The 57,671-nt window shown below is 42.0% G+C and carries 46 protein-coding genes, 1 other RNA gene and 2 pseudogenes (2 of these 49 only partly in view); 13 read left to right on the plus strand and 36 right to left on the minus strand.

Annotated elements, in window-relative coordinates; translation table 11 throughout:
- The 6 genes from hscB to JMX93_RS09555 form a co-directional block, all read right to left on the minus strand.
- Positions 1 to 22 carry the beginning of a Fe-S protein assembly co-chaperone HscB gene (hscB, locus tag JMX93_RS09530; RefSeq protein ID WP_499204544.1) on the minus strand. Its footprint begins 560 nt before the window's first position, so only the first 22 of its 582 coding nucleotides appear in the window; the start codon lies at positions 20 to 22; its stop codon lies off the left edge, out of view.
- Between the two features lie 118 nt (positions 23 to 140).
- Complete coding sequence (gene iscA / locus JMX93_RS09535) at positions 141 to 461, minus strand: iron-sulfur cluster assembly protein IscA (RefSeq protein ID WP_499204545.1); 321 nt, start codon at positions 459 to 461, stop codon at positions 141 to 143.
- A 247-nt stretch (positions 462 to 708) separates the two neighbouring features.
- Positions 709 to 1,119 carry a Fe-S cluster assembly scaffold IscU gene (gene iscU / locus JMX93_RS09540; RefSeq protein ID WP_055124404.1) on the minus strand — a complete coding sequence of 137 codons (411 nt, stop codon included), beginning with the start codon at positions 1,117 to 1,119 and terminating at the stop codon, positions 709 to 711.
- Between the two features lie 198 nt (positions 1,120 to 1,317).
- Positions 1,318 to 2,544, minus strand: a complete 1,227-nt coding sequence (locus JMX93_RS09545; protein WP_201501579.1) for an IscS subfamily cysteine desulfurase — start codon at positions 2,542 to 2,544, stop codon at positions 1,318 to 1,320.
- On the minus strand, positions 2,541 to 3,050 hold the full coding sequence (locus tag JMX93_RS09550; RefSeq protein WP_045451863.1) for an Rrf2 family transcriptional regulator: 510 nt from the start codon (positions 3,048 to 3,050) through the stop codon (positions 2,541 to 2,543). The genes JMX93_RS09545 and JMX93_RS09550 overlap by 4 nt, the downstream gene beginning before the upstream one ends.
- Before the next feature lie 490 nt (positions 3,051 to 3,540).
- Positions 3,541 to 4,185, minus strand: a complete 645-nt coding sequence (locus JMX93_RS09555; protein WP_193012959.1) for a hypothetical protein — start codon at positions 4,183 to 4,185, stop codon at positions 3,541 to 3,543.
- A 519-nt stretch (positions 4,186 to 4,704) separates the two neighbouring features.
- On the opposite strand from JMX93_RS09555, the gene JMX93_RS09560 reads away from it, so the two are divergent.
- Together JMX93_RS09560 and JMX93_RS09565 are read left to right on the plus strand one after the other, a co-directional pair.
- Positions 4,705 to 4,977: an HU family DNA-binding protein gene (locus tag JMX93_RS09560; RefSeq protein ID WP_045445077.1), complete on the plus strand. Its 273-nt coding sequence runs from the start codon at positions 4,705 to 4,707 to the stop codon at positions 4,975 to 4,977.
- A 385-nt stretch (positions 4,978 to 5,362) separates the two neighbouring features.
- The gene (locus JMX93_RS09565; RefSeq protein ID WP_499204546.1) at positions 5,363 to 7,237 is read left to right on the plus strand and encodes a SurA N-terminal domain-containing protein; all 1,875 of its coding nucleotides are present in this window, start codon (positions 5,363 to 5,365) and stop codon (positions 7,235 to 7,237) included.
- A 203-nt stretch (positions 7,238 to 7,440) separates the two neighbouring features.
- On the opposite strand, the gene purH is transcribed toward JMX93_RS09565, so the two are convergent.
- The 6 genes from purH to mrcB form a co-directional block, all read right to left on the minus strand.
- Complete coding sequence (gene purH, locus JMX93_RS09570) at positions 7,441 to 9,021, minus strand: bifunctional phosphoribosylaminoimidazolecarboxamide formyltransferase/IMP cyclohydrolase (protein ID WP_499204547.1); 1,581 nt, start codon at positions 9,019 to 9,021, stop codon at positions 7,441 to 7,443.
- Between the two features lie 153 nt (positions 9,022 to 9,174).
- Positions 9,175 to 9,534, minus strand: coding sequence for a helix-turn-helix domain-containing protein (locus JMX93_RS09575; protein ID WP_499204548.1), 360 nt, complete (start codon positions 9,532 to 9,534; stop codon positions 9,175 to 9,177).
- 263 nt (positions 9,535 to 9,797) lie between these two features.
- Positions 9,798 to 11,090, minus strand: coding sequence for an MJ0042-type zinc finger domain-containing protein (locus JMX93_RS09580; RefSeq protein ID WP_499204549.1), 1,293 nt, complete (start codon positions 11,088 to 11,090; stop codon positions 9,798 to 9,800).
- 183 nt (positions 11,091 to 11,273) lie between these two features.
- A complete protein-coding gene (gene prmA, locus JMX93_RS09585; RefSeq protein ID WP_193012954.1) occupies positions 11,274 to 12,200 on the minus strand; it encodes a 50S ribosomal protein L11 methyltransferase in 927 nt (308 codons plus the stop codon).
- A gap of 123 nt (positions 12,201 to 12,323) precedes the next feature.
- On the minus strand, positions 12,324 to 13,142 hold the full coding sequence (locus tag JMX93_RS09590; protein ID WP_499204550.1) for a tetratricopeptide repeat protein: 819 nt from the start codon (positions 13,140 to 13,142) through the stop codon (positions 12,324 to 12,326).
- A gap of 35 nt (positions 13,143 to 13,177) precedes the next feature.
- Positions 13,178 to 15,685, minus strand: coding sequence for a penicillin-binding protein 1B (mrcB, locus tag JMX93_RS09595; RefSeq protein WP_499204551.1), 2,508 nt, complete (start codon positions 15,683 to 15,685; stop codon positions 13,178 to 13,180).
- Between the two features lie 450 nt (positions 15,686 to 16,135).
- Between mrcB and JMX93_RS09600 the strand changes: the two genes are divergently transcribed.
- The gene (locus JMX93_RS09600) at positions 16,136 to 18,946 is read left to right on the plus strand and encodes a heavy metal translocating P-type ATPase (RefSeq protein WP_499204552.1); all 2,811 of its coding nucleotides are present in this window, start codon (positions 16,136 to 16,138) and stop codon (positions 18,944 to 18,946) included.
- Positions 18,947 to 19,069: 123 nt separating this feature from the next.
- Here JMX93_RS09600 and JMX93_RS09605 read toward each other — a convergent pair whose 3' ends face one another.
- On the minus strand, positions 19,070 to 19,792 hold the full coding sequence (locus tag JMX93_RS09605; RefSeq protein ID WP_193012950.1) for a Bax inhibitor-1/YccA family protein: 723 nt from the start codon (positions 19,790 to 19,792) through the stop codon (positions 19,070 to 19,072).
- Between the two features lie 299 nt (positions 19,793 to 20,091).
- On the opposite strand from JMX93_RS09605, the gene JMX93_RS09610 reads away from it, so the two are divergent.
- Both JMX93_RS09610 and JMX93_RS09615 read left to right on the plus strand, forming a co-directional pair.
- Positions 20,092 to 21,096: an NAD(+) kinase gene (locus JMX93_RS09610; protein ID WP_226914611.1), complete on the plus strand. Its 1,005-nt coding sequence runs from the start codon at positions 20,092 to 20,094 to the stop codon at positions 21,094 to 21,096.
- 55 nt (positions 21,097 to 21,151) lie between these two features.
- Positions 21,152 to 21,463, plus strand: coding sequence for a YeaC family protein (locus JMX93_RS09615; RefSeq protein WP_045451872.1), 312 nt, complete (start codon positions 21,152 to 21,154; stop codon positions 21,461 to 21,463).
- Positions 21,464 to 21,525: 62 nt separating this feature from the next.
- Here JMX93_RS09615 and JMX93_RS09620 read toward each other — a convergent pair whose 3' ends face one another.
- The 5 genes and pseudogenes from JMX93_RS09620 to JMX93_RS09640 form a co-directional block, all read right to left on the minus strand.
- Positions 21,526 to 21,900: a HopJ type III effector protein gene (locus tag JMX93_RS09620; RefSeq protein ID WP_193012948.1), complete on the minus strand. Its 375-nt coding sequence runs from the start codon at positions 21,898 to 21,900 to the stop codon at positions 21,526 to 21,528.
- 123 nt (positions 21,901 to 22,023) lie between these two features.
- Positions 22,024 to 22,191 (minus strand): annotated as a pseudogene (gene csrA / locus JMX93_RS09625) (carbon storage regulator CsrA); the annotation flags it as partial.
- 362 nt (positions 22,192 to 22,553) lie between these two features.
- Entirely contained in the window at positions 22,554 to 23,840 is a 1,287-nt protein-coding gene (locus tag JMX93_RS09630) for an aspartate kinase (RefSeq protein WP_198332842.1), read from the minus strand.
- A 326-nt stretch (positions 23,841 to 24,166) separates the two neighbouring features.
- Positions 24,167 to 26,839: an alanine--tRNA ligase gene (gene alaS / locus JMX93_RS09635; protein WP_499204553.1), complete on the minus strand. Its 2,673-nt coding sequence runs from the start codon at positions 26,837 to 26,839 to the stop codon at positions 24,167 to 24,169.
- 171 nt (positions 26,840 to 27,010) lie between these two features.
- Entirely contained in the window at positions 27,011 to 28,816 is a 1,806-nt protein-coding gene (locus JMX93_RS09640) for a DUF389 domain-containing protein (protein ID WP_499204554.1), read from the minus strand.
- A gap of 289 nt (positions 28,817 to 29,105) precedes the next feature.
- On the opposite strand from JMX93_RS09640, the gene JMX93_RS09645 reads away from it, so the two are divergent.
- Positions 29,106 to 29,318: a hypothetical protein gene (locus JMX93_RS09645; RefSeq protein ID WP_193012944.1), complete on the plus strand. Its 213-nt coding sequence runs from the start codon at positions 29,106 to 29,108 to the stop codon at positions 29,316 to 29,318.
- Positions 29,319 to 29,418: 100 nt separating this feature from the next.
- Here JMX93_RS09645 and JMX93_RS09650 read toward each other — a convergent pair whose 3' ends face one another.
- Positions 29,419 to 30,783, minus strand: a complete 1,365-nt coding sequence (locus JMX93_RS09650) for a L,D-transpeptidase family protein (protein ID WP_443215063.1) — start codon at positions 30,781 to 30,783, stop codon at positions 29,419 to 29,421.
- A 365-nt stretch (positions 30,784 to 31,148) separates the two neighbouring features.
- On the opposite strand from JMX93_RS09650, the gene prmB reads away from it, so the two are divergent.
- Both prmB and aroC read left to right on the plus strand, forming a co-directional pair.
- Positions 31,149 to 32,315: a 50S ribosomal protein L3 N(5)-glutamine methyltransferase gene (prmB, locus tag JMX93_RS09655; RefSeq protein WP_193012943.1), complete on the plus strand. Its 1,167-nt coding sequence runs from the start codon at positions 31,149 to 31,151 to the stop codon at positions 32,313 to 32,315.
- Positions 32,316 to 32,370: 55 nt separating this feature from the next.
- Positions 32,371 to 33,474 (plus strand): chorismate synthase, encoded by a 1,104-nt coding sequence (aroC, locus tag JMX93_RS09660; protein WP_193012942.1) that lies wholly within the window; start codon positions 32,371 to 32,373, stop codon positions 33,472 to 33,474.
- 146 nt (positions 33,475 to 33,620) lie between these two features.
- On the opposite strand, the gene JMX93_RS09665 is transcribed toward aroC, so the two are convergent.
- From JMX93_RS09665 to JMX93_RS09680, 4 genes are all read right to left on the minus strand, one after another.
- Positions 33,621 to 33,821, minus strand: coding sequence for a hypothetical protein (locus tag JMX93_RS09665; RefSeq protein ID WP_193012941.1), 201 nt, complete (start codon positions 33,819 to 33,821; stop codon positions 33,621 to 33,623).
- Between the two features lie 116 nt (positions 33,822 to 33,937).
- A complete protein-coding gene (gene creC / locus JMX93_RS09670; protein WP_499204555.1) occupies positions 33,938 to 35,740 on the minus strand; it encodes a two-component system sensor histidine kinase CreC in 1,803 nt (600 codons plus the stop codon).
- Positions 35,741 to 35,809: 69 nt separating this feature from the next.
- Positions 35,810 to 36,592, minus strand: a complete 783-nt coding sequence (locus JMX93_RS09675) for a response regulator (RefSeq protein ID WP_499204556.1) — start codon at positions 36,590 to 36,592, stop codon at positions 35,810 to 35,812.
- A 337-nt stretch (positions 36,593 to 36,929) separates the two neighbouring features.
- Complete coding sequence (locus JMX93_RS09680; protein ID WP_499204557.1) at positions 36,930 to 38,273, minus strand: glycerophosphodiester phosphodiesterase family protein; 1,344 nt, start codon at positions 38,271 to 38,273, stop codon at positions 36,930 to 36,932.
- Positions 38,274 to 38,662: 389 nt separating this feature from the next.
- On the opposite strand from JMX93_RS09680, the gene JMX93_RS09685 reads away from it, so the two are divergent.
- Both JMX93_RS09685 and ssrA read left to right on the plus strand, forming a co-directional pair.
- Positions 38,663 to 39,334, plus strand: a complete 672-nt coding sequence (locus JMX93_RS09685) for an alpha/beta hydrolase (protein WP_198332851.1) — start codon at positions 38,663 to 38,665, stop codon at positions 39,332 to 39,334.
- Positions 39,335 to 39,419: 85 nt separating this feature from the next.
- Positions 39,420 to 39,778: a transfer-messenger RNA gene (gene ssrA / locus JMX93_RS09690) on the plus strand.
- Positions 39,779 to 39,884: 106 nt separating this feature from the next.
- Here ssrA and JMX93_RS09695 read toward each other — a convergent pair.
- From JMX93_RS09695 to JMX93_RS09740, 10 genes and pseudogenes are all read right to left on the minus strand, one after another.
- Positions 39,885 to 39,998, minus strand: a pseudogene (locus tag JMX93_RS09695) (IS3-like element ISPar2 family transposase); the annotation flags it as partial.
- A 52-nt stretch (positions 39,999 to 40,050) separates the two neighbouring features.
- On the minus strand, positions 40,051 to 41,487 hold the full coding sequence (locus JMX93_RS09700) for a toxin-antitoxin system YwqK family antitoxin (protein ID WP_499204558.1): 1,437 nt from the start codon (positions 41,485 to 41,487) through the stop codon (positions 40,051 to 40,053).
- Between the two features lie 34 nt (positions 41,488 to 41,521).
- Positions 41,522 to 42,760 carry an SH3 domain-containing protein gene (locus JMX93_RS09705; protein ID WP_499204559.1) on the minus strand — a complete coding sequence of 413 codons (1,239 nt, stop codon included), beginning with the start codon at positions 42,758 to 42,760 and terminating at the stop codon, positions 41,522 to 41,524.
- Entirely contained in the window at positions 42,761 to 45,025 is a 2,265-nt protein-coding gene (locus JMX93_RS09710; protein ID WP_499204560.1) for a DUF5675 family protein, read from the minus strand.
- A 92-nt stretch (positions 45,026 to 45,117) separates the two neighbouring features.
- Positions 45,118 to 45,795: a hypothetical protein gene (locus JMX93_RS09715; RefSeq protein WP_499204561.1), complete on the minus strand. Its 678-nt coding sequence runs from the start codon at positions 45,793 to 45,795 to the stop codon at positions 45,118 to 45,120.
- Positions 45,796 to 45,864: 69 nt separating this feature from the next.
- Positions 45,865 to 46,983, minus strand: coding sequence for a DUF2345 domain-containing protein (locus JMX93_RS09720; protein WP_499204562.1), 1,119 nt, complete (start codon positions 46,981 to 46,983; stop codon positions 45,865 to 45,867).
- Positions 46,892 to 47,110, minus strand: a complete 219-nt coding sequence (locus JMX93_RS09725; RefSeq protein WP_499204563.1) for a hypothetical protein — start codon at positions 47,108 to 47,110, stop codon at positions 46,892 to 46,894. Before JMX93_RS09725 ends, JMX93_RS09720 begins: the two co-directional genes overlap by 92 nt.
- The gene (locus JMX93_RS09730; RefSeq protein WP_499204564.1) at positions 47,089 to 47,616 is read right to left on the minus strand and encodes a type VI secretion system Vgr family protein; all 528 of its coding nucleotides are present in this window, start codon (positions 47,614 to 47,616) and stop codon (positions 47,089 to 47,091) included. Before JMX93_RS09730 ends, JMX93_RS09725 begins: the two co-directional genes overlap by 22 nt.
- A gap of 38 nt (positions 47,617 to 47,654) precedes the next feature.
- A complete protein-coding gene (locus JMX93_RS09735; RefSeq protein WP_499204565.1) occupies positions 47,655 to 48,851 on the minus strand; it encodes a DUF2931 family protein in 1,197 nt (398 codons plus the stop codon).
- 43 nt (positions 48,852 to 48,894) lie between these two features.
- Complete coding sequence (locus JMX93_RS09740) at positions 48,895 to 49,296, minus strand: hypothetical protein (RefSeq protein ID WP_499204566.1); 402 nt, start codon at positions 49,294 to 49,296, stop codon at positions 48,895 to 48,897.
- Between the two features lie 155 nt (positions 49,297 to 49,451).
- Here JMX93_RS09740 and JMX93_RS09745 point away from each other — a divergent pair.
- The 3 genes from JMX93_RS09745 to JMX93_RS09755 all read left to right on the plus strand — a co-directional run bounded on the left by JMX93_RS09745 (position 49,452) and on the right by JMX93_RS09755 (position 51,102).
- A protein-coding gene (locus JMX93_RS09745) for an IS3 family transposase (RefSeq protein ID WP_499204567.1) occupies positions 49,452 to 50,515 on the plus strand; the annotation gives its coding sequence in 2 pieces (ribosomal slippage) (positions 49,452 to 49,608 and positions 49,608 to 50,515; 1,065 coding nt in all).
- Positions 50,516 to 50,590: 75 nt separating this feature from the next.
- Positions 50,591 to 50,797, plus strand: a complete 207-nt coding sequence (locus tag JMX93_RS09750; protein WP_499204595.1) for a transposase — start codon at positions 50,591 to 50,593, stop codon at positions 50,795 to 50,797.
- A 38-nt stretch (positions 50,798 to 50,835) separates the two neighbouring features.
- Positions 50,836 to 51,102 carry a transposase gene (locus JMX93_RS09755; RefSeq protein ID WP_499204568.1) on the plus strand — a complete coding sequence of 89 codons (267 nt, stop codon included), beginning with the start codon at positions 50,836 to 50,838 and terminating at the stop codon, positions 51,100 to 51,102.
- Between the two features lie 180 nt (positions 51,103 to 51,282).
- Here JMX93_RS09755 and JMX93_RS09760 read toward each other — a convergent pair whose 3' ends face one another.
- The 3 genes in view from JMX93_RS09760 to JMX93_RS09770 are tightly spaced (each overlapping or abutting the next) and all read right to left on the minus strand, a layout consistent with a single transcriptional unit that may run on beyond the window.
- A complete protein-coding gene (locus tag JMX93_RS09760; RefSeq protein WP_499204569.1) occupies positions 51,283 to 52,497 on the minus strand; it encodes an SH3 domain-containing protein in 1,215 nt (404 codons plus the stop codon).
- Positions 52,494 to 55,016, minus strand: a complete 2,523-nt coding sequence (locus JMX93_RS09765; protein ID WP_499204570.1) for a LysM peptidoglycan-binding domain-containing protein — start codon at positions 55,014 to 55,016, stop codon at positions 52,494 to 52,496. The genes JMX93_RS09760 and JMX93_RS09765 overlap by 4 nt, the downstream gene beginning before the upstream one ends.
- A protein-coding gene (locus JMX93_RS09770; protein WP_499204571.1) for a contractile injection system protein, VgrG/Pvc8 family crosses the window boundary here: on the minus strand, positions 55,013 to 57,671 show its 3' portion. 350 nt of this gene lie beyond the right edge of the window; 2,659 of the gene's 3,009 nt are visible here — the last part of the coding sequence; its start codon lies beyond the right edge, outside the window; its stop codon occupies positions 55,013 to 55,015. Before JMX93_RS09770 ends, JMX93_RS09765 begins: the two co-directional genes overlap by 4 nt.

Consider the following 57,671-nt stretch of genomic DNA (forward strand, 5'->3'; position numbering starts at 1 on the left):
CTTCTGCAGTAATGTCTCTCATATCATACGCCTTGCTTTTTATTTATTTTGAAAGTTTTCTTTGGTTGAGAACATATTTACGATGGCTTAAATATAGAGTCAGTAAACTCTAAACTAAAGGGTGTTCAACCTTTGGCTCATTAGACGGTAAAAGATTCACCGCAACCACATTCGCCTTTTTGATTAGGATTGGTGAACTTAAAGCCTTCGTTAAGACCTTCTTTTTCGTAGTCCATCAACAAACCATCTAAATACACCAAACTTTTAGGATCAATAAAGATGTTAATGCCGCGGCTTTCGTAACGCGTGTCATTTTCATCAGGGGTATCTACAAACTCTAAAACGTAAGCTAAGCCTGAGCAACCCGCGGTACGGATACCCACTCGAATACCTTCACCTTTGCCGCGATTGTCCAAAAAGTCTCGAACATGCTGAGCGGCGCGTTCTGTCATTTCAATCATGCCAACTCCCATTGACTATCAATAATAAATATCAATCAAAAAATCTGTATAAACTGGCAATGAAAATAGCGCACTTGCCAAAATAATCTTAATAACGACCAGTTAAGAATCGCTAGAAAATAAAAGGTGACAATTACATTAGCGTTATTGTCACCTCTTTAGCGTTAGTAGCTGTTCAATACATCGACTACTAAAGTACTGCCATTAAGACCGTGTACTTAGAACTACAATACTTCCGCTAACAGGTTTAGCTAGCCGCTTCTTCTGTCTCTACTGCTGCGCTATGCTTACCTTTATAGTCGCTAATAGCGGCTTTAATGGCGTCTTCAGCAAGTACAGAGCAATGCACTTTTACTGGTGGTAAGGCCAGTTCTTTCGCGATATCGTTGTTTTTGATTTCGCCCGCTTGATCCAAGCTTTTGCCTTTTAGCCACTCAGTAACGAGCGAGCTTGAAGCGATTGCTGAACCACAGCCATAAGTTTTAAAGCGTGCATCTTCAATGATGCCATTATCATCAACTTGAATTTGTAGGCGCATTACATCGCCACAAGCTGGGGCACCAACCATACCAGTACCAACGTTTTTGGCATTTTTATCAAGATTGCCGACGTTGCGTGGATTTTCGTAATGATCAATAACTTGGTCACTATAGGCCATGGGGTTTTCTCCTAGTTAGATGATGAGTAGTCAATTACTGACTTTAAATGTCTAACTACTCATCGATAATTGGGGTCAAACATTTAGTTAATAGAAACGGTATTTATAAAAACGGTATTTATAAAAACTGGATTTATAAGTGTCTGATCAATCGTTTAATGGTTCTGTTTGATAATTATGTCGTTGCTTTCGGTAATTTTAGTGCTCAGCCCATTCGACTGAATCTAAATCAACACCTTCTTGGTACATATCCCAAAGTGGTGATAGGGCACGTAATTTATCGACCGCTTCATGCATTTGCTTGATGACAGTATCGATGTCTTCTTCAGTGGTATAACGACCAAAGCTGAAACGAATTGAGCTGTGTGCTAATTCATCTGGGCGACCAATAGCACGTAATACATATGATGGCTCAAGCGTCGCTGATGTACAGGCTGAACCTGATGATACGGCTAAGTCTTTTAGTGACATCATCAGTGATTCACCTTCAACGAAGTTAAAGCTGATGTTTACGATGTTAGGTACACTGTGCTCAAGATCACCGTTTAGGTAAATCTCTTCGATATCTTGTAGACCGTCCCACAGTTTTTGGCGTAGTTTCGCTGCATGTGCATGGTCTTCTTCATAACGCTCATTGGCTAAAGCAAATGCTGCCCCAAGACCAACGATTTGATGCGTCGGCAATGTACCTGAACGCATACCGCGCTCATGACCACCGCCATGCTGCTCTGCTTTCAAACGGATACGTGGCTTACGGCGAACAAATAATGCACCAATACCTTTAGGACCGTAGGCTTTGTGACCTGAAAAGCTCATCAAGTCGATCTTCGTGGTTTCAAGGTCAATCAATACTTTACCAACAGATTGTGCGCCATCGACGTGGAAGACCACACCCGCTTCACGAGTGATTTCACCAATGGCAGCGACATCAGTAATCGTGCCAAGCTCATTATTTACCATCATGAGTGATACTAAGATAGTATCGTCACGTAGGGCTTCTTTCACTTGCTCTGGCAAAATAAGACCCGTGCTTGGTTGTGGCTCAAGATAAGTAATCTCAAAACCTTCTTGCTCAAGCTCACGGCACGTATCTAATACCGCTTTATGTTCGATCTTACTGGTAATAATATGCTTACCACGAGATTGATAAAAATGCGCTGCACCTTTAATGGCTAAGTTATCTGATTCTGTTGCACCAGAGGTAAAGACGATTTCGCGTGGATCAGCGTTGATGACTTCAGCCACTTGTTGACGCGCCGTTTCTACCGCTTCTTCTGCTTGCCAGCCATAGCCATGCGAGCGCGAGGCTGGGTTACCAAAGATGCCATCTACTGTCAGATACTCGCTCATCTTAGCAGCTACTGATTTTGCAACTGGTGTGGTGGCGGCATAATCTAAGTATATAAGGTTGTTATGTTGGCTCATGCTGGGTTTGCCTCGCTGTTCGATAGGGTAATAGTGTTGATATCTTTTATGGAAATCTCTTTGGTAGAGCTGTGCTGACGCTCTGACACTGACTGCACATTTTCCATGTCTAATAATTGCGCTAATGTTATATTTTTCAAGTACTGTTCGATATGATTGGACAGTGCACACCATAAATCATGGGTTAAGCACATTGTACCACCTTGACAGTCGCCACGTCCTTCACACTGCATCGCATTAACCGACTCATCGACGGCAGATATGATGCTCATCACGTCTATCTCATGCAATGGTTTGGCTAGATGATAGCCGCCTGCCGCACCTCGGATGCTAGTGACAAGACCACGTTTACGAAGTTTGGAAAACAGTTGTTCAAGGTAAGAGATAGAAATCGATTGCCGCTTGGCGATATCAGATAAGGAGACTGCAGTGTCTTGTTGGCTGGTTTGTAATGCCAAATCTAGTAACGCAGTAACGGCATATCTGCCTCGAGTAGTCAAACGCATGTGTTATCTCCAAACTTTTAAGTCATTTTTATTTAACAACGACCTTAGCAAAATGATAGGTGTGGCAGCTTGTAAGTAATATGGAAGCTACTGATGGAATCATATAATAGCTAAGTTGTGTCTTATCGTTATTAAACAGCAGATAATTAACCCGATGTGTGCAACGATTAAGCCAATTATACTTAATCCTGAGTAATTTAGTCAAGATTAAAGTGTGGTTGAATGGTTAATCGAGCTTATTACTATGATTGATAAAAACAATGGTATTAAAAGGAGGGGAGATAAGATTGAAAACATTGATTCCTAGTATTTTTAAAATACTAAAATACAGTCTTGAGGTTTGAGTTCTAAGTTTTTTCTTTAACGTCTATGAATTATATTAGGGCGTGTTGAATGTTCAACACGCCCTAATCATATAAGCGTTTAATATCGCGTAATCGGCGTCAAACGCATCCGGTAAGGTAAGGTAAGCAACCTTTCATTGGTGAAATTAATTCATCAATAGCGCGATAATGGCTGCGATCATAATGACAAGCGCTACAACAGTCACAATCATCAAGGTCTTCTGTTTGCTTTGTAACTCTTTAACAGTGGTTTCAAGCTCACGGTTTTTAATGGTTAATGTATTTATCTGGGTTTGTTGCTCTTTGATACGCAGCTTATAGTGATCCTTTTTTTCGGCCATTTCAGCATCAGACGGCTTAGTTTTACCTTTGCCACCTTTTATTTTTTTAATCAGACCTTGAATTAAGCTACCAAGACCGAGTTGCATAATGAACTGCTTGACCAACTGTACTTGGACAGACTCGCCGCGCATTTGTAGTTTTTCGGTGGTTTCGCTGTCATGAGTAGTGATCGCATTGATAACTTGGATGCTATAAGCATTGATGATGACGTCAGGTTCACTGCGGTCAATAGGTAATTGTGCGTCTAATAATACGCCTTTGGTACTAAAAGTGGCAAACACCTCAACATGTGGTAAATATAAGCGTAGCGCCACGACAGTACCTTGCTTGGCAAGTGGATAAGCGGCTTTACGTAGTTCGGGATCTAAACGTAGCAATAGTGTCAGCGCCGACTCGATGAACACCAGAATGATATTAAGAAAAGAGTGGGACAACGTAGAACGCTTCATGTAAATAATCCGTTTTATATTTGGCAAATTAGAGGCAAAAGACAAACAAGAGTCAAAATTGACCCAAAAGGTGCAATGATATTTTGCTTATAGTAACGCCTTTATAGTAAAAAGTAACGCTAGTTTCTGTCAGTTGGAAAATTATTACTTTACAATTTGATAGTCAACAAGGACACTAATATTTATGACTGGTAATGCCTCAGTAAGAGATGACATGTCTTTGAACGATCAGGCAGTATAGAGGTTAACTAGCTAAGTCAACGTTAGAAAAAGCCAAGGTTGCTAGCCGTTATAACCGTTGCAGAGGCTTTGCGTAACATTGAGTGTCAAATACGTAGTACAGTAGGCAAAAATATGTAAAATCGCTTGCGCTCCTTATGCTGCCTTGATATAAAGACGATAACAAAGCGAAACCTGTTAATACGCCAGTCAGGCAGTTTTTATTGCTTAAATGCTATGAGAGCGTTACAATGCTTGGCGTGAGCGTTTATTATCCCCCTTAAACTTGAAGGAAATTTTATGAATAAGTCAGAATTAATTGATAGCATCGCAGACAAAAGTGGCCTAAACAAAACCCAAGCTGGCGATGCATTGAATGCTGTTATGGAAAGTGTTGGTGAAGCGCTAGAAGCTGGCGATAGCATCTCATTGGTTGGTTTTGGTACTTTCAGCGTAAAAGACCGTAAAGCACGTACTGGCCGTAACCCTAAGACGGGTGAAGAGCTTAGCATTCCAGCAAGCAAAGTACCAAGCTTTAAAGCAGGTAAAAACTTAAAAGAGCGCTTAAACTAAGCCGTTCTTTTAAAAGTAGATGCTGTATAACGACGTAATATGCGAATCAATACGGCATTTACTAATAGTAAAGCATCATATGGTTTATAGCATGGCTAATAAGTCATGGTATGAATCATAAAAAAGCACCTAGATATTAGGTGCTTTTTTTATCGCTATAGTTTGTATCATACCACGTGAATATTTTGAGTCTGCATCAAAAATCACGTATCATAGGGCGCGCGATAGATGCGTTGTTCAAATAAGGCTGTTTTACTCAGTCTTGTTGTTCTATATCAAATTCACACGTTCTTATTCTTACCATTGCCTGCTTAGATAGCGTTGATATTAATAGTAATATTACAATGGTTTTTCATCAATATAGGTTTATAAAGCAGAGATAACTATGGATAAATTGCGCGATTTCTTAAAAAGCTGGCCAGGTCGCATTTTATTGATTTTATGCCTATCGCCGCTCGCTCTATTGGGTGTCGAAAGCTATTTTGGAGGCGGGGTCGATCCCAACCAAATCGCTCAGGTGGGTGAAGCAAGCGTAGGGTTGTCCGAGTATCAGACTGCCGTAAATAACCGTCGTACTGAAATACTAGAACAAGTTGATGATGCCAGTCTATTGAACGAAGATGTGTTGCACGAGCAAGTGCTCAAAGGTCTCATTGATCGTACGCTATTGGAGCAGCAAGCAGGCAAGCTTGGTATGACAGTCTCTGATGACACGATTAATCGTTTATTGCGTCAAGAAGAAATTTTTAAGGACGCAGAAGGTAATTTTTCTAACGAGCAATTCTCAAACTTTTTGCGCCAGCGTGGTATGACGAAAGATCAGCTATTTTCTGAGTTCCGTAATCAGTTAAGCCTTGATCAGCTCAATGCCAGTATCGTTGGCACGGCAGTATATCCAATGCAAGCGGTCAGTCAATTGATTGACTTACAACTTGAGTCGCGCAATATCTGGCTGCATCGATTTAATTGGCAAGACTATGCAGATCAGGTCAAGTTAAGCAAAAGCGATATACAAGCCTATTATGACGCCAATAAAGACACACTAAAAAGTGCGGCGATGGTAGATTTGGCATATTTGCAATTAAGTCCTAAAACCATTCAGGTGAATGAGGTTACGGAAGAGGATTTGCAGCAGCAATATGAAGCCTACAAGCAAGGGCTAGCTGTCGTCGATGAACGTAAAATCAGTCAAATCCTATTGACGGGTAAAGACGCAAAGGCAAGAGCTGCTAAAATCAAAGCTCGTTTGGATAAAGGTGAGTCTTTTGCGGCATTGGCTAAAGCCGAGTCAGATGATCCATCAGGAGCAACAGGCGGCGATATTGGTACCTTTAACCCCTCTGTATTTGGTAGTGATGCTGCAGCGGTTGAGAAGGCTTTAGAAGGCTTGAGTGTTGGTGATGTAACAGCACCTATTAAGACCAGCTTTGGATATCAGATATTTACCGTAACCGAAGACAATGGTAGCAAAGTACCAAGTCTAGAAAGTATGCGTGCAGAGTTGACGGCAAAAGCCAAAGAATATAAGCGTCAAGAAATCTATGCAGATAAAGTGACGGCGATTAATGACTTGGCAGCAGATGGCTTTAGCATTGAAGATATTGCTCAGCAAGAGAACGTAACGTTAAAACGTATCAAAGATTACCGTAAAGAAAACAACAAGTCGGAGCTATCACAACCAGCAGTGATTAAGCAGGCTTTTGATGAGTTTACGATTCAAGATCAGGCAGTGACCGCAGGTATTGAAGTTGGTAACGGGACGGTATGGGTGCAGCCAAGTAACTATCGTCCTACTAAAACGCTTAGCTTATCTGCTGCTACGCCAATAATCACTCAGATATTACGCCAAGAAAAAGCCACGGCATTGGCGCTAAAAGAGGCGAAGAAATTAGCCGCTGGTATTAAGACGCCCGCTGATATCAATAAACAGCCAGTACGTTTCCAATCGTTAGGTGAAGTAAATCGCCAAACCACGCTACTGACAGATAAAGAACGCGGATTGGCCTTTAGTCAGCAAGCGGCTAATAATGGTGTCGTTGCTATTGCGAGTGAGACTGAGATGGGTGCGACCTTGTTGGTCGGTGATCGTATTAAAACAGAACAACAGTCACCATTGTCTGATATGCAAAGAGCACAAACGGCTGCCATCATTCGTGATAACTTGGGGCAAGATCAGCTACAAGATTACTTGGATTATCTACGCTTGGTATATAAAGTTGAAATTAATGACGCCAATATCGCGAACGCGCAAGGGCGTTAGGCATAAAGGTATTAAAGGAAGTATGAGGCACTTGTTTAGTCATCCTTTCTAAATAATTCTCTCAAATTTTAAGCATAAAAAAGCCACTGTTTACAGTGGCTTTTTTTAATGAGTATTATTTTTATCATCAAAATTTAGCATTAATAGCAATACGACATTTATTGCTGCTATTAATGCCAATATTTCAAGTAATACGGGACAATTTAATGGCGGAAATGACGCATACCAGTGAATACCATCGCGATACCATGCTCATTTGCCGCAGCGATGGTTTCATCATCACGCATAGAACCACCTGGCTGGATAATAGCAGCAATACCAACTTGGGCAGCGTTATCGATGCCATCACGGAACGGGAAGAAGGCGTCTGATGCCATAACAGCACCTTCAGTAGCCAATCCAGCATGCTCAGCCTTGATAGCGGCGATACGAGCTGAGTTGACACGGCTCATTTGACCAGCACCAACACCAATAGTACGCTGACCTTTGGCATAAACAATTGCATTAGATTTGACGTATTTTGCTACATTCCAGCTGAACAATAGATCCGCGATTTGTGCTTCTGTTGGTTGTACATCAGTGACAATCTTTAAGTCATTGGCCGTAATCAAACCAAGATCTTGCTCTTGTACTAAAAGGCCACCGTTGACGCGCTTGTAGTCAAGCTGGCTATCGCGTTGATCTGGCGCTGGCAGTTCGCCGCACACCAATACACGTACATTTTTCTTAGCAGCTGTCGCTTCAAGTACACCATCTTCGATGCTTGGTGCAATAATAACTTCTACAAACTGATTGTCGATAATGGCTTTAGCTGCCGCCAAGGTCAATGGGCGGTTAAAGGCAATGATGCCGCCAAAAGAAGATTCAGGGTCAGTACTAAAGGCGGTGTTATAAGCGGTTACTTGATCGTTATCGACAGCGACACCGCAAGGGTTGGCATGCTTAACGATAACGCAAGCAGGTGCACTGAAGGCTTTCACGCACTCAAGGGCAGCATCAGTATCGGCGATATTGTTATAAGACAGTGCTTTACCTTGTAGTTGCTTAGCAGTCGATATAGAGGCCTGTTGGCTTTTTAGCGGATGGTTTTCGGTATAAAAAGCGGCGTTTTGATGTGGGTTTTCGCCGTAGCGTAGATCCTGTGCTTTTTCGAGTTGCACATTAAAGGTACGTGAGAAATTCTCAGGCTGCTGGCTTTCATTTACACGGCTACCTAAGAAGTTGGCAATCATCCCGTCGTACTGTGCCGTATGCTCAAAAGCCTTAACTGCTAAGTCATAGCGCAAAGCGGGTGTCAGCTCGGTGCCATCACCTAAAGCGGCAAGTATGCGCTCATAATCTGTTGGATCGGTCACGATACCCACATGGGCATGGTTTTTCGCTGCAGAACGCACCATCGTAGGACCACCGATGTCAATGTTTTCGATAGCATCGTGCATGGTGACATCCGCACGAGCAATGGTTTCAGCGAACGGATATAAATTCACGACAACCAAATCAATACGGTCAATTGCATGCTCACTCATTACGGCATCGTCTGTACCACGGCGTCCTAAGATGCCACCATGAATTTTAGGATGTAGCGTTTTGACACGGCCATCCATCATCTCAGGGAAACCCGTATAATCTGATACTTCGGTCACAGCGATATTGTTTTCTGTGAGTAAACGATAAGTACCGCCAGTAGACAGTAAGCCAAAGCCTGATTTAATAAGGCCTTGGGCAAACTCAACGATATTAGATTTATCAGAGACTGACAATAGAGCAAGTGGGGTTGTACTCATAAGAAAATTTCCATAAAAAAAGCCTGACGTAAACGTCTGGCAAGGTGACAATGACAATTGTTGCAGACAATATCATGGTGGATAGCGTCAATAACATTAAATTGCCATACGTAATGATTGGTAATAAAGACAGAGAATTGCATATAGCAGATGCTACATTAAGTCATAAGTTTTGAGTTTTTTGCGTAAAGTGCCGCGATTCAGACCCAAGATTTGCGCACACTTGGTTTGATTGCCTCGAGTTTTTTCAAGGACAACCGATAATAGCGGCTCTTCGACTTGTTTTAAAATAAGCTCATATAAGTCGGTTGGCATCTCATCGCCTAGCATCGCAAAATACTGTCGGACCACACGCTCCACATGTACGTGAAGTGGTTCATGCCGGTGGCTCGCATAGCTGTCTAATGAGGATTCAACATGGCGAGTCGGCTGATGGTCGGCTGTACTATAATCGGCAGGATGCTCAGAGCTTGTAGCAAAATGATTGGCATTATGCTGTGCATGAGTAGCCATAAGATAATGTCCTTGGGATTGGGGATAATCAAACCATAAGATATCAGCGTATTATATCAAATTAATATCGTTTAGCGCTGACAGATTAACGCTATATTAGCGGCAGTATGACTAGGGCGTGTTTTCAATCCAGTCGATGAATATCTAAATGGGCTAAAAACGCCTAAATCTACTGAATTTGTTACGTCCTCGCGTTTTTCTTGCGACTGAATTTTTGGAGATGAAGTTATTTATAGATAGCAGTTTCGTTGATAATTGTCCATTCAATACAGAGGACTTATAGTCACTTCTCGAATTTGTCTATTGGCAACAGGTACTGTAAACAGTATGTTTCGACTACTATCAGCCGCTAATTGGCTTTGTTTGCTTAATAGGTAGTCAGCTGGCGTGGCAATGAATTCTCCAATCAAATCATTTGCGCCGTATACGCTGACTTTAACATTCGGATACAGCTGCGCTTTGGCACTTTGATTGCTTAATGTGGCACTCACGTCGCTAGACTTCCCATCCATCTTAATCTTACTGGGTTTATGATTGAGGTTGGTAATCGTGAATGCTGTCAGATCGGCACTAGGTAAACTACAGGCAGCGACCGTACATACTGCTTGTAGGCGCTCTGCATGAACTGGGTTTTTCACCAAAGTTTCTAAGTTAAAAATGACGTATTGAGCAAAAAGTAGCAGTGCTAATACTAAGCATCCGAGTGTCCATAATAAGGATGCGATAGAACGTCTCTGCGGCGTAGGTGTAAACTTTGCTTGTGCTTTTCTGACACGTTCTTCAGAGGTTGACGCTTCATCTTTAAGTGGTACACCCATATCGAGCAACAGTTGTGACAAATCGGTCTCATCTTGTTGTGGTTCTTCGCTTTTATTTTGTTCTTTGAGAAGTTTTTCGAGCCAAGAATTGTCCGCAGTATCATCCACATTAGCATGAATATCATTAGCTGCTGCTGAACTGAGCGCCATCTGTGCTGATGAGGAGTTTTCTATTGTAGCAGCAGATGACTTCATTGCTGATGAAGGGTTATTTTTATCTATTTTCTTAGAGAGGTTATTTGATGATTGATTGTCTGCTGTAGAATTATAACTGCTGTTATTTATATTGCTGGCTTGAGTCAGCCAAGCATCCATGTTATCTAAAGAATCGTACTCTAAAATGCTTTCCTCTGGCTCATCGGTATCCATATCATCATAGATTAATCCGTCATGAATCAAATCATCATCAATTAAAGTATCAGATGAAACGTTTTTTGAATGTGGATGGGTGAGGGATGACTTAGAAGCGCCTGCTGCACCTTGATTTTTATTACGATTGTCAGCGGTCTGCGCAGAATGCGCACTTGGAACGGCTGTCGCATTGGTATCAGTCGTTGTATTTTTTCGAATAGCAGAAGTATTGATAGCATCGGCAGTCACGATAAGATGCTTATTAACCAAAAAACTCTGTTGGCATTGATCACAGCTAACGGTGGCATTTACTTTATTCAACTGTGTTTGTTGTACTTTAAAGCAAGCTTGGCAATGAGGGCACTGAGTTTTTATTGGCGTGGTCATAGGGTCGAATCCAAAAAAGTATGGTTATCAATACCGCTTAGCCACTCGCTAATAGTTGCCTATAGTGTTAATACTGCCGTTTATGGCAGCTTTAAATGTCCATGAATCATGAGCAAGGACAGAGTGGCGTCAAACACATAACATTTGACTGCCCTCTATCGTAACAGATGTAATTAAATGTTGCTAGCCTGTAAATGTACCAGATAAACGCTGCCAATGTTGGTCTTCTTGCGCTGTAAAAGCATGCTTTGCATCAAGTGCAAAATAAGGTTGATAAGCCGCCGTTACTTGTTCGGTTTGTGACTCTATTAGACCGGCCAATACAATGCGACCTTTTGGTGCGATTAAGGTAGCGAAATAAGGCGCTAAGCCAATGAGCGGCTTGGCTAAAATGTTTGCAACGATTACGTCTACAGGTAACACATCGTTTTGTGAGCAGTAGTCAGTAAATTCTTCTGGTAAGAAGGCTTGCAGACGATCTCCAACGTGATTGCGTGCTGCATTTTGATTGGTTGCCAGCACCGCTTGCGGATCGATATCGACGGCATAAACGTGGCGTGCACCCAATAACAAAGCGGCAATGCCTAAAATACCTGAACCGCAACCATAATCAATCACCACTTTGTCTTTTAGATCTTGTTCTGTTAACCAATCAAGACATAAACGGGTAGTGGCATGATAGCCTGTGCCAAACGCTAGGCCAGGGTCCATAATGATATTGGTCGCCTCAGGATTGGGCGGCGTCAGCCAGTTAGGTACAATCCATAAATTATTGGCACATTCGATAGGATGGTAATTGCTCATCCATTCGCGCTCCCAATCTTTATCATCGACAGCCGTGAGCCAGATACGGGTGGCTTGCACTTGTGCTGCGATTTCATGACTGAGCTGCTCGACCGCCTGACGACTGCCAGCATCGGTGGTCGCATCAAATAGCCCTGTTAAGATAACCTCATCCCATAGCGGTGATTCACCAGGTAGTGGCTCAAATAAAGGCTGGTCACCTGCGTCGTCTAAGGCGATTGATAATGCACCTGCTTCTAGGAGCAGTGCCTCAGCCAAATCGACGTTTGCTTTTTCACATTGTAAATGCAGTTGTTGCCATGCCATAACGATAACCTTAATTAAGAATAAATGTATATTTTGGATAAGTGATGTGTCTGTAAAATATAAAAAGTGAATAGGCTACAAAGTTATAAACTTAGTATCTATTCACTTTGATATGTCTTGATATTAGCGTAAGGCTTGCTTCGCTTCACTGATGACGCGAGCGTTGCCTTGGGCTTGTCCTGATTGCAAAATAATCTGCCACAGCGCGCGGCGACGACTGGTATCTTGAGAAACACTCAGACCACGGCGTGCCATGGCTTCTGCCTTGCGCGGCTGGTTCTTTTTTAATGCTACTTGCGCCAAATAAAAATACACCGCAGAAGATTTAGGTGCTAGGCGCTGTGCACGGGTAAAGCTGTTTTCAGCATTGGTCAGTTTGCCAGCTTTTAGTTGACTGATACCCGCTTGCATCAAATTGCGAAACGCTGGCAGGTCGCTATTGCTAGTGGCAGCTTTCTGTGTCCGTTGCTGCGAGTTTTTTCTTGCCTGTTCTAGCAATTCATTATGTGACGGTGCTGATGGCTCAGAGATGATATAGTCATCAGGCGAAGGCATGATAATAACGGTATCAGGTTGGGTCAACACAGGGTTAGATGGTGTGAATACAGGCGTCTCTCGAGTCAACGGATTTGTTGATTCGGATGGTTCAGAGGAATTATAAGGTTCAATGGGATAGTCGCCTTCTTCCTCTGTTCTGACAATAGGCGCTTGCGTCACAGTCGTTACAGGGGTTTTAGGTTTTTGCGATGATGGGAGCGTTTGAGTCGGTACGGTTTTCATCGCGGTAGATGCAGTAGGCGCAGTCTGACAAGCGCTCAAACTCAACATGCCAGCTAGAGCACTGACTGCCAGCATCGTGTTAGCTGTATTGGCTGGCTTGACGTTTATAGACCGCGTTATGACGGCTGTCCTAGCTGGTACAGTTTGCTTGAGAGATAACATTATATTGAGACCTTTTTTAAGTTTCACAAATAATTTTAGAACCATTCAACAGCGCGATCATACCAAGTATCGGCACGACTTTCTGCATCATTACCATTTGACCCATTACTATTTTCTTGGCTGTCGCTATCAACAGCTTCGCCATTTGGAATCTCTAAACCTTCACGGCGGCGCTGCTGATTGATAGTGCCTTGCTGGTTTTGCCATTGTATCTGTTCGCGAGCACGATCTTGTTGATATAAGCCGATGGCGCAACTGCTGGCTTCTTCTGGTAAATGCGCCGACAAGACAGGCAGATAGCGTGCATCCGCACAGCGCTCATTAGACAGCTTGCCTGAGTTGTTTTCGAGCCACAACCATTCAATACCTTCAGGCTCTGGTAGTGCTACAGGCGTCAGCTTCAAGCGATTCATATAGTCAACCCAAACTGGCAATGCACCAGTACCGCCGCTCAAACCAATTGGCTTGTTATCATCACGTCCAACCCAAACCACACTGACATAGTTGCCACTGTAGCCTGCAAACCAAGCATCGCGGTAATCATTTGTGGTACCTGTTTTGCCAGCAAGATTTAGATTGCTACCAAGTGATTGCACGCGTTTGGCAGTACCGTTTTTGACCACATCTTGTAAAGCATAGTTAATTAAGAAGTTGGTCTCAGGCGGAATGCTACGCTGAGTATTAAGTCCAGTACGTTGTAAAATACGGCCACGATCATCAATGACGGTGCGAATACTATGGATAGGAGTACGGAAGCCACCAGTTGCAAAGACTTGATAGACACCAAGCATATCCATCGGGCTAAGATTGACAGAGCCTAACAATGCTGATGGATAGGGTGGTATTTTTTCTTTAATACCCATTCGCTGTAACTGCTTGGCAAAGGTATCGACCCCAAACTCCATACCTAAGCGTACCGCTGCTTGGTTATAAGATTTTGACAAAGCGGTGGTAAATGGCACATAACCATGATCACGTTTGTCATAGTTTTTAGGGTTCCATTTGGTGCCATCGCTTAGATTCACGGTAATCGGTGAGTCATCGACTGAGCTTGCGAGGTTATAGCGCCCACTTTCAAGCGCTGTCATATAAATGATAGGCTTCAGTAACGAACCTACTTGGCGCTTAGCATCGACCGCGCGGTTAAAGCCAGTAAATTCACTGCCACTACCCACCACAGAGACCAGCTCACCAGTCTCAGGATTTGCACTCACCAGGGCACCTTGCAAGTCTTTAGTTTTACTACTATTACGACGCAGCTCACCCAATTTTCTATCAACTGCTTTGTCTGCGGCTAATTGCGCAATAGGGTCTAAAGTACTGATAATGATAAGACCTTCGTTTTTGAGATCATCAGAATAGTACACGGTATTCAGCTCGCGCTTGACGATATCCAAAAAGTCAGGGAATTGACTTTTGCCTTCGACAGGTTTGTCCACGACACCAAGTGGCTGCTTTAGCGCCTTCTCATAGTCTTCTTGACTGAGTGAGCCAACGGCCAGCATATTGCCCAGCACGACGTCACGGCGCGCTTTTGAATCGTTTGGATGGCGACGTGGGTTGTAGATACTCGGGCCTTTTGCCATACCGACTAGTAGGGCTTGCTGATCCAAGCGCAGCTCATTCAGTGGCTTATCAAAGTAAAACTGTGATGCCAAGCCAAAACCATTAATAGAGCGGTTGCCGTTTTGACCCAAATAAATCTCGTTGAGGTACGTTTGTAGAATTTCATCTTTGCTATAATGTAGCTCGAGCAATACCGCCATTAACGCTTCGTTGGCTTTGCGCTTCAGCGTACGGTCTGAATTGAGATAGAAGTTTTTAATCAGCTGCTGAGTGATGGTTGAGCCACCTTGTCTAGAGCCGCCAGAGAAATTGTTCAGTACGGCGCGTGCAATGCCTCGTATAGAGACGCCTTTGTGCTCATAAAACGCGCGGTCTTCTGTGGCTATTAACGCATCAATGAGTGGTTGTGGCACTTCATCTAACGAGACGACCAAACGATCTTCATTACTGTCAGGATAAATACCACCGATATTCACCGGCTCTAAGCGAATGATGCCGCTTTTGGTAGGTAAAGTACTTTGTACGGACTCAATCTTATTACCAGCAATGGTCATTTTTATGACTTGCTCTTTATCCACATCGTTGGCGCTATAAGTAAAACCGCGAGTATGAATAAAGTAGGTATTACCTGATCTATGATAGGTTCCTGTGCGATCATAAGCTTTGTTGCTTTGATAGTTAAGCAATTCCAGCCATGTCTTCATCGTATCTTTATCGACACTCGCGCCTTGATACAATTCAAGCGGCTGCGAATACACTTTGGCAGGAATGTCCCAGCGCTTACCCTCGAACTTATGGGTAATGGTGCGATCAAGTTTGATTAAATATAGTGCCAAGAGCACCATGCCAGCAATAATGACAATTAAGATAAGACTACTAAATACCAACCCACGCTGCTGTGAAGGTAGCGTGTGGTTAACAGATTTAGAGGGCTGTGTTAACTTGGTATTTGGTAACTTGGAATTGGATGTTTGCACTGATGTCGCACCATTTTGGGATAAAAAACTGCCTCATAATGACGCAAATTGACAAATTTTTCAATCTATCATCGTCAACGCAGGCATTCATTGATTGTAAGCGGTGAGTAGTTATGCTCTTCACAGCACTTGCTTATAGTATAATCTCTGTTAAAACACAGCCAGTGGTACTAAAGCATTAAAAGCTTTCGATTGGCAGTATAAGTGTCATATCAGTTTCATGTCATATAGTCATTCACGATAGCAGTTTAGCAATGCGCCAACGATGTGTTTTTTATGAATTAACCGCTGCTGTTATTGTTTTGTTTTTTGCGAGCCGTGCTGAGAGTTATTTAAAATAGCTGTTTTAGATAAGTCTTCTGCATAGGCATTGAGTCTCGTTAATGATAGTAAGTTTACTCAAAGCGAATAAGGTTCGAGCAAACCTGTCTAAAGGAAGTAAGCGCGATTATGTCCAATGTCCCCTCATCCATGGCCTCGACCACCAGCCATCACTATGAAGATAACTCTATCATCGAAGGTTTAGTACTACCACTCGCAGGTCACTGTTTCCACTGCGGTGATCCTGTACCGCAGCCGCCGTTTCATGCCGAGATATTGGGTAAGTCGCGGGAGATGTGCTGTATGGGCTGTCAGTTAGCCTCTCAAAGCATCGTAGAGGCAGGACTTGAACAGTATTATCTGGATCGCTCAGAGATCAATCGCACGGCAAGTCTACCGACGCAGTTGACTCGCCTTGAGGCCTATGACCATGACGAGATCAAATCACAGTTTGTCTATGCACAAGACGGACTGTCGGTTGCAGAGCTGTCCGTCAATAACCTACGCTGTGCGGCATGTACTTGGCTAATTGAGTCGCGTCTCGATGAGTTAGAGGGCATCAGTAAATGTCAGGTGAATTTGACCAATCAGCGTATGCGAGTCATATGGAACGAGGATAAGCTGCCAATTAGCCGCATTCTAGCGGTGATTAATGAAATCGGCTATGAAGCCAAGCCTTATCGTCAAGATACGCATGAGGCGATGCTGGCGCGTCATAACAATCAAATGCTCATAAGATTGGGCATCGCCGCGTTGGGCTCGATGCAAGCGATGATGTATGCCGTTGCCATCTATTTTGGTGAATACAGCGACATGCTAATATTTCAGCGCGATTTTTTGCGCTGGGTCTCTTTATTCGTCAGTACGCCCGTTTTCTTTTATGCGGGTGTCCCGTTTTTCACCTCAGCGTGGTCGGCAATTCGTGCGCGGCAGGTGAATATGGATGTGCCCGTCAGTATTGCGCTGATTGTGACCTTTTTCGCCAGCCTATATGCCACCATTACTGGCCAAGGGGAAACCTATTACGATTCGGTCAGCATGTTTATTTTCTTTTTGCTGGCAGGGCGTTACATTGAACATAATGCTCGCCTAAAAGCCGCCACCATGGCCAATGATTTGGTCGTGGTTGAGCCTGTACTGGTACAGAAAGTTGCAGAAGATAAGCAAGCGGCTGAGCTTATATTACAGCAGCTAGAGAAAAATGAGCTGAAAAAAATAGCTGAAAATGAAGACGTGAGCAATCAAGTCAGTAATTTGGATACAAATGAGGCGATCACATCAGCCAATCCGACGCCTAATTTTATGCAAAGCATGGACGCTAACGTCCATCAGCTCACATCAAAAATTGCACAAGATTGGCAACGCGCGCGTACTCAACAATCAGCCTTATCGACAACAGAGGGTGAGGCAAAACAAAAACAAATGGTCACCGCCCATAGCTTACAAGTGGGTGACATCATTTTAGTTGAGGCTGGCTCTGAAATTATCAGTGATGGTATTTTGCTCAGCTCAACGGCTACTGTCTCACAAAGCCTATTGACGGGTGAGGGCGACTTGATTATCAAGACCCAAGGTGACTATATCGTTGGTGGTGCACAAAACGATAGCCAACCGTTTGAGATGCTGGTCACAGCATTACCGGCAGACAGCCAAATTGGTTTGATTGATCGGCTGATGAACCGTGCCATGAGTGAAAAGCCAAAACTGGCACAGCAAGCAGATAAGCTGGCTCGTTGGTTTGTCGCCCGCATTTTAGTATTGTCCGTATTGGTGTTCATTGGCTGGTATATCGTTGACCCAAGCCAAGCGATTTGGGCAACGGTCGCGGTATTGGTCGCTACTTGCCCTTGTGCGCTGTCTTTAGCGACACCGATTGCACTGACGGTAGCGACCAATCGACTAGCAAGCTATGGCTTTTTGACCACCCGTGGACATACGCTACAGACGCTCGCTGAGATAACCCATGTGGCCTTTGATAAAACGGGCACTCTCACTTATGGTAAGCCGAATTTATTAAATATTGAGCTCGTAAAACCTATAAGTCTAAATGAGGGAGACCATTCAGATAATTTCGACAGTTTAGCGCCAGATGAGCAAAAAGATACACTACTAGCAATCGCTGCCGCCTTAGAAGTGGGCAGCCGCCATCCTATCGCACACGCGCTGCTTACCGCTGCCTATCAGTTGCATTTGCCATCGACGCAGGCCTTACAGAATTATCCAGCAGGGGGCGTCGAGGCAATGATTGATGGCATATTATATCGAATTGGTCATGTGGATTTTGCGTTGAACGATGCCAATAATGATATGGTCATTGATTTAGTAGCACAACGCGCCAGCTCAGCGGTGGTTTTATCTTGTCAACAAAATGACTCGGTCACTTGGCAATCGCTGGCATGCTTCTATTTCAATGATAAGGTGCGTGATAGCGCCAAAGCCATGCTCGATACGCTTAAAGCGTTGGGTATTGAATCTGTCATGCTGACAGGTGACCCAAGCCCGCAAGCGCTGGTGTTGGCTGAAAATTTAGGGATGCATTCTGCTTACAACGGTCTGTCGCCAACAGACAAGGTCACTCACATTCAAAAACTACAAGCGGAAGGTGGCGTAGTGCTGATGGTAGGAGACGGTATCAATGATGCGCCAGTGCTAGCAGCGGCAGATGTCTCGACTTCTATTGCGGGTGCGGCAGATTTGGCACAAGTATCGAGTGATAGTATTATCTTAAATGGTCAAATCGACGCTATCACTGCTGCCAAACGTATCTCTGATAAAACGGAACGTATTATCAAACAAAACTTCCGCTGGGCACTCATTTATAATGGCTGTGTGCTAATACCAGCAGCGTTAGGTTATGTGCCACCTTGGCTAGCTGCTATTGGTATGTCATTGAGCTCATTGTTTGTGGTATTAAATGCGCTACGCTTAAAACGTGCTTAGTTTCTCTAAAATGTACTTAATTTAAATAAGCCTACAAAGCTTACCCACAAAAAAACCGCCTTTAACTATATATAAATAGCTAAGGCGGTTTTTTATTTAAATGACGATTAACTGGTGTTTAAATTAGTCTTGTAAGTAACTTAGCAGGCGCATAAATTCAATGTACATCCACACGAGAGTAGCAAGAATACCAATACTAAATAACCATTCGTAGTCTTCAGAGACGCCCATTGCCACACCGCGATCGATATTATCGAAGTCTAGTAATAGCGTGAAAGATGCGATAACAATCACAAACAAGCTAAAGCCGATAGCGATAGCGCCGCCTTCAAATAAGAAAGGTAAGCTTGAACCAAACGCTAAAGAAAGTACCCATTGCGCCACATAAACCAGCATAATCGCAATCAATGCTGAGGTCACAATTGAGCGGAACTTTTCAGTCACCTTGACCAGACCTGAGCGATATAGCCCTAGCATAACGGCTGCCGTTACGAATGTCGCACACATAGCGGTCACTGGTACACTCGGATACATCCGCATAAAGAACAGTGAGATACCGCCTAAAAATATGCCTTCTAAAAGCGCATAAGGGACTGCAAATGTTTTGGCTTTGTGTGGTTTAAAAGTGATAAAAAGCGCGAGACCAAAGGCGGCAAACATACTACCGAATGCAGCCATCGTAATAAAGCCTTGCGACAAACCTGCCATAAGGGCATAAAAGAAAAAGCCCACACCAGTGATAGCAGATAATCCAAGTAATAGACTGGTCTTTTGAATCACGCCTTTGACCGTCATTGGCTTACCGCCGATCGCAAGTTCTGCGCGACTGACAATAGGATTGGCCATAAAGTTGTCCTTAATAAAATATAAATAATAGTGATGTTAGCTACTTTAGCAAAACCGCCATTATTGTCAACTGTGTTTACGTGACAGCCATCAAGGCCTCACGACCTTATAGAGCTATTATTAGTTGAGGCATTCTGGCATATTGCCTAGCTAAACAAACACGTTTAAAAGTAACGTGCGATGGCTTTTATATGGGGTTGATTACGACAGTTAACAACGATAATTCATAAACATGCTAGTCTAAACGCTCGTTTATCGCTATCATTGCCGAGTACTTTACCGTTATGCCGAGTCGTTTTATGGAAAACTCAGCGCAGTCCGCAAGATTGCCGCACTTACATGAATCAGAGCTGTTCCACGCTATCAAAAACCCTGCTTTTAGGCGCATTGGGCTCATGGGCCGCGCTGGTAAGCGTAGTGTCACTCAAAGCTTGGTGCAAATAGCTCAGACTATCAATGATATGAATCTCACATTGATTATGGATGTGCAGACAGCTCATCTGCCAACCTTAAATCTCACTGAGATCGAAAAAGTCAAAATCGTTAAGCGTAGCTTGATTGGAGAAATTTGTGATTTGGTCATCGTTGTTGGCGGTGATGGCTCGATATTGCACGCGGCTGAAGCGTTGGCACGTTATCGTGTACCCGTACTCGGCGTCAACCGTGGTCGGCTTGGTTTCTTAGCTGATGTAAAACCTGATGAAGCGGCGTTTAAATTGCGCCAAGTACTGATGGGCGATTATCAGTTGGACCATCGTTTTCTATTAACGATGGAGATACGAGAAGGGCGTACTATCATTCATGAAGACATGGCGCTCAATGATATCGTATTGCATGCGGGAAAATCGGTACATATGATTGATTTTCAGATGAAAATCGATGGTCAAGACGTCTACCGTCAGCATAGCGATGGTTTGATTGCAGCAACGCCTACTGGTTCAACGGCCTATGCACTCTCTGGTGGCGGTCCCATCATCCATCCGAGTATGGATGCTATCTGTTTGGTGCCTATGCATCCCCATACGCTGTCTAGCAGACCGATTGTGGTGAGCGGTAATAGCGAAGTGTGCATTCGCATTCACGAAGACAATCGCACTCAGCCGATGGTCAGTGCCGACGGTAAGCCAAGCGTGCCACTTGAGCAAGAGCAACGGCTCTATATTCGTAAGCATCCAGATAAGCTGACTTTATTGCACCCGCCAGGGTTTGATTTTTATGAAGCTTGTCGCACTAAATTGCACTGGAACGTCCATGCTGAGGAATTCAGTCTTGACGTGGATGATGATATTATGGACGACGAATAAGTGTCTCTGTTATATAAAAAATATGTTATAAAAATAGTGGTGGAGAGTAGACAGGATGGATAAGCAAACGATATTAGCAAGTTTAACACCAGAAGTGGTTGATAAGTTCCGCATGGCGATTGAGTTGGGTAAGTGGCCTGATGGCCGCAAGCTGACCGCTGAGCAGCGCGAAACCTGTATGCAAGCGGTGATGGTGTGGGAGCACGAGCATCTTCCACCTGCTGAGCGCACAGGCTATATCCATAAGCCAGTCAAAGACGATGGTTCTATCGTTGGGGCTGAATGTGATGTCGAGCATGAGCATCATTATCCTAATATGCCCAACCCTAAAGGTGCAGTACAACCCGTTAAGTTTCGTGATAAATAGTAATTATGTAGCATAAAAAAGGCCACGCTAATCAGCGTGGCCTTTTCTTATTGAATAACTTTTTAAAGCGCCGTTGTATCAACACTAGGACGAACCGTTAATGGATTTTTTTCCATCAAAAATCCTTGCCAGCCCCAATGTAAAAAGTTACGGATATTGGCATGATCAGTTCCATTAGGGGTTGCTTGAACTTTGGCATAATGCTCGCCGAACAGTTTTAGCGTGTCCAATTGATTCAGACCATGGTGCTTGGCAAAGCCAAAAATTTTCGCACTACCTTCATTTTCACCAGCTGCATTATGTACCATTCCATTCACAAACGGGGCAGGTGCATAGCGATAAAAATCATCAATAAAACTGATGACATCATTGAATCCAATGGCTTTTTTATCCAAACCATTAAGTAGAGCCGATACATCTGATTGGCGGATACTCATAAATAAATGACCTCAGAGCAGATTAAAAAAGTGAAAGTATGTAACTTAGCGATTGAAATAGTCTTCGTCATCAAATGAAGGCGCAAAATTGCCTTGCTCAAGATGCTGCATTTGCGACTGTACAGAACGCTCATGCTGAATACGTTGATAAATCTCTTCGCGGTGTACGGCAATATCTTTCGGTGCATTCACACCGATACGTACTTGATTGCCTTTGACACCTAGGACAGTCACACTGACCTCATCACCAATCATTAGCGTTTCGCCCACGCGGCGTGTCAAAATTAACATGCGTCACACTCCTTATGTCGCATCAACAAATTATTACTCATCAGATTACTTCTCAATTGCAGGACATCACCGCAGTACTATAAAGGCAATGTATCAAACAACCACAATGCTTAATGTTGTACCAATAGCGGTAATGATAGGTAGATTCATTTAGCCCAAATGAAAGCCCCATTATAGGGGGCATAATGGAGACTGTCACGGGTTTTCACAAAACTATTGGGTAAATACTTACCCTAGCAATAATAAAAAATAAAAATAGGATCTAAAAAGACCCTATTTTATTTAAGTATTATTTAAAGTCATTAATAGCTGTTAACGGATAACCATAAATGCTAAAGCTATATTTTAACAACTTTTGAGCTTTATAGCCCAGCGATTTTACTTTCACCGTCTTCACGATCCAAACCAAATGCGGTATGTAATGACTTGACCGCTTTTTCTAAATGTTGGTCTTGAATCAGAACAGAGACTTTGATTTCACTGGTTGATATCATTTGGATATTAATGTTGTTTTCAGCAAGGGTTTGGAACATAAGGCTGGCAACGCCTGCGTGTGAACGCATGCCCACACCCACTAATGAGACTTTAACGACTTCGCTATTGCCCAAAATTTCTTTGGCACCAATCTCGTCTTTCACTTCATCATGGAGTACTTTTAAGGTCTTGTCTAAATCACTACGATTGACGGTGAAGGTAAAGTCTGTCGTACCATTGTCCGAAAGATTTTGTACAATCATATCAATTTCAATGTTGGCACGACCAATCGGGCTTAAGATAGCAGAGGCAATACCAGGATGGTCAGGTACACCGCGCACGACTATTTTTGCTTCGTCTCGATTAAAGGCGATACCTGAGATGATTGCCTGTTCCATATTGTCTCCTTCGTCTATCGTAATTAGGGTGCCGACATTATCTTGAAATTCTTGGTCAAAACTACCATCAGTATTTTCATCAAAGCTAGATAGTACCCGTAAAGGCACACCATATTTACCCGCGAATTCTACCGAACGAATCTGTAGAATCTTAGAGCCAAGGCTTGCCATCTCCAGCATTTCTTCAAAGGTAATTTTTTCAAGTTTTTTGGCTTTTGAGGTGACACGAGGGTCAGTGGTATAAACGCCATCAACATCGGTATAAATCTGACATTCATCAGCGCCCAAGGCAGCAGCAATAGCGACACCTGTGGTATCAGAGCCGCCGCGCCCTAATGTGGTTGCATTGCCTTCTTCATCAATACCTTGGAAGCCTGCTACGATGACGACATTGCCTGCATCTAGCTGTTCACGGATATTTTTATCATCGATACTTTCGATACGGGCTTTATTGTGGGCATTATCAGTTTTGATCGCTACTTGGCGACCAGTAAATGAACGAGCGCCTACACCAAGCTCTTTAATTGCCATAGCAAGCAATGAGATAGAAACTTGCTCACCGGTTGAGACCATTTGGTCGTATTCACGGGGATCAGGCTGAGTGCTAATTTGGCGCGCCAGATCAATCAAACGGTTGGTTTCGCCACTCATTGCAGAGACGACAACAACTACTTGATGACCGTTGTCATGCCAGCGTTTGACTCGTTTGGCGACGTTTTTGATGCGGTCGATACTGCCCATCGAGGTGCCGCCGTATTTCTGTACTATTAACGCCATAAAAATCTACCTATTATTCGTTAATGGCCTTTTATTATCATCAATGAGCGCCAATATGCGGATGTGACGCTCAATCAATGCTTGTATAGATAAAGCCGTATTATAAGAATTGCGCCCTATGCTTTTTGTTTATGTATTCAGTAGTGCTGAGTAGGTAATACACGCACGATGCATCCAAACGTTGACCTTTATATCATATCTACGTCACAACGTTAAGTGCCCGTAGCGCTTAGATACATGGCGATTGGTTATAGTGGTTATAACCAATCGCGTATCCTATGCGTAGTAGACCAGAGTGATGCTCTGTATTCATGTCTTTTTCAGGACTAGCTAAGCTGAGTTTCAATCCAAGTAGGTAGCGCATTCACAACAGCATTGGTGTTGGCAGCTTTTGGCGCGCCGCCTTGTGCGTAATCTGGCTTACCACCACCTTTACCACCAAGCTCACTTGCCAAATGACGAATGATATCACCAGCTTTTATCTTAGCCGTGACCGATTTCGCCACGCTTGCTGCTAGTGCTAATTGGTCATCTTTATCACCAATTAATACAATTACGCTATCAGGCAGTTTTGATTTAATGTCGTCCATTAGCGTACGAATCGATTTGCCATCGATACCGCTTAAGGTACTGATAAGCACGGGCGTGCCTGCGATGGTCTGTACCTCATCGAGTAAATTGGCTGCTTGGGCGCTAGCGATTTTTTGCTCTAGGCGCTCTAGCTGTTTCTCAAGTTCGCGTTGCTTATCCGCCATGGTACGCACACGCTGCGCCACTTCAGGACGTTTCACTTTTAGCTGACTGGCAAGCTCACTCAGTTGCTGCTCGCTTTGTTGAATGTTTTTAATCGCATTCATGCCAGTGACGGCTTCGATACGGCGGATGCCAGCAGCGATACCTGATTCGCTGGTAATTTTTAATACACCAATATCACCAGTGCGTTGCACGTGAAGACCACCGCACAACTCAATAGAGAAGGGCTTGCGCTGACCATCGACGATACTGTCAGTGCCCATGGTTAAGACGCGAACGTCACTGCCATATTTTTCGCCAAACAATGCCATCGCACCTTGTTTCATCGCTTCGTCGATAGACATATTCTCGATACGGGCAGGGGTGTTGGCTTGAATTTGCTCATTGACTAAGCGTTCGATACGCGTAATTTCAGCAGTGCTGACGGGCTTGTCATACGAGAAATCAAAACGTAAGACTTCGCTTGATACTAGTGAGCCTTTTTGCGTGACTTCATCACCCAATACTTCTCTTAATGCTGCATGCAATAGATGCGTGGCAGAGTGGTTTTTAGCACTAGCCGCACGGATGCTGGACAAGACTTGCGCATCAGCGGTTTGTTTGGTGTTAATGTCGCCCATGGTCACGACACCATAATGGATGATGGCTTGACCAGATTTTTTGGTGTCTTGCACTTCAAAAACGCCCGTTGCAGTGCGGATTTCGCCAAGCTCACCAACTTGACCACCGCCTTCAGCATAAAACGGTGTACGGTCAAGTACCACGACGCCTTCCATGCCCTCAGCTAAGCTGGCTGCTGGATTGCCGTCTTGATAAAGTGCATCAATCGTCACGCCTTCTTCTGCAAGCTGCTCATAACCGATAAAGGTTGTCGGAGTTTCTACTTGAATGACGCTGCTATAATCAACATCAAATTTGCCAGCATCACGAGCACGCTCACGTTGCGCTTGCATATGCTCATCAAATTCAGCTTCATCAATGACAATACCACGCTCACGAGTGATATCAGCAGTCAAATCGATCGGGAAACCATAAGTATCGTACAGTTTAAAAGCCGCCTCCCCAGATAGCGTGTCGCCATCTTTTAGACCTTCCAGTTCACTGGCAAGTAAACGTAAACCTTGTGCCAATGTCTTGGCAAACTGAGCTTCTTCTTTTTGAATGGCATTTTCAATGATGCTTTGCTTTTCTATCAGCTCTGGATAGGCACTGCCCATTTCAGCAACCAAGGGTGCGACCATTTTATAGAAAAACTCACTGTCAGCGCCTAGCTTATTACCATGACGTACCCCACGACGAATGATACGGCGCAGTACATAGCCACGACCTTCGTTACTTGGGGTGACGCCATCAGCAATCAAAAAGGCTACTGCGCGAATATGATCGGCGATGACTTTTAATGACGACTGTTGCTGATTCTCAATCTCTAAAATCTCAGCCGCCGCATCCATCAAGTGTACAAACAAATCTATCTCGTAGTTGCCATGGACGCCTTGCATGATGGCACTGATACGCTCAAGACCCATACCAGTATCGACACTAGGTGCAGGCAGTGGCAATAGCGTACCGTCTTTTTGACGGTTAAACTGCATAAAGACACAGTTCCAAATCTCGATATAGCGGTCACCATCTTCTTCAGGTGTGCCCGGCAAACCGCCTTCGATATCGGCCCCATGGTCATAAAAGACTTCGGTACAAGGGCCGCAAGGACCAGTGTCACCCATGGTCCAAAAGTTATCAGACGCAAAGGGAGCGCCTTTATTATCGCCAATACGGATAATGCGCTCAGCAGGAATACCGATGTCTTTATGCCAAATCTCAAAGGCTTCGTCATCGGTCTCGTAAATGGTCACATACAAGCGATTTTTATCGATTGCTAGCCATTCATCTGAAGTCAAAAACTCCCAGATATAGCCAATACCGGCTTGCTTAAAATAATCGCCAAATGAGAAGTTGCCTAGCATCTCAAAGAACGTATGATGACGCGCTGTATAGCCAACATTGTCCAAATCGTTATGCTTGCCGCCTGCTCTCACGCATTTTTGTGAGGTCACAGCACGGGTGTAATCACGTGGCTCCATGCCCAAAAAAGTTTCTTTAAATTGATTCATACCTGCATTGGTAAACAGCAATGTCGGGTCATTGTGTGGAATCAAACTAGAGGATGGGACGGGGGTGTGCTGCTTGCTTATGAAAAAATCTATAAAAGCTTGGCGAATATCGGCTGAGCGAAATGGCTGGCTCACAGCGGCTCCTTACTGACGAATAGAATTGAATAGATAAAGTAAAATAATTTTGCAAGCGATTTTAGCACAAACGCCCAAGCTCTTGGTACAAGAGTTACAACTGCTAGGTTATTCTGCGCATGTAGATGGTTGATGAATTTGTAGTGTATCAAAGCCAGTGGGTCAAAAAAGCTAATTGCTCAAAATCGCCGCATCGGTCTTATCCAGCTTATCTTGCCTCAATGGGTTGGACTCAATCACTTGTACTGGCAAGTAGCGTAGCTGTAGCTTAATGGGCAAATACTCAGGAAAATTCTCTGCCATATCTTGGGTAATGACGGTTTCGATTTGCTGTACATCGTATGAGGTAGGCGTCGTCTCTCCGCGAACGACTGCACGTACGACTTGATTTTCTTCTGAGGTATCAAACTGAGTATTGGTCAGCACGTTACCTTTATCGATAAAGTAACTATTGATGGCTTCTTTTACGCTACTCTCAAAAACTTGTTGTTTGGCGTTGGTTTGTAGATTGATGGACAAATACGTCCCTAAGCCACCTAACAATAATAACGTCACCGCATTGCGCCGCAAAAAGGTTAAATAGGTGCTTGATTTATAATCGTCATCGACCAAACGGCGAAAGCCCAATAACCAAAGTACTAAAGCATTGGTAAACTGAATAGCAATAATATTGGTTAGTGCCAGTAGCAGTGCTCCAAGTCCAAGCTGCATCTCGCCATTGGCAAATAAAATACCACTAGCGGCAAGAGGTGGTACTAATGCAGTGGCCACGGCCACGCCGACCACTGCCACCGACAGATGCGGTGAAACCATCGCATAAGCACCAGCAGTACCCCCTGCGAGCGCAATCATCAGATCCATGGATGTTGGCTGAGTGCGTGACAATATCTCTGCCGTTAATGGCTGATCTTTGTGTAACCATCCGACGATGAAACCAACCAATATCACCAATGATATGCCGACGATAACTGTAAGCAGTGATTTACGCAGCAATGGCATACGATGATCAATAATCGCTAATGCTATACCAGTGATAGGGCCTAGCATCATTGCAACCAACATGGCGCCAATCACTACGGCAGCAGAATTGGTCACTAGCCCATAACTGGCGATGATGGCAGAAAGTATATTCATAATGAAATACATTTTACTAGGCAGAGCGTTGGCCTCGATTCTGACTCGTACTTCTGGATAGTCTACCTTTTGATTGCTAAACTGCTCGGCAACAAATTGCTTATAAGACTCCAATTTGGCTTCTTTTTGTTCTTGAATGTCGTCTTCTGAATCTTCCTGATTATCTGCTTTATCTCTCACAGTATTTTTTACAGAATTGTCCTTATTTTGCGGCGTGTCGGGCTGTTCATCAATTGAGAATTGTCTTGCTTTATTGTTATGTTCTTTGCTCTCTTGCTGATGGTTATCAGAGATAGAACAAGTATTCGCTGATGGTTCAATAGTTTGTTTTGCAGAATTATGCTGTGTATCAGAGGGGTTAAGACCATCTGCCTCTACCGTTACTTCAGCGTCAGCATCCTCTTGAGAAGCTCGTTCTGTAACATTATCTGCTTCTGCTTGAGCATGTTCTGATGATAAATTTTCAAGAGTTTTATGATGAGGCGCTGCTGTCGATTTTAACGCTTCATTAAATGGTGGTGTCTCAAGCTCATTTATGTCGGGCTCATTGTTGTCGGGTTTAGCAGTTTCTAACGTTGCAACGACCTCGTCAGCACCAATTGACTTTATTGCTATTGTCGTTTCTGGGGGCTGTGCACAATCCATATTTTCGACACAGTCATTTTCATCGTGAATCTCTGAGTTTTTTAAAGACTCCGTATTTTCCACAGCGCTATCTAGCACAGAGCAATCAGCCGCAGTATTATCAGTTAGAGCCGCTTTTTTGTCTGGATAATTGGCTGTGCCTGAGGCATCTTCTATAACTAAAGAGTCCTTAGAGGGATTTTTTTCGGATGAGGTCATGGCAGCTAGCTTTCTTAAAGAGTCAAAGAAAGTCATTATTGTAATGATAAAAAGAGGACAACGTATGGTTTTTTTGCGACTAAATAGAGAGCAGAGTGAGTAAACAGCAATGCTTAAAACGGTGAAATTCAGGATAGTTAGATAACGACAATAAAACCATAACTATATCAGGGTTTTATTGCTTCGTCACTTAATATCACTGGCTTGCAGGTCTATATTAAATACTTACTTTCTTTGTGGGTTTAGTGTATAAAGGTGCTATATCCACAATAAAAATGAGGAATAAGTTATGAACTGGCCATTATTCTCTGTCATCTACGCAATGGCGGCAACCGTTACTATTGGTATCTTTATGATTGGCGCCTTAGTCACAGGTTTTAATGAAATATCTCATATCCAAATAGCGGTAATGTTGGGCTTTTTGGTGTCTATCCCTGCAGGTATGTTTTTTACCAAAAAAATCGGTAGCATTACTGGTAATGAAGAAAGCTATAAAGCATAAAAGCGAGAAGGGTTGTCGATTTCAAACAATAAGTCTGATAGTCGGTCATAAAAAAAGACCTTGATAGCAAGGTCTTTTTTTATTCATCATTTATGACTTATTATTTAAGCTCAACGGTCGCGCCATTTTCGATATTGGCATAAACCTCTAACACATCCCAGTTGGTCAAACGCACACAACCTGCAGAGGCTTGACGGCTAATTCCTTCAGGTTTTGGTGAGCCATGTAGGCCATATGATGGTTTAGACAAGCCCATCCATACGACTCCGACAGGGCTGTTTGGGCCTGGTGGTAGCATATGTACTTGTTTATCTGCGCCTTTACCAACTGTCGCTTTGTACCACGGCATTTTCACTTTATTAATGATTTTAAAGGTGCCTTGTGGTGATGGCGTTGCGTCACTACCAATGGTGGTTGGGTAAGTGGCAACCAGTTTATCGCCGTTATAAGCATATAAAGTCTTATCGGCTTTATTGGCAACCACACGGTTAATGCGCTGATTAAGCGGTGCGCGGGTATTTAAAACGGTGATGGTTTCGCCCGCTTTATACTGCTTGTTTTTATTCAACTTATCTAAATAACGCACATCCATATGGAAGCGCTCACCAAACATCTCTTTAATATCTTGATAGTATAAGCCTTTCATCTTCGACTTGGCTTCTGCGCCAGCAGGTGTGGTGGCAAAATTGGTCTTGATATCATCTTCAGTGATGGTGTAAGTTACAAGCACAGGTTTATTCGCTGGGATATTTTTATTTAAAGCATCCCATGTTTTTTGGTCCATTTTGCCCGTTGCTGGTAAGCCTTTCATGGTTTGAAAGTTGATCAGTGCTTTTTTACTGTTCATACCCCAACCGCCATCGATAGCACCAGGAGAAGCATGGTTCCAATCGAGCAATGCTTGCATTTTAATCGTCATTGCCGAGTTAACTTTCATATTCGGTGTCCATGTGGCACCGTTTACTTGTTTGGCGTAATTCGACAAATTCAGCGTGGTATGTTTTTTACCATCAACATCTTCGATGCTTTTGATAGAAGTATCAGCTGGACGAGCCTCAGATAGGGTGGCGGTAGGGGCAGCGACGGCTTGACCTTCACTAATATCGTCAGTAATATCAGACTGCACATCTTTACGAGCCAATTCTTCTACTGTCATATTATCAGCACTGACTTCTTGTTGCGCTGTTTCTACGTCGACTTCCTGTTTTTCGTCAATCAGCTGAGTCATACGGTCAGGCGAATTAGACTTTAAGGCAGGCGTGGCTACTACAGGAGCACGATCATCGATTGAGCTGCTACGGTTCTCTTGTATATCAAGGCTAACTTTTTTGGCAATACTGGGCATAGAATTAGCCGTACGTACTGGCAATGTGCGAGTCTCATCAGCAGGGGCAGCCGTTGCGCTAACACTGGCACTGGCGACAGCGATAGATATTGCAGTAATAATTGGCTTTATTTTCATCATATTGAGTCACTTGTGGTTGCTACTAATGCGGCTATTATGCGCATAATTTGCATGCTTCGCAAACTTTCGATACATCTTTTTTCATTAAAGTCTTGCCAAACGTCAACCGTTGACGTATTCACTACAGTTTGGCAATAACTGAGCGAGGGTGTATATAAGATGATGCGCCATTCTTACTTAAAATTCCTACTATCCACGTTGTTTTTAGAAGCATTTTTATAAACATAAAAGTGCAAATATTGGCGCAGCTTAGCGTTTATGTCTATAATGGTGAATAAATTTTTATTTAATAGATCGGCTTTTAACAAAAGGCGTTTTAACCCATCCGCATGTAGTCAGTGAACATGTAATCAGCAAGGTGCGATATGTCAGAAGACCAAACAATGAGCGCAGAAGAATTTCAAAATCAATACTTCAATGACGATGGTGTAGAGGGTGAGATGGCGTTTGATTTAGAGAGTGGAATTCTTGGTGAAGACGATCAATTTGCCAATTTACCTGCAGAGTTAGAAGAAGCCCGCGAGCAGTTGGTTAGTATTCGTGATTTTATTCGCTTTTCGGTCACCCAGCTCCGTAATTATGATGTGGTCGTTGCACAAGGCACCACCGATGAGTTTGCTGAAGCATCTGCCATTGTCTTGCATTCTCTGGCTTTAGATTGGTCAGCCAATGAGCAGATTCTCGATTGTCGCTTAACCAACTCAGAGAAGCAGTTAGTACTGAGTTTGTTAGAAGAGCGTATCGCTGAGCGTAAGCCATTAAGTTATTTGATTAACTTGTCATACTTCTGTGATTTGCCTTTTTATGTCGATGAGCGGGTGCTAATTCCAAGATCACCTATCGCAGAATTGATTCGTCAGCAGTTCCATCCGTATTTTGATGTCAATGAGCTTGCCAAGCCACTTGGTACGAGCGTCAACGAGCAGGCAGCTACGTTTTACGATCACGGTTTAGAGGTCAAGCAGCTGTCGCAGCCTGAGCGTATTTTAGATTTATGTACTGGCTCTGGTTGTATTGCTATTGCGCTTGCGACGCGTTTTGTCGATGCGTTGGTTGATGCCGTCGATATTGATAAAGGCGCACTCGAAGTAGCCATGGTTAACGTCGATCATCATGATCTTGGTCATCAGGTGAATGTGATTGAGTCCGATCTGTTTGCTAAGCTTCCTGCTGAACACCAGTATGAGTTGATTGTTACCAATCCGCCGTATGTCGATGCTGCCATCATGGCAGAGCTGCCCCCTGAATTTTTATACGAGCCAGAGCATGCGCTAGCCGCAGGTCAAGATGGACTGGACTTGGTACATCGCATTCTTTTTGAAGCGCCAGATTATCTAAGCCCAGAAGGCTTGCTTATCTGCGAAGTGGGCGATAGCGAATGGGCGTTAAAGCAAGCCTATCCTGAAATCCAGTTTGACTGGTTGAAATTTGCCCACGGTGGTCACGGTGTCTTTGCGATTACCTATGATGAGCTCATGGCGCATCGTGAGCTGTTCAATGCCTATGTACAGCTATTAGATAGCATTCAATAGAGTATCGAGATTTACGCTATAATCAAAAATCGACTTCATTTGTTTAAGGATAAATATGGCAGGCAATAGCATTGGACAGGTTTTTACGGTCACGACGTGTGGTGAGTCACATGGTGCAGGTCTTATGGCAATCGTCGATGGTGTGCCGCCCGGCTTAGCCTTATCCGCAGAAGACTTGCAGGTAGATTTAGACCGTCGTAAACCTGGGTCATCTAAGTATTCGACCCAGCGCCGCGAATCTGATGAAGTTGAGATTATCTCTGGTGTGTTTGAGGGTAGGACGACTGGCACGTCTATTGGCCTGCTGATTCGCAATACCAATCAAAAATCCAAAGATTATAGCGAAATTAAAGACACGTTTCGCCCCGGTCATGCCGATTATACTTATAGCATGAAGTATGGCTTTCGTGATTATCGTGGTGGTGGTCGCTCCTCAGCGCGTGAGACGGCGATGCGCGTGGCGGCAGGTGCTATCGCTAAGAAATATCTACAAGAGCGCTTAGGGGTGCAAGTCCGTGGTCACGTCACGCAAATTGGCAATGAGTATAGTAATGTCCTAGAACCTAGCCAAATTGATTGGGACTTTGTGAATAGCAATCCATTTTTTTGCGCGGATGCCGATGCTGTCAGTCGTTTTGAGACTTTGATAGATAGTTTGCGCCGTGAAGGCACTAGCTGCGGGGCACGTTTAGAGATTATTGCCAGTGGTGTGCCAGTTGGACTGGGTGAGCCAGTATTTGATCGTTTAGATGCTGATATTGCCCATGCGATGATGAGTATCAATGCCGTAAAAGGCGTCGAGGTTGGTGACGGAATGGCAGTGGCAGGACAGTTCGGTCATAGCTCTCGTGATGAGCTGATGCCAGACGGTTTTACTGCCAATCATGCTGGTGGTATTTTGGGTGGCATCTCGTCAGGGCAAGATATTCGTGTCAGTATTGCGCTTAAGCCAACCTCTAGTATTACTACGGCTGGCAAGAGTATCAACACACAAGGGGAGTCGGTTGATATGCTCACCAAAGGTCGCCATGACCCTTGCGTTGGCGTACGTGCCACGCCTATAGCAGAGGCCATGCTGGCTATTGTCTTGCTCGATCATTATTTGCGCCATCGCGGTCAAAATGCGGATGTGAAGCAGCCGGTAGCATCTATTACGTAGATGAATATTTAAAAAATATATCGTAGATTTATCAGCCCTTGGTTGTTTCCAATATTCTTATTAGAAACAACAAAGGGCTTTTTTGTGGACGATTAAAAAATGAGTGATTTAATAAATCAGGCACATTCAGCAAACTAATAATAGTCTTAGGCAGCTACTTGATATTGGTCAACAGCCACACATTGCTGATGACGAAATACCAATAGTAGTTGTTGGCTGGGAATGGCTAGCCAATGCCCAAAAGCGATACTCTCAATGCCTTCATGTGACAGTGCTTGTAGGCAAAAATGACGACTACCGCCTAAGCAGTTTTCTATAATTTGATTTTGAGTAAGCAAGCTTGGCATAGATTTTCTATCCTTAATATTGGTTACGAATTTGAATAACGCTATCGTAAAACAAGTAGATAGAAAACCTGTGTAGGAATGATGGAAAATTCATGAACTGGCATAGATGTTGATTTTTAAGCCAATGGTAGGGTTAAGCTAACCATGACACCAGAACGCTGATTCTTATCAGTACCAATTTTATCGTTATCAGCATGGACGTTATTAATAGTTACCTGACCTCCATGATGCTCAATCACTTGCTTAACAAGGGTTAAGCCAAGGCCAGTACCTTTTTTTAGGGTATTACTAGACATGTTAGGCTGTGTTTGCCTAGTATCGGACATTGAGTTTTCGTCTTCTGAGAATTTTGAGAAATGCTCTGATGTATTGTCAGTAGCTTGACTCTGATGCGACAAGCTGAAATAACGGTCAAACGCTTTATCAATGGCATAATCAGGTAATAATTTACCATTATTAAATATATTGATAGTGACGGTTTGCGCTGAACTATTTTTCGCGATGCTTTGCAGATAAATGGCGACTGTGCTATCGGCAAAATGAATGGCGTTATCTAATACATTTTGCAGCACCTGTACCAACCAAAACTGGTCAGCGAAAACGCTGGTATTTGCTAAGATATCTGGCGATAAAAGGGTTGTTTCAGTAACCGGTTTTTCATCAAGATAGATGTCGATAGGCGCTAGGTGCTGCTGTTGCAATTTAGCGCTATTGTCTTTTGCAAGGGTTTGTAACAACGGTAGTAGGGGGGTCAGCTGCCGATTCAGCTTAAAAGTCGGTTGCTCAACTTTGGCAAGTAATAGCAGCCGATCAATCAATTGCTGCATTTTGATACTTTGTTCACCAATGGACTGTATGAGCATCTGTTGATCCTCTTCATCAAGTCCATTGTCTTCTAGCAGCTCACTACTGGCACGAATGGCGGTTAAAGGGCTTTTGAGCTCATGGGTTAAGGTATGAACATAGTCAGTGACATAGGCTCGGTTTTCCAATCGATGTTTCATAGATTCGATGGTATCTGTTAGGCTATTAAGCTCATGACCTAAGTAAAAATAAGGTTTTTTGGTGTCTTCTGCCAGCGCACTGGTATATTGGATAACCAAAGTAATGCTTTGCTTAAGCCACCATGCGACCAGTCCTGCTAATATAAGGGCAGCAATACTCATGAGCAGCGCTGTGATAAGCATGCGATTGCGCGTATTGTCCAAATAAGGCAACACGCTAGCGACAGGCTTGCCGATGCTAACGATACCAATCAGGTTGCCAGCGTCATCCTTTATCGGCTGCGCCACATACATGACCGTACCATCGCGCTGATTATGGTCTCGCGTCGTGCTTCTGGCGCCATACTGACCGTTTAAGGTTAAATAGACATCGTTCCAGCGGCTGTAATCTTGTCCTTCATCATTGTCCGGTTCGGGCATAGAGTCGTATATGACTATGCCTTTATCATCGGTGACGTATATCCGAAAGCTGCTATAGTTTTTGTTTTTATATTCTGGCTCTTGAGTGTCATCCATTGTTGGTATACCGATGAATGCCGTATCAAGCCTTTTTTGATAGGCATCATCGTATAGCTGCCCTGAAGACAGTGGTATCTGTAAACTTGCCGCCAGCAATTTGCTGGTATCTAACAACGTATCTTCGATGACTTGCTGCGCTGTCGGTTTGACATAACCAAACAGCTGAGTAAATGCGACCACACCGCAGATAATCAGTACTAACGCCAACGCGAGCCAAATTCTAAAAAAAATACTCAAATTCAGCAGTCGTTTTGTTTTAGTCGTTTGCTGCGCGGTGCCGATAGGATGCAGTTTTGCATACCAATTACTTTGGCTGGCATGAGTGCTGCTGTCAGCCTTATTATTAATATCAGTATTAGGATGGCTGTTAGCACTATCGTTGGTTTTATGATTCATATTTTCAGGTATATTATTTGACGTTATAGAAGGTCGATTTTAAGCAAAATATGGCTAAGTAAATTGTGGCTAGGCGGGGCACAAGGCGTAACCCAAGCCGCGATGGGTATGGATGACATCGATGCTGGCATCGACAGTGGCTAATTGCTTACGAATGGACTTGATATGACTGTCTATGGTTCTCGCCAAGCGATGATCGGGATAATCACTTACAGCGCTCAGCAGTTGCTCACGGCTAAAGACTTGATTGGGAGCTTTTAACAAAGTCAATAAGATGTTGCGTTCGGTGTTACTAAGCTCAAGCTTCTGCTCTTGCCATTTTAAGGAGTAATTAAGTGGTTGGTAGTGCCAGATGCCAGACTGACATTCAAATGTTAAGGCTTGCCCCGACATGGTATTCGAAGAGACAGGATTTGCTGTATCGTTTGCCTCTGCTGTATGGGAGGTGGGCGACTGAGACAATAATTGCTCACGTCGCCAAATGGCTTTTAGACGGGCAACCAACTCGCGCGGGCTAAAAGGCTTGGCACAATAATCATCACCGCCCATCTCTAAACCCAAAATTCTATCGACCTCATCGCTACGTGCGGTCAAGAAGATGATAGGAATGTCTTTTAAGCCATCAATATCAGCAGTGTGGCGTATTTGTTGGCAGAGACTGAGGCCATCACCATCTGGTAACCCAACATCCAAAATAATCGCTGATAGATCTTGTGCTTCAGCACTATGCAGCATTGGTAATACGCTGCTTGCATTATCGAGCCAAGTGATTTGCCAGCCCTCGCGCTTGCAAGTAACCTTGAGTGACATCGCGATAGCAGGATCGTCTTCTACCAGTAAAATATGGGTCATAGTCTCTATATCATCTTATAAGCTTAGGAAATTATCGTAGCACAAAATAGCAGATTGCTTTTGCTGACATGAGTCAAATGGTGTGAAAAGTTGATGAAAAAGTGGGGTGCTAAGTAGACAGTTTATGATGTAATCACCTTAATACGCTCAATAAAAAAGACTAGCTCAATGAAAAAGCTGGCCTTAGTGTTAAAGATTGAGCGTGATTATAATTTGTGCTCAAAAACTAGAATGATAATCGATGGAGTAGCAACGAAAACGAATGCAACGATTACATATCAGTAGACTCAGTGAATTTGACACTGCTAACCATGTTTTTGGCAGTGCCAAGACTAACCTATTTAAGACCCTTACAGTTGGCATAGTAGCTGACCGTAGCAGGCCAGTCTGAAAAAATGCCTTGGACACCGACGTCTTGCGCTAGTACGTCAATATAGTTCATCATATCACCATCATTGTTGATAGCATCGCCAAGACCGCTATAGTACCAATCACCACCATCTGCTAATGGCCCTGAACGCTCTATCGACCAGGCAATAATTTTTAGATCATTGGCTTTGGCTTGTTTTGCGTATTCTGATGGTTGCATATTTCCCTCACCATCAGTAGTTACTAATAACCAAAGTGCTGGTGCAATGGTGTTGATGCCGCGTGCTTTGATATCAGCCAATGAATGCTTCCATGTGCTTGCATCATTTTTATCAAATGTTTTATCCTTAGCGGTTTCATTACTGTCATCAATAAGGTAAACGGCATTAGCCCCATAAGCTGGCTCGTTTTTGATCCAGTAATCAAGATCTTCTATATTGAATGACTGGGCAAATACATCGCTTGCAGGCACGTCCGCTGCCTTATAAGTATCTATCAGCTGTTGGCGGTAATCGTTCAAACGATAGTCATTAAACGGCATGGTCACTGCAGGTGCTTTTAGTTCAGGCGTGTGTTTCATACCCAGCTTGCGAGCCAATGCGATATGGTCTTTTAACGTCAACACCTTACCGTTTTGTGAATACAAGTCCGTTCGCCAAGGCGCGGTTGCATTCATATATTCGCTAATACTGGTTGCTTTTTTATTGGCAGCATCCATTTTACCCTTTAAGGTTTTAAATTGAGCGGCACTGATATCTGAGGTGCGACATTCGATACTATCGGCATTGGTAAGTTTACCCTGAGCATCCAATACAGGCGGTACGGTACATTGCTTGGCCAGCGGCGTGGTCAAAATATTAGTGGTAGTGTGTAGATCATTTTGGGCATGACGACAGACAAGCTCACCGTCATTGGTAAAAGCGACATCACATTCTAAGATGCCAGCACCCATTTGTGCTGAAGCCACGTAGCTATCATAAGTATGTTCAGGTAGTTGTAGTGGCGCACCTCGATGCGCAATAGAGAAGTCTGTCCTACTTGGCAGTTGCCCTTTGCATGCCTGTAACTCTTCTTTTAGTGGTCCCTCATCCATATCGTTTATCAGATAAAACGGACGCACCCCATAGGTATATGCGAGAGGTGAGGATGATTGTACTGTCGATGCAGTGACTTTTGATGTCATCATTGAATGGCGGTCTGTAGTGCAGCCGATTATCAATAATGAGGTGATAAGCGTTAAAGGTAAGGCAAGATTAATCTTAGCTAGGATCTGCTTACTCAGCTCAAGCGCTGATTTATTAGAAATTGTCATGTAAAATGTTCCTGCAAAATTATAAAAAATCCCATCGGCCAGATTGATAGGAATTAAAAAATTAACGTTTGACTATTGGTTGCTACTTGCTAAAAGAAACTAAAGGTCGCGTACGTATTTGTAAGAGCTTAGAACTAATGTAGACATAATTGTAGGCACATGCGATAAAGAATAGACAAATGACTGTATTTAAGCTCGATAGTATCGGTCATGAGATCATATGTGCCTTTCTATGTTGTTCACATTTTTGCTATTGTCTGTTCAGTACCTCATTATTGATCACGCTCCCAAACTAACAGATGATGTTGACCATATAATGACACACACGTTATTTTGGCAAAAATATAGAAATGCTTAGGGCATATCTCACTACAGTATTAAGGATAACTATGAGTAATTATTTAGACGCAGTCGTCGTTGAACACAACCCATCTCAAAAGAAGATAGATCGCGCGGTGATTTGGCTGCATGGCTTAGGCGCTAGTGGTCATGACTTTGAGCCAGTCGTACCTCAACTAGGCTTGGCTGAGGATATGGCTGTGCGTTTTATCTTTCCGCATGCGCCTAAACGTCCAGTGACGGTGAATGGTGGTATGGTGATGCCAGCTTGGTACGATATCATAGAGATGAGTTTAGAGCGGAAGGTAGATGTCGCTCAAATTGAAGAGTCTTCTCAGCAGATACAAGATTTGATTAGTCGCGAGATTGAGCGCGGCGTGTCACCAGAGCATATCGTCATTGCAGGATTTTCACAGGGCGGGGCAGTCGCGTATCACGTGGCACTCGGCTATCCAAAACGTTTGGCTGGCTTGATGACACTCTCTACGTACTTGGCAACTAATGATAATATCGAGTATAGTGCTGCCAATAAAGACATGCCAATTTTGATTGAGCATGGCACCCATGACCCAGTCGTACCTGTTATCTTGGGCGAGCAAGCGCAGCAGTTATTGTCAGCGAAGGGTTATAATGTCACTTATCATACTTATCCGATGGCGCATCAAGTTTGTATGCCGCAGATTCAAAACATCGGTAAGTGGCTAAATAAAGTACTGGCTTAGAGGGTTGAGCTGTAACGTAATGTAATACAGATATTATATAGGTTGAAAGTCGACGTATAAGTCCTATATAATAGTCGACCTTATTGGGGATGTTCTGGCTTCGACGCTGGTAATGAAACTCAATGATGCATGTCGAGAGTGTATGTCCTCTCGTTAATCAAACATATATTGTTATAGTCGCAAACGACGAAACTTACGCTCTAGCAGCTTAAACCCTGCTTACTTGGTTGCTGATCACCTACAGTTGGTCAACTAAGTTGAAGCGTCCGCATGTAGGCTCGCCACAAGTGATTGTCTCAATCGCTTGGGTTCAAAAGTAGAGAATCGGCTAATCCATCCTGACTGTCGGATCGGTGCAGACTAAAATTAAAGACAGAAACTAAACATGTAGATTCATGAGCGTAATGCTGGCGGACGCGGGTTCAACTCCCGCCATCTCCACCAAATATTAAAAATCCGATCACTTAATGTGGTCGGATTTTTTTTGGTTTGATTTCTATATATTGGTTAAAAGGGAAGTAATTATCCTAACCATAAAGCACCTAACAAATAGGGTTAGAAAGCATAGTCCAAAGCCACATTTCTTATTGTGGGTAGTAAGCTCTATCAGCAAGTCAGCGATCTGACTATTCTTGTCAAAGGCCACGGAGGACTTGTGAAAATATAGTCAAAACATAGTATTATAAATATATTAGCATTAAAGGAGGTATCAGAAATTAATTTAAAGCAGGACTTAAGTCACGTTTATCAATCCAGCCGAACTTAGTGGCATTCTTATAAGAAACTTTGACCCAGTCTTCGTTTTGGTCAAAAGCTTCAATCAGATCACCTTTGATATAATAATTTGGCTTAGTTCTCAATTCAAAACTTTCATCAAGTATTTCTGCTTTTTCTTTTTTAACTGTGTACTTAATTGGAAGTGGAGGACAGTCTTGCAATATTTCATTATCGCTTTTATCTAAACTACTAGTTCGGCTATCTAAACCTTGTAAACTAAATTCTTGATTATCAATACAATAGTATTCTTTACCATTTGCCAAATAACCTTCAGTTGCAAAAGAATTTATATGCCATTTGTTATTCTTTAAAATAAAATAATAATCCTTAAAAGGAAAGCCTTTGCTTGAAAAGTATGTTGATAAAGAAAAACCGTTATTATTAGGTCTTGGTAATATTTCAGCTAAGAAAAAGCCTCCATCATCAGTAAAGCTACTAGTCTCCAAGCTTAATTTGTATTTACCACCTTTGTCTACAGTAAGAACATAAAGTTCGTCACCCTGATATAGATTAGCATTATCATTGATACGACTAATTACTAAATCATCTATACCATCTGCAGTAACATCAAGAGTAAATATTTTAAACTGATTTTTTGCCAAATCCTTTTCGATTTCCTGCAGAGATAGTGGCCCATTAAATATGAATTCTTCAATGGTTCCATCTATATTCCATGATTTAGAAATACCAATTTTTTTGCCATTTTTATATTTAAAGTCGTAAATATAAATATCAGGAGACAAGGAATATTTTGCATAGCAACGACCATTTTTAATACCATGATCATAATTGCATTCACCTGTTAGAACCCCCTGTTCATTCCAGCTCTTTGATGTACCATGCAAAACTCCATCTTTATAATGGTCTTCACTCTTTTTTTGTCCATTTTCAAAATACTCAATCCAAGTATCTGTGGGCATGTTATTTTTATAATTTGATTCTATTTCTTTATCACCAGATTCAGACCATACTATTCTTGCTCCTTCTATTGGGTAATAGTTATTGAGATGAGTTACGTCCTCATTATCAGTATATTCAAGCTTACCATCTGTTAAAATATAGGGATTGGTAAACTTTTCTCCAGAGATAAAAAAGTCCTGCACTAAGTAACGATTATTAGGTAATTCTTTAATGAGAACTCGATAATAATAGGCATCTGACTCAGAGGATTGTTCAAGACCCGATAAATCGTGAGCTTTCATATACAGAACGATATTTTTCTTAGCGTCAATGTCGCTGTTAACGTTATCCACTTTAGCCGTGGTTATCGTTTCTTCATTGCTTGGTCGATGTTCTGCAGAAGTTGATTGTGCATTACAAGCGACTATTGAAGTCAGGGCTGTTAGTAAGAGAAATATTTTTAGCATGTTTTTCATTTAATTTGGTCTTACTATAAATTCAAAAAAATTGCTACAACCACTCACAATCATCATCGTAAGATGAAAATAAATACTCATTATCCCTACAATTAAACGTTTGCTCCATCCCATTCGATTCAGAGTCAAAAAAGCTTATTGTATTTTTAATGACCTTAAAATCATCTGATTGTGGGTCATAAGAAAAACTCACATATCTTCTAGCGTAATTGTTATCGTAGCAAGATGTGTATTCAATATTAAAATTACCTGCACTTAAAATTATGTCTTCCAATCCTTCCATCATGCAGCCATTGATTGGGTCTGTAAACATTAAAACGTTATGTTGCCATAAATGGCTTTTCCCGTTGCCCGTTCGATATACGGAAATTTCAAGATCAAAATTTCTATCATCTTGTTCTTTAGGCTTTGCAACGCTTATGGCATCGCTATCGCCGTCCATATCTAAGTCAGCTTCTTTTTCTAAAATGACTTTAGTAAAGTTATCATCAGATTGTAACTTGTTTATAGCTGAATCAGCTGCATTTAAATTACTTACATGAACGTAACCAACATTGTACTTGTTATGAACAAAAAGCCAATCGCCTTCTATCCACAAAGCAGTAACTTTACTACCATTATTAAACTTACCTACACGTTTAGAATTAGAGCTAGGTAGTTCTCTGATATTAGTATTACCATCTTTATCGGCTACGATATATCTTGTATTGAGTATGCGAGACGACATTGCCTGATATCGTTTATAAAAGGTGTAAATAAATACTTCAAAAGACTGTGAGTTATTTGCTTTGAGGTAATACAACTCGTTAGGAAATTCATCGTTCCAAATAACATTACCAAAGTAAAATCTTGCAAAACGCTCAAGCTCATCCTTATTTAGACTTTTACTAATACTTATCAGTAAGTTAGGATTGTTAATGATAGCTTTTTGCATGTTGTGTTTGAACTGAGAGATTAAATCAACCTCCCATTCAACATTAGCGCCTATACTTGCAAACGATTGAGTTAACTCACTAGTCGAATAATCAGGAATATTATCGAAAAAATTGTTAATCATATCTATTTTTTCTTTATTACTATACTGATTGGTATCAAGAAATATCTTAAAGCCATTAGCATCTTTGAAATGTAATGGAATATCAGATGTTGATTGCTTGATTGTAGTAATTGTACCAAGTGCATTCTTAGTCTCAGGTTCATTGGTATTACCCTTACTGTCACAGGATGCTAAGGCAAGGGGAGTTACTAATAATACATATATAAGTGCTTTCATTTAATAGCTCTCAGTTATCTTAACTCGAATTTTAGTAAGGTCAGCATTCTCGAATAATTTATAAAAAGCAAATATAGTATTGGTGCTATTACCCACAAAGTCTTTACCCTTTGAACTTCCTAGTAAAATATAGCCATCAGTATTATCTGGATAATTTCCAATATGGATTAATATGTATCTGTCAGCAGGAACATCATTATTAAAAAGAACGAAAGCCTTTCCCAAAGAGCGATTTAGCGTTGTTTTATGCCATTTCACTTTATAAACGCCTATAGGAACTCTTTTGCGCATATTTCTAGTAGTAGTATCAGGGCCTGGTCTTTCTAGTACAAAGCCATCGAACTTATGACTTGGAACTGAAAGAGTACCTAGCGTTGACTGAGAACCATCACTAGTTCTAGTGATAATTATATCAACCGTAGAGCTCTCTAATGATGAAGTAGGAGGTTGTATTTTTTGACATTCATTAACTCGGAACACCTTTAAGCATTTTTTAAAGTGCTCTATTCTATCTTTTCGAGATGGAGTATTTTCATTAACAATATCAACCGTCTCTTCAAAATTTGATACTGTTGAACCCTTATTAGCTATATTATAGATCTTTCTATCATACCAGTAAGCCATTGAGGCGATAGTACCCTCTTCAATATTATTGATATTTTCAGCAGTAATCTCTTTATTAAAACCTGGAACTCTCTCTTTAATAGCTGTATTTATTGGATTGTATTTGTCTCTTCCAGTAATCCGTATGATACCTCTACCTCTATACTTCCATCCATCTCCACTAGATTGGTCACCATTGCCTAAACGATTTGCATACGCGATATTTGCTATCATCTCTTGGTTTGCTGGATTTCCATTATATCTTCCATACATTTTAGATAACGACTCATTTCCTCTAAATACTTTAAAAGGGCCCTTAAGATAAGTTTTACCATTTTTTTTGAAAGTTTTCGTTCTGTGCAGATTTTCCCAGCTATAGTTTAAGCTTTCTCCATTTTTTATATTAAATTTATTTCCGACTTCTTCCATTATATGAGCAAAGAAAAATGCTTTATTTAAACAGTTAGCCATCAGAAAATTTGAATTTACACTATTGAAGGCATCAATACATATCTTTAGTTTTTTCGTTGTATCAGCGTCCTTTGAAAATATAGAGTGTAGATCATCGAGAGTTAGTGTTTGACATCTTAGGCAACCATCTGTTGTTACATCAACCTTAGGTGTTCCCGTTTGACCTCTAGTATCAACTGCTTCCGTTTCAATAGGCGCTGAGGGCTGCGTATTTAAAGCCTGAGACTGATTTGGAGTAATGGAGCCAGCGTCAGAATCATTTGAGCTGTTGTTGGAATTTGTCTGATTTTCAAGAGGCCGTGGGCTATCTGCTGATTCACTTTCTTTAGTACCACGAACAGCATCATTAAGATCTTCAAACCCTTCTTTTAGATTTTCAGCCATTTTTTGAATAGCGTCCTGCGCTCTATCAAGTAGTCCTTTTTCCCTATTGTTAGGAGAGTTGGAAGAAGTCGAGGGCTTCGCTTTTGGTTGAGCAACAGGTGGGAGGGCTGAACTACTATTACTACGCAGCTTAATAGTCTGCCCAGATTGAAGTTTTTTAGGATCTGTTATGCCATTAATTAGTTTTAACTCCGTAACAGATACCCCACTTCTTTCCGATATACCTGAAAGCGTTTCACTTTTTCCTACGGTATATTCGGTTTTTAGTGATAAGTCACCATCTTTAGAACTAGTTTGGGGGCTTGAATCTGTGGAGGTTTTTTGCCTTGCTTTTGTGGGTGGTAATTTTAAAATGTCCTTTGGTCGTATTTTGTAAGGCTCTTTTAAACTATTAAGTTGGGCTATTTGCTGCCACTTCACTCCATATATTTTGGCAATAGAGGATAAAGTTTCTTTAGCTTCAACTTCGTGAGTTTTCCTTAAATAGTCTCCTGCAGACCCTTCGAACATTTTAAGTTTAAATTTGTGCTTTGCAAAAGGAGCTTGCGCTTCGAATGTTATTTCCCTAATAGGTACGATAAGGTCTTTTATGATACTTACCATTGAACCATTAGGAGGATCTTTTATAGATATATTAACGAGTGTACCTGCTGGTCTGGTTATCCATACCGTATATCCTCCAGCTATAGACGTTCCTGAACAAGCGGTTCGTCCATTTATCGTTACTATATGGTACAAGCCTTCCAGTGGCACTTTATACAAATCTACAAACTTTATTCTGAATTTTATAATTTTAGTATTACTCACGCATTAGACTCCTGCGAGTTTTTTATAGAAAATTAATTAGTAAATTTATAGTGGATAAATTTTTTAAATCAGTAGTGTAAAGTGGATAGTCGTTAATAGTAGATCCACTGACTATCTACTTTATTACCGTCAATGGTTGTCAAGTAATAGTAAGTTGGTACTGAGGTATTGACCGTGATGAAGTAGTAGCTCTTACCATTAACCATAGCTACTTGGTTGATATACAAGGAATACTCTTTAGGTGCTTTTTTGTCTAAACAAGCAATATTATCGTATTGATCAATAGAACAGTTGACTTCTCTGTTTTCAGAAACTTTAGAAGGAATACTAGCTACTATTTTTTTTAAGTTTTTATCTGCTATTGGGAGAAAGATACTGTTTTCATATTGATTAGCCGATGCCAAAACATTTGAATTATCCGTAATCTTTTTTACTAAAAGACATGTTCTTTTTCTTGTTAACAATATATTACGATCACTATTTGCAATGTTCAATGTCTCTCTAAGATCATGCATTAGCAAGTCATTACAATTTTTAATTGTAATGTTTTTATCCAAAAAATTGATGTCTTTAAATTCGCCATCAATAAATTTATCGATAAAAATCAATTGATTATCCTGTTTTATAGGTGTGACGAAACCAGCAGTAAGGTTGTTAAGATTGTAAATAGGGTTGTTGGCTAATTTATAATTATTTAGATTTAAAGGGAAATCATGCTCTAGGCTTACAGAGGAATTATTAGCATTGACATTGTCAGATTGTACTTTCATACATCCTGAGCTAAAGGTAAATAAACATACTGAAGAAAGCAAGATTATAAAAGGTTTCATTTACTGTCTCTATTTCTGTTGTTGATCGGCTAGCAATAAAAGTTCTCTTACATGCACATTTCTAGAATTACGAAGTTGCGGTCTATTCGATTCAGTAGCAGCAGATGCAAAATCTTTATTCTTAATATATCTATTAAATTTAGAGAATTTTGACACCCCAGCGCTAGATATGCCTAAGTTATAAGCCATATCTAAGATAGCTTCTTGAGCTGGCACTGGATAATCGTCGAATTCTGGAAAAGCTTGTCGTGCAGAGTCCAAATTACCCTGAATATGAGCGATTGTTATTGCTTTTGCATCCTCTTCTGTCATACGAATTGTTGTCAAAGATTCAAAGTAAGATGCTCGATTATTATTTCTACCCTGAACCGAATTGTAAACTTTACGCCACGCTTGTCTTATTTGAGCCTCGGTTGCTGCTACACTACCGATATAAAAAGGATATTTTGACGCTTCATCCGCAGACGACAGCATTTTGCCATAGCCTATGGTTACAAGGCTCTTAGGTTCGGCGCTATCAAGATACATGTGATTGTAGAAGCCTTCCTCTTTTACAATTGCTTTAAAGACTTTGTTTAAGTCTAGTTCGCCAGTCTGCTCTAAAGCTAAATCATCCACATCTTCCTCTTCAGAAATATACGATACGCCCCAGTCGGTATCTTTAAAGCCCACATAGGCTTCAACTTCTTCTTCTTTGTCGCTAATTACAGGGGTGGTGCGTCCATGCGCATCTAACACCCCTTCTATCAGCTGCCCATCAGGTCGTAGCATCTGAAACTCGATATCTTCAAAATTGTGCTGATAAAACAAATCATAGACATCCAGCTTATTACTAAACAGTGGAATAGTCTCAGGCATCATTGGTAGTGAGTAATTAGCCTTGGCCCCCGCAACCAACGCCTTCTTCACTGCCTTAATCTTAATCACTCCCGGACACACCAGCTTAATACCACTCTCATCAATCGTAATCGAAGCACCGCTACTTGTTTGTAGCTTGATGCGCTTAGGACTCGACACATTGACCTGTCCTGATTCACTACCAATCATCATCGACTGCTGACTGCTGACTGCTGACTGCTGACTGCTGACTGCTGACTGCTGACTGCTGACTGTGCAACTGCAACTCACCGCCCTGTGCCTGTATCGCCACAGGTTTGTTATTAGCACTTATATGTAATCCTGACAGAGCGGCTTGACCGCCAACACCCGAGAGCGACTCAATCGTATTTGCCGTCAGCGTATAGTTGCCTGCCACCACATCTGACTGGGTGCTGCATCATTGACCCATGCCGACTCATGCTCTGATTGTGAGTGTCTGAGTCCAAAGGTTGTGAGTAGCACACCCGTATCGCCACTGACCTGTAGTCCGTGATCGGTTGCGACATTGATCCCTTGGCCATGGTCACTCGATTGGTGATTGCTATAAGGATGCTGCAAGACGCCAAGCTCTACTACGTGTTCATCGGGCGCAAAGGTCGCCATCTCCGTGATGGTTGGATTTTCGCTGTTTGCACTTGACCCAGTATTTACCGTCCACTTTAGACCGACTTTGTTTGGCGTATCATCAAAGCTGAACGCCACCTCAGAGTCAGAAGTCAGTCCATACTGGGCAATACCTGATATCCAGCCGCTGTGTCCGTCATTGTTATTAATTTGTGAGTGTCCAAGGCCACTCCCATACCATCTGGGAGAAGATCCGCCTTGTAAGTTGTGTCTGTTAGATAAGCCCGCATCACATGAATAAGAGAAACAAAAAAACACCTCTTAACATAAGAAGTGCTTTTATTTTTAAACCAAATTTATTTAAACCATTTATACTCATTGTCTTTTAGAAGACGATAAAAACTGCCATGTAATGGTACATTTTGCTTCTTGATACAATCAACGGTTAAGTAAGCAACCAGCTCGCCATCAACAATGTTGACCATCAGTGCTGCAGGCTTTTGGTTTTCCACAAAAAAAGTCCTAAAAATCTCAAACTGCTCGACATCGCCATCAGGCATTTCTTTTCCACTTGGGGAACTTTGGCTAAGGCGAATAATGGCTTGATACCGTTTGCCCTCATGTTTAAAGTATAGCCGATACCAAGCAGGAACTGCTTTTTCACTCTTGTATGTGGTTAAGTCTACTTCAGACTGTGGGGTAAAGGTCGTGTTCCCATTAATCAAGAATTCTGTATAACCATATACATCAAGCGGCGTCGACAGATACCATGGGAACTTTTGGGTATTAAAGGTCTTCCATCTGCCAATAGAAAATGTACCGTTGGCTTTTTGTGCTTGGATCTTTTCTGGCTGATCCTCAACAAACCCTGCAAGATATTCTTCTTCACTCAAGCCCTTAGGGTTAAAGTGGTTGGCCTGTGCAAAATACTCCCACGGAATATCCACCTTTTCTGCTTGAAACTGCGCCACCTCTACAACTTCTGCCCAACCAAGACGTACTGAGACAAAACCACCAGGAGCAAGCGCCAACTGAATCTGCTTAAACCGTTCCGTATCTGGCGTGTCTTCAAAATCCATAGTGAGCTTGCGCTGAAACTGTTTTTCTATTTCTGCTTTGGGCAGTCTGGATCTGACGTGGTAGTACTTGCCCTCCAGAGGCGCCAGCCACGTGAGATTGATGCCATCAGGAATGCGAGAGCCACCTGACGCATCCGCACCTGCTGTCCGCCAGCCGCCGCCTGCGTGCACATAAAAACCGCGTCTTGAACCATCGTCATACATCCAAAATGATTCACCCGCGATCAGCTCAATGGGGTAGTAGCGGGGCGCAAATACAGCTGTAGAAAACCCCATTTTATTCTCTTTCATAAATACTCCCTTTAACTCCCGAGCCATATCTTTACCAGAGACAATGCAGGCTGTGAGCGATACAACGAACAGTGATAATATGCCGAGCTTGATACTTTTCATAACTGTGCCTTTATAAGTGCTATAGCATGATGCTGTCATTGCGTATTCAAGCGGCACACTATATCTTTGTGACATCGCCATGATTTGATGATAAGTAAGACAGATGGTCTCATTGTCTTAAAAACTATCTATCCGCTGGTATATTAGGTACACCATTTCTGCAATCAAATCTTTTAGTACCCACAGGCAAGTTATATTTTTTCCAATAGCGACGCAGCTGCGGCGTAGTCAGCTCGTTTCCTTGACAATCCTTTGGTAACAACGGTGTATCTCCTTCACAGGTAAAATATAATGTGCCTTTAGGCAAGTTATTATCTTCCCAATATTCTTCTGCTGATCTTTCGGGTAGGGGCGAGAAAAGAAGCTTGTCTGTTGCTGGATTGATCTGTGTGGTACATTCTCCTACTGCGTTGCCAGAGTCAGTTTCTAAATACTCTTGTTCATACATAAACCGCGCACCCAAATCGATACAGGCAGTGAGGCCTAGCATGCTGACTAAAAGTAATAATAGAGAGAGTGATTTCATGAGCGTATCCTTTGTGCTTATCTAACCAGAAATGACGGCACGATAAAATTGATTGGTTTTTGGATTAATCCTAGGTAGGCTGACTGAAACTGAGCTATGCTGAAGAAACCGTACAAATAAACTTGGTAAACTAAGCATATTCACAGGAGTTTACCATGACCAAGAAAATCAGAACCTACAGTGCAGAATTCAAATCCAATCAAGGCTATCTTGAAGGAACTGAGCAGTATGATCCACAGCTTATGGCCGTGATGGAAGAGAACAAGCGCCTCAAACGACAGCTTAAAGTTGCCGAGGAAGAGCGAGAGATACTAAAAAAGGCAACGGCGTACTTTGCAAAGCACAGTTAGTCAGGTACGCCTTTATAGAAGCTAACCAGCGTCTTTTTAGTATCACTCGCATGTGCCGTGTATTACAGATAAAACCATCAAGCTACTACGACTGGTCAGAGCGCGGCATCAGCGACCAGCAGATACATCGCAACCAGTGTGAACTGCTTGTCAAAGCAGCTCATAGCCAGACGCATGAGCGCTATGGTGTTGAGCGACTGCATGCAAAGCTAACCGATCAAGGGCACGATATTAGCCTATATATGGTTCGACGTATCAAAGAAGAGCATGGTATCAAATGCCGTCGCCATAAGCGCTTTAAAGTCACCACGGACTCAAACCATAATAAAATGGTTTATCAAAACGTGCTGGATCAAAAGTTTGATGCTAAGCGTCCTAATGAGTCTTGGGTTAGTGATATCACCTATATCTGGACAAGCGAGGGTTGGCTATACTTAGCAGGAGTAAAAGATTTACACACCAAAGAGCTGGTCGGCTATGCTATCAATAAGCGCATGACAGCAGACTTAGTATGCCGTGCACTCAACATGGCCGTCAAAAATAAACGACCCAGCCAAGGACTGATTGTGCATTCTGACAGAGGCAGCCAGTACTGTAGTCACGCGTATCACAAGATCATCAAACAGCATCATTTTAAAGGCTCAATGAGTGGTAAAGGCAATTGTTTCGACAACGCTCCAATAGAAAGCTTCTGGGGCGTGTTGAAGAATGAGCTGGTATATCACCAAGACTATAAAACAAGGTTCACAGCCATCAACGATATCATCGGCTATATCGAGCTCTACTACAATCAGACGAGAATTCAAAAGGGTTTAGGCTATAGATCGCCAAGGCAGGTGTGGTTTAACTTTTATCGTCAGGCTGCGTAACTAAAATATCCCAAGTTTAGTTGTACGGATTTGACGGCAGGGGTCATTATGTAGCAAGGCTATCTTATTGTGTATATGGATGAAAGTGGCTTTGAGGCTGAAACAATAAGACCCTATGGCTATGCACCGATTGGAACCCCTTGTATTGATAGCTATAACAGGCAAGCAAGGAAGCGTACGAATGTCATCGGTGCTATCTATGAAAAGATGCTGTTTGCGCTTGATTACTTTGAGCAGAACATCAATGGCAATATATTTTATGACTGGTGCAAGCTCTGCTGATACCAAGTCTTAAAACAAAATGCGTGATCGTGATGGATATGAGCGAGGATAAAGCAAAGCACTGCTTTGCCCGAGCGCAAGACGAGAGCTGTGCTCGAGTGACAAGCTTTCATAAAAACAAACACACTCAAAAACTACTCAATAGACACGGCCATCGTATTCTTTGGCTGCCACCCTACAGTCCTGATTTAAATCCCATCGAGAAGAAGTGGGCACAAGCAAAGTTTCTACGCCAAGGCTGGATGGAGAACGATCTGCCTAAACTGTTTCATGATATGGGATGTTCCAGTTTTATTTTGGATTGACTATACTACCTTTGTGAAGATTTGCTCGGAGATTTATTAAGGGTTTTTAACTCTTCGATTAGACCTCTTGCAAAAGTACCGTTTTATTGACCTCCGCTAACAGAGTATCAAGGGCTAGCAATGACTTATGCAAGAGATCTATTGTATAAGGATTTATTCTTCCGCTTATTCTATTTACCATCAACCACAGCCTTCAAAATAACGAATATATGGTTCAAAATTAAGACTCATGCTTGAGACTTTTCCATCTACCGCATCATAGCGTATACCTGTCTCTTTGGAATTATCAGTCCAATATATAAATATGGGATCGTCAGTATGCGGACTATCCAATGTTTCGTCAGGCTGCTTGTTATGTAGCTTCATTACAGTTTCAACAGTATCTCCAATTTTGACACCTGTATATGATGTAAAACTATCAAAATTAGTAGTACCACTTTTAGAGACACCGACACCAGTTAACATATCATCAAAAAACTGAAAAGATAGTGAGTATTGATGATCTGGATACAGATTTGAGTTTGCGAGGAAACAGTTATCAACACCTTCTAACTGACTCTCAAATTTAATAAATTCATTCGGTTTAAACTTTTGCCCTAGAGAAATATTACTAATACCATCTTTATTTAAAACATGTTTTTTTTGATCAGATTTAACCAGTTGAATACCTTCTGATGCATCCTTTATTTTACTACTAGTCAATTCTTTGGGCGGTGAGTTGGAATGGTTGTTTTTTTCAAGATCTTTAAGACGTAACCAACCTGTTTTTGAACCCTTTAGATAAGAAGTTTGTATCCAATCATCTTTAGTAGATAGTACCTCAATCTCATCACCTTCAATAAAATATGAAGAAGTCTTGCTGTTAAGATCTGGTTTTTTATAGATAAAAGCTTTATCTGTGCTAACTATATAAGTTAAATATTTCTTATTCGGCAGAGTGTCACATTCTAATCCAAAATTGAATGAATATGATGTGGTTTGACCTTTTGCATCTGTCAATTCTAAATTTCTAATGAAGTTTTGAGACATTAAAGTTGCCGTGTATCCTCGATCATTTTGATATATACGAATGAATTCATGAGGACGACCCTCAATTGTTTCAACCTCATCGATACTTTCTAGGGTGAACGTACTGTAATCATTTATTTCTAATTCTTCAAGATTATTTTTATAGTAAATACTTATTGACTTACTATTGTCCATTAGACATAGCAATTTCTTTTTAGGTGATTCTTGAGAATGGGTTATTGAATTTATATCTTGATAATTAATTGAAGGAGATAAGTTGTTACTAGAAGACGAATTATCATTAACTGAAGAATCAGTTGAGATATTACAGCCTGCGCTTACCAATAAAGTAGACATTACTATAATCAAAAGTTTATTTATCTTCATAACTTATTTACCCTTTGTTTGGCATAATTTACAGCATCATCATAAGTCCACCCATAACGTTTGCTGCTCTTTCCAAAGCTACCTTTTTTATTTGCCAGTTTTATAAAATTAGTATATCCCTCTTTTGAAATTCCTGAATTTTTTATGACGCCGTTTTTATTTTTAGCAGGGTCATGCCATAAACCCCATCCGAAGCTCTCACCTATCATACTCATAACTATACTATCAGGAAAATTAAAAGTAGTTAACTGCTCTGATTTAATAGAACCCAAGTTGGCACATGATTTTATATTAAGGCTATCGACTCCCCGCTCAAAGTACTGTATGCGATCGTTAAAACCATTGAAACCTCCATTTACTATCGCACTGATGCCAATAATATCATTCTTATCAGCTAACTCATTTAAGTCTTTCCATTTGAATTTAGTCCAAAACCATCCAGCAGAATCAATAGAGTAAGGCAACTGTGCCATTTTAATGTTATTTGAACCTAAGAAATTAACATTCACATATTTTCCATAAGATTCATAAGCACCTTTCAGCGATATTTGGATATATCCTCTTCCTTTATAACCTCCATAGTGAGCATCTGTTACACCCTGTTCTTCATTGTATAAAAATTCAGCAGACTCGTGTGCTAATTGGGCTATGAAATGAGCTTTACGTAAGCAGGTAGTTATGTTGTATTGTTTTAAGGTCTTATTTAAGTGAGGCAGAACCTTTTCCAAAGTCGATTTAGCTCTTATAGTACATATTTTTTCTAATTGAATTAAACTAATGTCCTTATTACAGGAGCAACTTCCACTCACCACTTCGGGAACTCTTGATATAACATCGATATCTTTAATATTTGCTACTAATCCTTGAAGGTGGAGATGATTATCATGCCCTCGATAAGGTGCACAATATGGCAAAATATAACTCTTATTTATACCTGCTTTAGGATTAGTAAAATATACACTAAGCATTTTTACTATTGAATTGTCAGGTCTTTTTCTTTTACCCCAACCAAACTCATGAAAAGTATTAACAAGTTTTACGTTTCTCTCATGATCGTATTGAGAGTCGTAATCACGATTGTTTAATATAATTTTTAGCGCTTTTTTATCTTTTCTCAAATATCTTACGTCAATGCATTTACCATTAGTATGACTACTACTAGGTCCAGGACTACCATCTTTTTTACTAGCTCCATTAAAGGATATATCATCATATCCTAATTTACATAGTGCTCCTAAAAATGTGGCCATTGCAACCCCAGACAAGTAATAGCGTTGATGCTGTTTAGAATTCATAGTGATATTATAGCTAACATTGCCTTTTCTATATTTTGACAGTCTTTTTTCTTTCTCAACAGATGATATATTATTGTCATCAATCTGACTGCCATCATATTTACTACTTTCACTATCTCCACCAATATTAACTAAATATACATCTTCTCCTCCACCGTAACGTGGCGTTTTAAGATACTTAGTTTTACCTAGAAAATGTTTATTACCGCTTTCATCATAATAGATAAATTTTGCATACCCAACAGCTTGTCTGTTAGCACGTTCTATATGCCCATCATAATAGATATGATAAACGGTCGTATCACTATCGTAAGTAAACTGTTCAGCGGGGTTACCCTTTTGATTATTACCTGCTTCTTGTTTAATATCTAATTGTGATTCATCGATTTTACTCTTGTTATTTGAGGGGTTAATGCCAGATGATGTAGTAGCTTCCTTATCACCAAATAATGTGTCATGTAACTTCTCACTTGCATCAGCGATACTTTCCATCGCATCAATAGTTTCATCTATTACTTTTTGCTGTCCCTGCTTGATTGCTTCTTCTGCTTTATCAATCATAGCGTCTGCTTCATCAGAAGTCTCTTTGAGATTATCCCATACTTCCTCATACCAAGGTTGCTCTGAATCTATAGATATATCGCTTTTGGAGTCTACTGTAGCGGGTTCCGTTGGTTTTGATTGAGGAGAAGAGTCATCCGTAGTTTCTTTACTAACGTCTCCTATTTGAGCAGGAACTTTTAACCAATCTCCTTCGTAAATTTTATGAATACTTTTAATCTTTGGATTTAGGCGTTTCAACTGTGCAACATTTGTATTAAACTTTTTAGCAATATTTTCCAACGTATCGCCTTTAACTACCTGATAGTCTTTACGCTTGATACTACCAGCGTCTTCGCCATGCTTTCTAAGCTCTGAGTCAATTAAAATGGCACTAACTCTTGCTCTAATTTTGAGCTTACTTTTATTAGTTGAAGGCAATAATAGGCAGGAAACCTTTTTAAAGTCTTTAGTTCCTATTTTTATATATAGACAGAGCTTAGTACCTATTGGTTTAACAAATTCGTAAGTTGCACCTTTACTATTAGTTTTACCTTTAACTAAGTGACTTTCTTCATTGTTCTTGACTGTAACTATTTTATATTCAATATTTTTTAGAAGTTTGTCATTGGCATCGAGTAATAGAAATCCGGCTTTAATTTTCTTGTGACTGTTTGACATCATTCTTCATCCTCTAAAAGATTAATATCCTCTGCTGGCGCTTGACAGTCGCATTCTTCGTCAGAATATTCAAATTCTACATTTTCAATGATTTCATGCTTTTCCTCTTCTATATCAATTTCAATACTCCAATTATCTAGGTATCCTACTAGAACTTCTGCTTCTTTAGATTCCATAGATATTAACCGATCAGTGCGTCCATGCTTATCTAACGATCCTTCAACAATTTGACCATCGTCCATCTTAGCAACATAACTAACTTCACTAAAATCAGCATGATAAAATAAATCATACACATCCAGCTTATTACTAAACAGCGGAATAGTCTCAGGCATCATTGGTAGTGAGTAATTAGCCTTGGCCCCCGCAACCAGCCCTTTCTTCACCGCCTGCACTTTAATCATTCCCGGACACACCAGCTTAATCCCATTGTTATCGATTGTAATCGAAGCCCCGCCTGACGTTTGCAACTTAATACGCTTCGGACTCGACACATTTACCTGTCCTGATTCACTACCAATCGTCATCGCAAGCTGACTGTGCAACTGCAGCTCACCGCCTTGTGCTTGAATCCCGATTGGTTCTCTGTTTGCACTGATATGTAATCCTGACAGATCGGCTTGACCGCCAACACCCGAGAGCGACTCAATCGTATCTGCCGTCAGCGTATAGTTACCCGCCACCACATCCGACTGAGTTGCGCCTGATTGCCTCACTATTGTTTTCGCCATCCAGAGCGTATTGTTGCTTGATGCGAGGGTACTGTCTTTACTGACCAGCATCACATCGGCTGCGCCTAACACTTCCGTATTTAACGTCTCATCGATGATTTGCGCACTGGTTTTAAAGCTTTCTATCGTTTGGTTGGTGGTCTGCATGGCTGCCGTGGATTGCAAATGTGCCTGCTTTGCCTCTTTGAAGGTCTCACTCAGCTCAGTGCCCATTTTTAACTGACGTTGTCCTGCATCATTGACCCAAGCGGACTCATGCTCTGACTGGCTGTGTCTGATACCGAAAGTGGAGAGTAGGACACCGGTATCACCTGTGATCTGTAGTCCGTGATCGGTTGCTAGATTAATACCTTGTCCGCTATCGCTCGATTGATGATTGCTATAGCGATGCCGCAGCACGCCCAATTCTAATACATGCTCATCAGGGGAAAAGGTCGCTTGATCCGTACTAGTTGGCGTCTCAGCATTGGCGCGCGTACCTGTATTCACCGTCCACTGTAGACCGATCTTGTTTGGCGTATCATCAAAGCTTAACGCCACCTCAGAGTCAGAAGTCAGCCCATACTGGGCAATCCCCGATATCCAGCCGCTGTGTCCGTCATCGTCATTAATTTGTGAATGCCCAAGGCCACCACCATGCCATCTAGGAGAAGATCCGCCTTGTAGGTTATGTCTATTGGCTAATTCAGCATCACGGCTGGTGATATCTTTCTCATCCACATCACCCATACCGATACCGTCATAAAGCGATCTGCCAATCACAGGACTGTCTATATCGCCATACCAATGGTTAAGGAGAACCGACTGCCCAAGCCTTGGAGCAAATTGCCAACCATGAGTGCTACCGGATGAGAGTTGTAATGTGCGTAGGGGTGGGGTGGTGCCGTCATCATGAGGACTGATACTAGACCAGACGGGGGTGGTGATGGTTTGTTGTAGATTGTCAGTGCTGACACCAGAGTCGTAGCTGGCTGAGGCTGATCTTCTTATGTCGCCAGTCCGTGCTTGAGTCAGCCCTGTATAGGTGCTGCTGACAAAGGACTGTTTGCTAGGATAAGGGCAGTAGGGAATAGAGACGTCAAGCAAAGTCGCTGATGCCCAAACCCCAGTATCGCGGGCGATGTCAAAGCCGTGCTCGGGGATTGAAAAGTGACTGTGATTCATTACATGACAGTGCATATGCTGAGCAGTGCGCTGTAACCACTGCTTGATAAATACCTGATGATGATAAGAGACGCTATCATTATCAGGCTCAATACCGATGAATATTACCGCTATACAGTGGGTTGATAAGCTGCCAATAGAGGGTAGGTTATTGATACTCACTGGGCTACCGACACTTAGACCACGCATGGCCCCAGTCGCTTGATAGGTTTCGCGTTGACAACGATTTGCATACACCCATTGCTCTGCTATGTAAGTAGCGGCGTCCTCGCTGTGCACGCGAGAGGGCGCACCGATTAATACCGTGGTGTCATCTGTCGCAAGCGGTGACTCATCTACTGCTTGACCTTCATAAATGGTATCCGCCGCTAACCCATCTGCTCGTACTATTACCCTATCACTGCCAAGTTGTTGCGACCTCATTTGTAGCGTATTGACACTGTCTTGACCTGACTGTACGGATGACTGAGCATAACTATAGGTCAGCGGTATGAGCTCGCCTGTATCTAAACCATTAACCAACCACCACGTACCAAGCTCATCGACGGAATTCCCTGATACCCACAAAGTAGATATGCCAATATCAGCAAGCAGTCCAGTGACAAAGTCATAGTCGCTGACATCCGACTGTGTGCGCATGGGTAAAGGTTTAGACAAATACTCTGAGGAGGTACTACCCGATGACAAAAGAGACTCAGATATTTGCCAATTCAGATCGTAATCACTAAGGATGATGGTAACAATATCGAGGGTAGATTGATTG

Origin of the sequence: Psychrobacter muriicola 2pS, from assembly GCF_904846535.1 — a bacterium.
GTDB lineage: Bacteria > Pseudomonadota > Gammaproteobacteria > Pseudomonadales > Moraxellaceae > Psychrobacter > Psychrobacter aquimaris.

Coding starts and splice junctions, on each gene's coding strand:
- JMX93_RS09645 (WP_193012944.1), top strand. CDS start 29,106: ATGAACTGGCCATTATTCTCTGTCATCTACGCAATGGCGGCAACCGTT.
- JMX93_RS09560 (WP_045445077.1), top strand. CDS start 4,705: ATGAATAAGTCAGAATTAATTGATAGCATCGCAGACAAAAGTGGCCTA.
- JMX93_RS09755 (WP_499204568.1), top strand. CDS start 50,836: ATGAGCGAGGATAAAGCAAAGCACTGCTTTGCCCGAGCGCAAGACGAG.
- JMX93_RS09580 (WP_499204549.1), bottom strand. CDS start 11,090: ATGACCACGCCAATAAAAACTCAGTGCCCTCATTGCCAAGCTTGCTTT.
- purH (WP_499204547.1), bottom strand. CDS start 9,021: ATGAGTACAACCCCACTTGCTCTATTGTCAGTCTCTGATAAATCTAAT.
- JMX93_RS09700 (WP_499204558.1), bottom strand. CDS start 41,487: ATGAAAAACATGCTAAAAATATTTCTCTTACTAACAGCCCTGACTTCA.
- JMX93_RS09575 (WP_499204548.1), bottom strand. CDS start 9,534: ATGGCTACTCATGCACAGCATAATGCCAATCATTTTGCTACAAGCTCT.
- JMX93_RS09650 (WP_443215063.1), bottom strand. CDS start 30,783: ATGATGAAAATAAAGCCAATTATTACTGCAATATCTATCGCTGTCGCC.
- JMX93_RS09620 (WP_193012948.1), bottom strand. CDS start 21,900: ATGAGTATCCGCCAATCAGATGTATCGGCTCTACTTAATGGTTTGGAT.
- JMX93_RS09630 (WP_198332842.1), bottom strand. CDS start 23,840: ATGGCGTTAATAGTACAGAAATACGGCGGCACCTCGATGGGCAGTATC.
- iscA (WP_499204545.1), bottom strand. CDS start 461: ATGATTGAAATGACAGAACGCGCCGCTCAGCATGTTCGAGACTTTTTG.
- JMX93_RS09715 (WP_499204561.1), bottom strand. CDS start 45,795: ATGAAAGTACAATCTGACAATGTCAATGCTAATAATTCCTCTGTAAGC.
- JMX93_RS09760 (WP_499204569.1), bottom strand. CDS start 52,497: ATGAAGATAAATAAACTTTTGATTATAGTAATGTCTACTTTATTGGTA.
- JMX93_RS09765 (WP_499204570.1), bottom strand. CDS start 55,016: ATGATGTCAAACAGTCACAAGAAAATTAAAGCCGGATTTCTATTACTC.
- JMX93_RS09590 (WP_499204550.1), bottom strand. CDS start 13,142: ATGTTATCTCTCAAGCAAACTGTACCAGCTAGGACAGCCGTCATAACG.
- JMX93_RS09615 (WP_045451872.1), top strand. CDS start 21,152: ATGGATAAGCAAACGATATTAGCAAGTTTAACACCAGAAGTGGTTGAT.
- JMX93_RS09550 (WP_045451863.1), bottom strand. CDS start 3,050: ATGCGTTTGACTACTCGAGGCAGATATGCCGTTACTGCGTTACTAGAT.
- JMX93_RS09565 (WP_499204546.1), top strand. CDS start 5,363: ATGGATAAATTGCGCGATTTCTTAAAAAGCTGGCCAGGTCGCATTTTA.
- prmB (WP_193012943.1), top strand. CDS start 31,149: ATGTCAGAAGACCAAACAATGAGCGCAGAAGAATTTCAAAATCAATAC.
- JMX93_RS09610 (WP_226914611.1), top strand. CDS start 20,092: ATGGAAAACTCAGCGCAGTCCGCAAGATTGCCGCACTTACATGAATCA.
- JMX93_RS09740 (WP_499204566.1), bottom strand. CDS start 49,296: ATGAAATCACTCTCTCTATTATTACTTTTAGTCAGCATGCTAGGCCTC.
- creC (WP_499204555.1), bottom strand. CDS start 35,740: ATGAATCATAAAACCAACGATAGTGCTAACAGCCATCCTAATACTGAT.
- prmA (WP_193012954.1), bottom strand. CDS start 12,200: ATGGCATGGCAACAACTGCATTTACAATGTGAAAAAGCAAACGTCGAT.
- JMX93_RS09545 (WP_201501579.1), bottom strand. CDS start 2,544: ATGAGCCAACATAACAACCTTATATACTTAGATTATGCCGCCACCACA.
- JMX93_RS09750 (WP_499204595.1), top strand. CDS start 50,591: ATGGATGAAAGTGGCTTTGAGGCTGAAACAATAAGACCCTATGGCTAT.
- aroC (WP_193012942.1), top strand. CDS start 32,371: ATGGCAGGCAATAGCATTGGACAGGTTTTTACGGTCACGACGTGTGGT.
- JMX93_RS09600 (WP_499204552.1), top strand. CDS start 16,136: ATGTCCAATGTCCCCTCATCCATGGCCTCGACCACCAGCCATCACTAT.
- JMX93_RS09705 (WP_499204559.1), bottom strand. CDS start 42,760: ATGAAAGCACTTATATATGTATTATTAGTAACTCCCCTTGCCTTAGCA.
- iscU (WP_055124404.1), bottom strand. CDS start 1,119: ATGGCCTATAGTGACCAAGTTATTGATCATTACGAAAATCCACGCAAC.
- JMX93_RS09680 (WP_499204557.1), bottom strand. CDS start 38,273: ATGACAATTTCTAATAAATCAGCGCTTGAGCTGAGTAAGCAGATCCTA.
- JMX93_RS09675 (WP_499204556.1), bottom strand. CDS start 36,592: ATGACCCATATTTTACTGGTAGAAGACGATCCTGCTATCGCGATGTCA.
- JMX93_RS09555 (WP_193012959.1), bottom strand. CDS start 4,185: ATGAAGCGTTCTACGTTGTCCCACTCTTTTCTTAATATCATTCTGGTG.
- JMX93_RS09665 (WP_193012941.1), bottom strand. CDS start 33,821: ATGCCAAGCTTGCTTACTCAAAATCAAATTATAGAAAACTGCTTAGGC.
- JMX93_RS09685 (WP_198332851.1), top strand. CDS start 38,663: ATGAGTAATTATTTAGACGCAGTCGTCGTTGAACACAACCCATCTCAA.
- JMX93_RS09735 (WP_499204565.1), bottom strand. CDS start 48,851: ATGGCGATGTCACAAAGATATAGTGTGCCGCTTGAATACGCAATGACA.
- JMX93_RS09605 (WP_193012950.1), bottom strand. CDS start 19,792: ATGGCCAATCCTATTGTCAGTCGCGCAGAACTTGCGATCGGCGGTAAG.
- JMX93_RS09640 (WP_499204554.1), bottom strand. CDS start 28,816: ATGACCTCATCCGAAAAAAATCCCTCTAAGGACTCTTTAGTTATAGAA.